The organism is Agromyces molybdatiresistens, from assembly GCF_052748445.2.
Genome location: NZ_CM188258.1, coordinates 2,041,683 through 2,095,750, shown reverse-complemented (window position 1 = coordinate 2,095,750; position 54,068 = coordinate 2,041,683). Strand labels below are relative to the sequence as shown.

Sequence of the window (54,068 nt, the reverse complement as noted above, 5' to 3'; positions counted from 1 at the left end):
CCCTCCTGACGGGCAAGCCGCTGACGCTGCCGGCGTACGAGCCGGTGCCCGTGTACCAGGTCGAGATCACCGATGGGGGCGTCTTCATCGACCCCGCCGTGAAGCTCGCCGTCTGACCCGAAGATCTCCCCCGACCTCCCGGCCCCCGCGGCCGGACCCCAACGAAAGAGACACCGAATCACCATGTCCGTGCTCGAGATCAAGAACCTGCACGTCAACGTCGAGACCGACCAGGGCACCCGCGAGATCCTCCGCGGCGTCGACCTGACCATCCGCGAGGGCGAGATCCACGCGATCATGGGGCCGAACGGCTCCGGCAAGTCGACCCTCGCCTACACGATCGCGGGTCACCCGAAGTACACGGTCGTCGAGGGCGAGATCCTGCTCGACGGCGAGAACGTGCTCGAGATGTCGGTCGACGAGCGCGCCCGTGCCGGCATGTTCCTCGCCATGCAGTACCCCGTCGAGATCCCCGGCGTGACCGTGACGAACTTCCTCCGCACCGCGAAGACCGCGATCGACGGCGAGGCGCCCTCGATCCGCACGTGGCTGAAGGACGTGCGCGGCGCGATGACGAACCTCAAGATGGACTCGGCCTTCGCCGAGCGCAACGTCAACGAGGGCTTCTCGGGCGGCGAGAAGAAGCGCAACGAGATCCTCCAGCTGGAGCTGCTCGAGCCGAAGTTCGCCGTGCTCGACGAGACCGACTCCGGGCTCGACGTCGACGCGCTCAAGGTCGTCTCCGAGGGCGTGAACCGCGCGCACGAGAACACGGGCCTCGGCATCCTGCTGATCACGCACTACACGCGTATCCTCCGCTACATCAAGCCCGACTTCGTGCACGTGTTCGTCGCGGGCAGGATCGCCGAGCAGGGCGGCTCCGAGCTCGCCGACCGCCTCGAGGAGGAGGGCTACGACCGCTACCACGTCGCCGAGTCGGCGACCCAGTAGTCGGGCGTAGGCTGGAGACATGGTCACCTCACTCGCACCCGAGCGCTTCGACGAGATCAGTGAGGCGCTGAAGGATGTCGTCGACCCCGAGCTCGGCGTCAACATCGTCGACCTCGGCCTCATCTACGACCTGAACTGGGACGACGAGCACGACGCGCTCGTCATCAACATGACGCTGACGAGCGCCGGCTGCCCGCTCACCGACGTCATCGAGGAGCAGACCGCCGAGGCGCTCGACGGCACCGTCGAGCGGTTCCGCATCAACTGGGTGTGGATGCCGCCGTGGGGTCCCGAGCGGATCACGGACGACGGGCGCGACATGATGCGCGCACTCGGCTTCGCGATCTGACACGAACCGAAGGTCACGAGGGAGGTCCCGGAAGGGACCTCCCTCGTCGTCGTCGCGAGGTCGTCCGGCGCTGCGCGGGAATACGATCGTGTCATGCACGGAACCGCCGGCTCGACCCGAGACGCCTACATGCACGGCCACCACGAGAGCGTGCTCCGTGTGCACGAGTGGCGCACCGTCGAGAACTCGGCGAGCTACCTCGTCCCGCACCTCCGCGAGGGCCTGCGGGTCCTCGACATCGGCAGCGGTCCGGGCTCGATCACCATCGACCTCGCGCGACGCGTGCGGCCCGGCCTGGTGGTCGGCGTCGACGCGTCCGCCGACGTCGTGGCCCGCGCGCGGGGTCTCGCGGCGAGCGAGGGCGTGACGAACGTCGAGTTCCGCACGGGCGATGCGTACCGGCTGGACTTCCCCGACGGCGTCTTCGACGTCGTGCACGCGCATCAGGTGCTCCAGCACCTCGCGCGGCCGGTCGACGCGCTCCGCGAGTTCCGACGGGTGCTCCGACCCGGCGGGGTCGTCGCCGCCCGCGACGTCGACTACGGCGGCGTGATCTCGAGTCCCGCATCCGCCGAGCTCGATCGGTGGCGCGAGCTCAACGAGCGGATCTGCGCCTGGAACGGCGGGGACGGAAACGCCGGTCGTCACCTCACGCGGTGGGCTCGCGCGGCGGGCTTCGCCGACGTCGAGGCCACCGGATCGGTCTGGGTGTTCGCGTCCGACCGCGACCGGGAGTGGTGGGGCGGGAACTGGGCCGAGCGTGCCGTGCAGTCGACGTTCGCCGCCCACGCGATCGAGTCGGGTCACGCGACCCGGGCGGAGCTGGAGGCGATCTCGGCGGCGTGGCGACGGTGGGCGGCCGACCCCGACGGGTGGTTCCTGATGCCGCACGGCGAGATCATCGCACGGGCGTGATCACCACTCGTCGTCGTCGACCGAGCCCCCGCTCGGTGCCTCGAGCGTCACGACCGTCCCGTCGTCGAGCTCGGCGATCGGCCGCCCCTCGAGCCACGTGAGGGTCCAATGCCGGCCGTCGCCGTCCGGCGTTCCCGACTCGGCGGCGGCGATGCCCGGACGCAGTTCCGTCGGCACCGACCGCGGCGGCTCGTCGCCGAACGCCCAGCGCGTCCCGAGCTGCATCAGAGTGCCATCTCGAACACGACGGCGGGGGAGCGGCGGGCGATCTCGTCCGAGCGTCGCAGCCCCTCGGCGTCGGTTGCGTCGCTCGTCCAGGTGATCCGGGTCGCGTGGAACTCGCCAGCGATCGCGCGGACGCGATCGAGCAGGCGACCCGCGACGCCGTCGCCACGATGCGCCTCGACGACGAAGAGGTCGTCGACCACGATGATCACGCTCGCGTCGAGCGTGCGCGGCTCGGGATGCGCGTGGACGAGCCCGACCATGGTGCCCCCGTCGTCGACCGCGACGGCCGCACGCAGGGCGTTCCCCGGGTCCTGGATCCAGCTCCAGACGATCAGCGCCTTGGTGTCGTCGAGCCGGCGTCCGCGGCTCGACGAGTACGCGTCGAACAGCGGCAGCCAGGCGAAGAAGTCGTTCTCCGCCACATCCCGGATCGTCACGCTCATGCGCTCGCCTCCTCCTGCGGGATCTCGAGCACGATGTCACGCACCTCGAGCTCGTCGGCTTCGGTGAAGCCGAGGTCGGCGATGCGGCCGACCGCCCGGAGGTCGCGCTCCGCCGACGACAGCAGGGCCACGGCCGCGGCCGGCGCGGCGATCACGGCCCCCGCGACGGGCGTCTTCTGCGACGCCTTCGCGTCGGTCTTCGCGCGGCGGATGCCGGTGAGGGCGAGGCTCGCGAGCTCGAGGAGCTCCACCCCCGCCTCGCCGCGTGCGGCGAGCTCGTCGACCGCGGGCCAGGCCGCGACGTGCACCGAGCCCTCGTTCGACCAGCTCCACGCCTCTTCGGTCGCGAAGGGGATGACCGGGGCGAAGAGCCGCAGCAGCACGCTGAGCGCCGTCTTCAGCGCGGCGACCGCCGAGGCCTGCTCGGGGCTCGCCTCGCCGTAGGCGCGCTCCTTCACGAGCTCGAGGTAGTCGTCGCAGAACGTCCAGAAGAACGTCTCGGTCACCTCGAGCGCCCGGGCGTGATCGTACGACTCGAGCGCCCTGGTGGCCTGCTCGACGACCGTCGCGAGGCCGGCGAGCATGCTGCGGTCGAGGGGCACGGTCACGGGAGCATCCGCCGCCCCCTCGAAGGTCAGGATGAACTTCGCCGCGTTCAGCACCTTGATCGCGAGGCGGCGGCCGATCTTCACCTGCGTCGGGTTCTGCGGGTCGAACGCCGCGTCGGTTCCGAGTCGCGAGGATGCCGCCCAGTAGCGCACCGCGTCGGAGCCGTGCTGCTCGAGCAGCCCGGCCGGCGTGACGACGTTGCCCTTCGACTTCGACATCTTCTTGCGGTCGGGGTCGACGATGAAGCCGGAGATCGCCGCGTTGCCCCACGGCGCGACGCCGTGCTCGAGCTCGGCGCGGAGCGCGGTCGCGAAGAGCCAGGTGCGGATGATGTCCTGGCCCTGCGGACGCAGCGAATACGGGAAGAGCAGCTCGAACAGCTCCGGGTCGCGCTCCCAGCCTGCCGCGAGCTGCGGCGTGAGCGACGAGGTGGCCCAGGTGTCCATGATGTCGTGCTCGCCCACGAAGCCGTTCGGCTGATCGCGCTGCGATTCGTCGTAGCCCGGGGCCGCGGTCGACGAGGGGTCCACGGGCAGCATCTCGCGGGTGGCGATGATGGGCGCGTCGTGCACCGGGTTCCCCTCGGCATCGAGGGGATACCACACCGGGATCGGCACGCCGAAGAACCGCTGGCGCGAGATCAACCAGTCGCCGGAGAGGCCGCCGACCCAGTTCTCGTAGCGGACGCGCATGAAGTCGGGGTGCCAGTCGATCTCGCGACCCCGCTGGACGAGCCGGTCCCGCAGCGACCCGTCGCGGGCGCCGTTGGCGATGTACCACTGGCGCGTCGAGACGATCTCGAGCGGTCGGTCGCCCTTCTCGTAGAACTTCACGGGGTGGGTGATCGCCTTGGGGTCGGCGAGCAGGTCGCCCGACTCGCGCAGCAGCTCGACCACGGCCTGCTTGGCCGAGAACGCGGTCTTGCCGGCGAGCCTCCCGTACGCCTCGCGACCCGCCGGCGAGGTGATCGCGTCGGGGGCCTCGGCGATGACGCGGCCGTCGAAGCCGATGATCGCCCGGTTGGGGAGGTCGAGCTCGCGCCACCACACGACGTCGGTCACGTCGCCGAAGGTGCAGATCATGGCGATGCCGGTGCCCTTGTCCTTCTGGGCGAGGTGATGCGCCAGGATGGGCACCTCGACGCCGAACACGGGTGTCGTGACGGTGGTGCCGAAGAGCGGCCGGTAGCGCTCGTCGTCGGGGTGCGCCACGAGCGCCACGCACGCCGGGATCAGCTCGGGACGGCTCGTCTCGATCTCGACGTGGCCGCCCTCAGGCTTGTGGAACGCGACGCGGTGGTAGTGACCGGGCTGCTCGCGGTCCTCGAGCTCGGCCTGCGCGACCGCCGTGCGGAACGTGATGTCCCACAGCGTGGGTGCGAGCGCCTGGTAGGCCTCGCCGCGCTCGACGTTGCGGATGAAGGCGAGCTGCGACGTGAACAGGGCCTCGTCGGCGATGGTGCGGTAGCTCTGCGTCCAGTCGACCGAGAGGCCGAGCTGACGGAAGAGCTCCTCGAACTGCTGCTCGTCCTCGGCGGTGAGGCGCTCGCAGAGCTCGATGAAGTTCCGACGGCTGATCGGCACCTGGTCGGCGGGCTTGATCGTCTTGCCCTCGGTGCCCTGGTGCGGCGGCGTGAAGTCGGCGACGTAGGGCAGCGAGGGGTCGCAGCGCACGCCGTAGTAGTTCTGCACGCGACGTTCGGTGGGCAGCCCGTTGTCGTCCCAGCCCATGGGGTAGAAGACGTGCCTGCCGCGCATGCGCTGGTAGCGAGCCACGAGGTCGGTGTGGGTGAACGAGAAGACGTGGCCGATGTGCAGCGAGCCCGACGCCGTGGGCGGGGGCGTGTCGATCGAGTAGACGGCGTCGCGCGTCGCGCCCTCGCGGTCGAACCGGTAGGTGCCGTCGGTCTCCCAGACACCGCCCCACTTGGATTCGAGGCCCTCGAGAGCTGGCTTGTCGGGGATGCGCGCGGCGTCGGTCATGATGCTCCGGTTCGGTATGTGCGGCACCGAGTCCAGTGGGGTGCCTGAATATGAGACAGTCCAGCCTACCGGAGTCGAGGTAATCCGCCGTGCCCGGTGGGGATGCGGATCCCCGGACCGCACGAACGACGAGGGCGGATGCCGCGGCGTCGTGCCGCGGCATCCGCCCACTTCCCGGGCTCAGACGGTCGCTGGTTGCACCTCGCGGCCGTCCTCGGAGATCGGCGCATGGCGCACGCGACCGGCCGCCCACGCGGAGACGAGGGTGATCGCCGAGAGGAGGGCGAGCACGACGCCGGGGTGCCACCACACGTACCCGGTCGACTCGCCGAGGATCGCGGTGACGAGCGGGATGAACCCGCTGACGGCCGCGGCGACCGCGTACGCGACCGAGAGCGCCGAGTAGCGGTAGTGGTCGGCGAACAGGTCGTTCATGAGCCCACCGAGCGCGGCCCACGACATGGTCGGCAGGATCCCGCCGACGATCATCGTGCCGACGAGCACGGGGAAGCTCGCGAACTGCAGCAGCCAGTACATCGGGAACGTGATGAGCAGCGTGCCGAGCGCGCCGTACGCGACGACCCTGGCCGAACCGATGCGCGTCGCCCACCACCCGAACAGCGGGATGGTGACCAGCTGCAGCAGCCCGCCGATCGTGGTCGCGACGAGGAGGTCCTGGAAGCTGAATCCGAGCGTTCCGACGCCGTAGTTGATGGTGTACGTGTTCATCAGCGAGTACGAGCCGATGCCGAGCAGGGCCGCGCCGAAGGCGATGACCAGGGCCGTCGGCTGCGCGCGGAACATGGTCGCGAACGGCACGCGGTCGCGGCGCCGCTCCTGGACGACGGCCTTGAACACGGGCGTCTCGTCGATGGTGATGCGGAGGTAGAGTGAGACCGCGAGCAGCGGGATGGCGAGCAGGAACGGGATGCGCCAGCCCCACGCAGCGAGCTCCTCGGCGGGGAGCGCGAGGGTCATCACGATGAACACGACCGCGGAGAGGATCGAGCCCACAGGTGAGCCGAGCTGCGGCACCGCCGCGTAGAACGCGCGCTTGACCGGGCTCGAGTGCTCGGTCGCGAGCAGGATGGAACCACCCCACTCGCCGCCGAGCGAGAGGCCCTGCGCGATGCGGAGCAGGACGAGCAGCACGGCGCCGAGCCATCCGGCCTGCGCGTAGGTCGGCAGCAGGCCGATGAGGCCCGTCGCGACGCCCATGATGCCGACGGTCCACAGCAGGGTCGCGCGGCGGCCGAGACGGTCGCCCATGTGGCCGAAGATCGCGGCGCCGATCGGGCGAACGACGAAGGCCACGCCGATCGTGGCGAACGCGGCGAGCGTGCCGCCGAAGTCGCCGAGCGGATCGAAGAACAGCGGCCCGATGAAGTAGGCGCTGAAGTACGCGAAGACGTAGAAGTCGAACGACTCCAGCGAGGTGCCGATCATGGACGCCCAGGCGACGCGCCGGACGGGCGACGAGGCAGCCGGAAGGGAAGCGGGGGATGGGGCTTCGGTGGTCACGGTGAGCCATCCTGACAGCGGGCGGATGCCACGACAAGCCGAATGCGACATTTCAACTATCACAAGTGGATGAAGTGCTAGGCTCCCTCCGTGCGCATCCGCATCGACCCCGGCGGCGAGGGTCGCATCTTCGAGCGGCTCGGCGACGCGCTCCGCGCCGCGATCGTCGACGGCCGCATCGGATTCGGCGAACGCCTGCCGCCCGCCCGCGACCTCGCCGAACAGCTCGGCATCAACGTCAACACGGTGCTCCGCGCCTACCGGCGCCTCCGCGACGAGGGGTTCATCGAGCTGCACCCGGGCCGGGGTGCCGTGGTCGCGAAGCGGCTCGGCCACCACACGGCGCTCGCCGGCGCCATCCACGACCTCGTCGACGAGGCCAGGCTGAACGGCGTCGACCGCGCTGCCCTCCTCGCGCTCGTGCGCGAGGCGTGGCGCTGACGGCGGTCGGCCGTCGCGCGCGGTGACGGCCCGCGCGGTACCATTGACCGCAACGACATCGATCCGGCCATCACCGGGGAGTCTTCGGAAGAACGCGGAACGGGCGCCCAGGCATCCGTCCCGCCACTAGAACCGAACGGGTCCAGCCCGTCACAGCTGACGAACGAGAGGTCCCGGCATCGCCGGGGCAAGCGGGGTGGTACCGCGGTGGGGCTCGACGAGCCGGCCGTCCTCGTGAACCGGCAGATCAAGCAGGAGCGAGCGTTGTACCCCAAGGGCCAGGACCCCGAGCCGCAGTCCGTCACGCCGTCGCCGTCCTTCCCGGCGATCGAGCAGGAGATGCTCGCGCACTGGAAGGCCGACGGCACCTTCCAGGCCTCGATCGACCAGCGCGAGGGCGCCGAGGAGTGGGTCTTCTACGACGGCCCGCCGTTCGCGAACGGCCTGCCGCATTACGGCCACCTCCTCACCGGCTACGCCAAGGACGTGTTCCCGCGCTTCCAGACCATGCGCGGCAAGCAGGTGCACCGCCGCTTCGGCTGGGACACGCACGGCCTGCCCGCCGAGCTCGAGGCCGAGCGCCAGCTCGGCATCACCGACAAGGTGCAGATCGAGGAGATGGGCATCGCGGCGTTCAACCGCGCCGCGCGCGACGCCGTGCTCCGCTACACCGAGGAGTGGCAGGACTACGTCACGCGCCAGGCGCGCTGGGTGGACTTCGAGAACGACTACAAGACGCTCGACGTGACCTTCATGGAATCGGTGCTCTGGGCGTTCAAGACGCTGCACGAGAAGGGGCTCGCCTACGAGGGCCACCGCGTGCTGCCGTACTGCTGGCGCGACCAGACGCCGCTGTCGAACCACGAGCTGCGCATGGACGACGACGTCTACAAGCCCCGGCAGGACCAGACCGTCACGGTCACGTTCCCGCTGACGGGCCCGAAGGCCGAGTCGCTCGGCCTCACCGCCGTGCGCGCCCTCGCCTGGACGACCACGCCCTGGACGCTCCCGACGAACTTCGCGCTCGCCGTGGGGCCCGAGATCACCTACGCGGTCGTCCCCGCCGGACCGAACGGCACCCCGGACGCCACGGTCCTCCGCGAGCAGGCTCGCGACGAGGCGTCCGACACCGAGGTGCTCGGCGCCGAGTACCTGCTCGCCCTCGACCTCGTCGGCAACTACGCCAAGGAGCTCGGCTACGAATCGGCCGACGAGGCCCGAGCCGCGGTCTCCCGCACGGTGCAGGGCGCCGAGCTCGAGGACGTCACCTACGACCGCCTCTTCGACTACTACGCCGACGTCGAGAAGTACGGCCTCCAGCGCGCGTGGCGCGTGCTCGTCGCCGACTACGTCACGACCGAGGACGGTACGGGCATCGTGCACCAGGCGCCGGCCTACGGCGAGGAGGACCAGAGGATCGGCGAGGCGCACGGCATCCCGGTCGTGATCTCGGTCGACGACTCCGGCCGGTTCCTCCCCGAGGTGACGGATGTCGCGGGGCTGCTCTGGTCCGACGCGAACAAGCCGCTCACCCAGCTGCTGAAGGCGGAGGGGCGCCTGCTCCGCCAGGCGAGCTACGAGCACTCGTACCCGCACTGCTGGCGTTGCCGCAATCCGCTCATCTACAAGGCGGTCTCGAGCTGGTTCGTGCGCGTGCCCGAGTTCCGCGACCGGATGTCGGAGCTCAACGAGGACATCACCTGGGTCCCCGAGAACGTCAAGTACGGCCAGTTCGGCAAGTGGGTCGGCAACGCCCGCGACTGGTCGATCAGCCGCAACCGGTACTTCGGTTCGCCGATCCCGGTGTGGAAGAGCGACGACCCCGAGTACCCGCGCGTCGACGTCTACGGCTCGCTGGAGGAGCTCGAGCGCGACTTCGGGCGCGTCCCCCGGAACCCCGAGGGCGAGCCCGACCTGCACCGCCCGTACATCGACGAGCTGACCCGGCCGAACCCCGACGACCCGACCGGGAAGTCGACCATGCGACGGATCGACGACGTCTTCGACGTCTGGTTCGACTCCGGCTCGATGCCGTTCGCGCAGGTGCACTACCCGTTCGAGAACCAGGACTGGTTCGACACGCACAACCCGGCCGACTTCATCGTCGAGTACATCGGGCAGACGCGCGGCTGGTTCTACGTCATGCACGTGCTCGCGACCGCGCTCTTCGACCGCCCGGCGTTCAAGAACGTCGTGAGCCACGGCATCGTGCTCGGCAGCGACGGGCAGAAGATGTCGAAGTCGCTGCGCAACTACCCGGACGTCTCCGAGGTGTTCGAACGCGACGGCTCCGACGCGATGCGCTGGTTCCTCATGTCGAGCCCGGTGCTGCGCGGCGGCAATCTGGTCGTCACCGAGGAGGGCATCCGCGAGGGCGTGCGCCAGCTCATGCTGCCGCTCTGGAGCACCTGGTACTTCTTCTCGCTGTACGCCAACACGGCGCGCGAGGGCGGTTACGAGGCGTCCCGCTCGACGTCGTCGACCGACGTGCTCGACCGGTACCTGCTCGCGAAGCTCCGCGATCTCGTCGAGGCCGTGACCGCCGACTACGAGGCCTTCGACACGACGCTCGCATCGCAGAAGCTCCGCGACTTCGGCGACGTGCTCACGAACTGGTACGTGCGTCGCTCGCGCGACCGGTTCTGGCAGGGCGTGGGCGACGGCGGCTCGGGTGCCGAGGCGTTCGACACCCTGTACACGGTCCTCGAGACGCTCACGCGCCTCGCCGCGCCCATGCTGCCGCTCGTCAGCGAGAAGGTGTGGCGGGGCCTCACCGGCGGCCGCAGCGTGCACCTGGCCGACTGGCCCGTCGCCGACGAGTTCCCGGCCGACCCGGAACTCGTCGCCGCGATGGACGCCGTACGCGAAGTCACGGGTGCGGTCCTCGCGCTGCGGAAGCAGGCCGGTCGCCGCGTGCGCCTGCCGCTCGCGTCGCTCACGGTCGTGACGACGGATGCCGCGAGCCTCGCGCCGTTCGAGGCGATCCTGCGCGACGAGCTCAACGTCAAGCGCGTCGACCTCGTCGAGCTCGACGACTCGAGTGCGGCCGCGTACGGCGTGACCACGCGCCTCACGGTGAACGCCCGCGCCGCCGGCCCCCGTCTCGGCAAGCAGGTCCAGCAGGCGATCCAGGCGGCGCGCGGCGGCGACTGGTCGCTCGACGGCGACGCGGTCGTGGCCGGCGGCATCGCGCTGGAGCCCGGCGAGTACGACCTCGTGCTCGAGGCGAACGGCGGCGCCGACGGCGGCAACGCCCTCGGTCTCCTCGCCGACGGCGGATTCGCGATCCTCGACGTGCGGACGACCCCCGAGCTCGAGGCCGAGGGCCTCGCGCGCGACATCGTTCGCGCCGTGCAGGAGTCGCGGAAGGCCGCGGGCCTCGAGGTCGGCGACCGGATCCGGCTCGACCTCACGCTCGACGCCGCCGGCGCGGCGGCGGCCGAGGCGCATCGCGACCTCATCGGCCGCGAGACGCTCGCGCCCGAGGTGCTGGTCACGATCGGCGCGGTCGACGGCGACGCCGCCCACAAGCTGGGCGACGGGTCGAAGCTGCTCGTCGCCGTCGAGAAGCTCGCGGAGGCGGCCCGATGACCGACCCGATCCCCGACGCCACGCCCGAGGAGCGCGACGCGGCCGACGCCGTCTACGCCGACCTGCTCGCCCGCGTCGGCGAGTCGGCGCCCCAGCCGCGGCTCGACGCGACCCGTCGTGCCGTGGAGCTCCTCGGCGACCCGCACCGCGCGGCGCCCGTCATCCACCTCACCGGCACGAACGGCAAGACGTCGACGAGCCGGATGATCGAGTCCATCCTGCGCGCGCAGGGACTTCGCACGGGCCTGCTCACCAGCCCGCACCTCGTGCGGTTCACCGAGCGGATCCGCATCGACGGCGAGCCGATCGCCGACGAGGCGGTCGCCCGCATCTGGGACGAGATCACGCCCGTCGTCGCGATCGTCGACGACGAGCTCACCGGTCGTGGCGAGGAGGCGCTGACCTACTTCGAGGCCCTCACGGTGCTCGCCTTCGCGGCGTTCGCCGACGCACCCGTCGACGTCGTGGTGCTCGAGGTCGGCATGGGCGGCGAGTGGGACTCGACGAACGTCGCCGACGGCCAGGTCGCCGTGATCACGCCCATCGCGATCGACCACGAGCAGCGCCTCGGCCGCACGGTGGCGGAGATCGCGCGCACCAAGGCGGGCATCATCAAGCCCGGGGCGGAGGTCGTCACGGCCTTCCAGGAGCCCGATGCGCTGCGCGTCCTCAGCGAGGTCGCGGAGCGGAACGAGGCGAGCCTCGCGGTCGAGGGCGGCGCGTTCGCGATCCTCGACTCGCGCGTCGCCGTCGGTGGGCAACTCGTGTCCGTCCGCGGACTCGCGGGGGAGTACCGCGACCTCGCGCTGCCGCTCCACGGCCGACACCAGGCCGAGAACGCCGCGGTCGCGATCGCCGCCGTCGAGGCGTTCCTCGGTCGGTCGGTGCGGCTGGCCGACGACGTGCTCGAAGCAGGCCTCGGCGCCGCGACCTCGCCCGGTCGCCTGCAGCTCGTCTCGACCGACCCGGCGATCCTCGTGGACGCCGCCCACAACCCGCACGGCGCGACGGCGCTCGTCGCGGCGCTCGGCGAGGCGTTCGACTTCGACGAGCTCGTGATCGTGCTCGGCATCCTGGGCGACAAGGATGCCGCGGGCATCGTCCGCGCGCTCGAGCCGACCGGGGCGCACTTCATCGTCACCACGTCCGAGTCCGATCGCGCGGTGCCGGCCGATCGGCTCGCGGTCCTCGTCGCCGACGTCGTCGGCGCCGAGCGGGTCGACGTGGCCGAACGCCTCGACGACGCGCTCGACGAGGCCCGCGACTGGGCGGGCCGCGGCGAGAAGCGCGGCGTGGTCGTGACCGGTTCGATCACGCTCGTCGGCGACGTCCTGGCGATCGCCGAGGACCGCGGCTGGAGCGACCGGTGACCGCCGCGGCATCCGCGCCGGGGGACGACCGCTCGATGGAGGATCCGGCCGACGATTCCGGCACCGGCCGGGCACGCCGTGAGGGCGACGCCGACGCCGCCGCGCAGGCGCCGCCGTCCAGCCCCGCGCGACGCGCCCGCTCGGTCCGCGAGAGCCTCGCCTCGATCGTGCTGACCTTCGAGATCGTGGTCGTGTTCCTCGCCGCGCTCGTGATCTGGGGACTCTCCCGCGAGGAGGGCGGCGCGTTCGGGCTGCCGACCTGGGTCCCGCTCGCGGCGGGCGGCGTCGTGATCCTCGGTCTCGTCATCACCATCCCGCTGCTCCGATACGAGTGGGCGTACGTGCTGGGCTGGGCCCTGCAGGCGCTCCTGCTCCTCTCGGGGCTCCTCAACCCGGCGATGTTCGTCGTCGGCGCGCTGTTCGGCGGCATGTGGGCGTACTGCATGATCGTCGGCGCGCGCATCGATCGTGCCCGCGCGGCCGCCGCCGCCGCGGACGCCGACCCTGGAAAGGAACCCGCATGACCACCGCCATCGAAGAGACCCTCGTCCTCGTCAAGCCCGACGGCGTCGCACGCAACCTCACCGGCGAGATCCTGCGCCGCATCGAGGCGAAGGGCTACTCCCTCGTCGACATCCGCATGCTGCAGCCCAGCCGCGACCTGCTCGCCCAGCACTACGCCGAGCACGAGGGCAAGCCCTTCTACGAGCCGCTGCTCGAGTTCATGGAGTCGGGCCCCGTGGTCGCCATGCGCGTCGCCGGCAACCGGGTGATCGAGGGCTTCCGCGTCCTCGCGGGCGCGACGGACCCCACGACCGCCCTCCCGGGCACGGTCCGCGGCGACTTCGGCCGCGACTGGGGGCTCAAGGTCCAGCAGAACCTGGTGCACGGCTCCGACTCGGTCGAGTCGGCCGAGCGCGAACTCTCGCTCTGGTTCGCCTGAGTTCCGTGCGGCGCGGGGCCTCGTCATCCGATCGGCGGATGTCGCGGCCCCGCGGTCGTCCGTGGGCTCCCGCCGCTCGGGCACCTGCCCGGTCGATCAGAAGAGGTTCTGCAGGTCGATGATGACGCGGGGGATGGCGTTCATCTGCGCCTGCGCGAGCACGATCACGAGCGCGTAGCACGCGACCGTGATCACCACGATCCACCCCATGGCGGATGCCGCGAACCGGCGGAGCTCGGACGACCCGCCGAACACGCCCTCTCGGAGGTTCCGCAGGGTGACGACGAGGAAGGTCGGGATCGTGACCGCCCACGTGAGCATGCACCACGGGCACAGGACGTCGAGCACGTAGATGCTCTGGTAGATCAGCCAGCCGACGAACACGACGGCGCCGGCGACGCCGACGTTCAGCCCGATCCAGAACCAGCGCGCGAAGCGTGCGCCGGCGAGCAGCGCCATCCCGATCGTGATCACGACCGGCCACGCCATGAGCCCGATGAACGGGTTGGGGAAACCGAAGAGACTGCCCTGCCACGAGGCCAGGTTGGTCGAGCAGCCGACGAGCACGCCCACGTTGCAGTTGGGGACGTGGCTCGGATCGGCGAGCGTCAGCACCTTCTCGAGCGACAGCTCGAACGCGGCGAGGAGGCCCAGCGCTCCCGCGACGAGGAGGAAGACGGCGAGGCCGATCGGCCGGGACGCACGGGCGGAGTCGGGCATGCCCCGATTCTGGCACGCCTTCCCGAACGGCTTCCGGCACGGCGATTCACCGGCCGGCCGGGGGAGCGTGCGATAATCGATGCAGTCGCCCGGGCCGCGCCCGGTGCGACGCCAACGAGGGCTTCGAGGATGCACCGCATCCCATCCGCGGAGGAACCGCGAGATTTGGCGTCACCGGCACCCGCCGGGCGCAGCAGTGAAGGATTGGCGGAACGGCGCGAAACGCGCCGGACCGCTCCGAGGAGTACGGGAACGATGGCGCGGCCGTCGGACCCGGTGTAGGAGTGCACCAGAGATGGTGGAAGACAACGCAACACCGCCGAACGTATCGCCCGAAGACGAGCCTCGACGCCGGAGCGGGCTCTTCGGCGCGCGCCGCACGGGTCGTCGCGCGCAGGTCGTGCCGAACGCCGCCGCCGAGGCGGCAGGTCGGGGCGACGAGGCCGCCGCGACGCCGACCGGACCCCAGGTCCCCGTTGAGGCAGCGCCCACATCCGCGCCCGTCGAGGAGACCTCCGACCGTGCGACGGACGTCCGGTCGGGCGACGCCGCGACCCCGGTCGACGAGACACCCGCCTCCGAGACGCCGGCGGGAGAGACGTCGGCCGACGACGCGTCCGCGCCGAAGGGGGCCGACGGCGAGTCCGACGTGGAGCGCGGCCCTGCGGACGCCGAGGCCGAGGCATCCGTCGCCGACGAGGGGGCCGAGCCCGAGTCTCCGATCCCGTCGGTGCTCTCGACCACGTCGCTCATCTTCCATGCGCCGCCGGTCCTCACCCCGCCCGTCGGCAGTGGACCCGAGCGCGACGAGCGCGCCGCCGGGCGCGAGGCCGCCGATCGCGAGGCATCGAGCGTCCGCCGTCGCTCGCGCCGCCGCAGCGGCGAGGAGTCGCGCTCGAACGAGGACGACCCCGCGAACACGGTGGTCAAGGTCCGCAAGCCCCGCGAGCCCGAGCTCATCACCGAGCCGCAGAAGGTCAAGGGCTCCACCCGGCTCGAGGCGAAGAAGCAGCGTCGTCGCGACGGGCGCGACGCCGGTCGCCGCCGCGCCGTCATCACCGAGGCCGAGTTCCTCGCGCGTCGCGAGTCGGTCGACCGCCAGATGGTGGTCCGCCAGAAGGGCGGCCGCATCCAGATCGGCGTGATGGAGGACAACGTGCTCGTCGAGCACTACGTCGCACGCAACCAGGACGCCTCGCTCATCGGCAACGTCTACCTCGGCCGCGTCCAGAACGTGCTGCCCTCGATGGAGGCCGCGTTCGTCGACATCGGCCGCGGACGCAACGCCGTGCTCTACTCGGGCGAGGTCGACTGGGACGCCGCCGCCGAGAACGGCGAGAAGAACCAGCCCCGCCGCATCGAGCTCGCGCTGAAGCCGGGCGACCGTGTGCTCGTCCAGGTCACCAAGGACCCGGTGGGCCACAAGGGCGCGCGCCTCACGAGCCAGATCTCGCTGCCCGGCCGCTACCTCGTCTACGTGCCGAACGGCTCGATGAACGGCATCAGCCGGAAGCTCCCCGACACCGAGCGTGCCCGCCTGAAGAAGATCCTCAAGGAGGTGCTCCCCGAGAACCAGGGCGTCATCGTCCGCACGGCGGCCGAGGGCGCCACCGAGGAGCAGCTCACGCGTGACGTGAATCGCCTCATCGCCCAGTGGGCCGACATCTCGCAGACCATCGAGAAGGTCCAGGCTCCGGCGCTCCTGCACTCCGAGCCCGACCTGCTCATCAAGATCGTCCGCGACGTCTTCAACGAGGACTTCCAGAAGATGGTCATCTCGGGCGACGAGGCGCGTCGCACGATCGAGAAGTACCTCGGCCAGGTCGCGCCCGACCTGCTCGAGCGGGTCGAGGCGTACGAGGGCGAGCGCGATGCGTTCGACGAGTTCCGCATCACGGAGCAGATCGAGAAGGCGCTCGAGCGCAAGGTGTGGCTGCCCTCCGGCGGCTCGCTCATCATCGACCGCACCGAGGCGATGACCGTCGTCGACGTCAACACGGGCAAGTTCGTCGGCTCGGGCGGAAACCTCGAGGAGACGGTCACCAAGAACAACCTCGAGGCGGCCGAGGAGATCGTGCGCCAGCTGCGCCTGCGCGACATCGGCGGCATCATCGTCGTCGACTTCATCGACATGGTGCTCGAGTCCAATCGCGACCTCGTGCTGCGCCGCCTCGTCGAGTGCCTCTCGCGCGACCGCACGAAGCACCAGGTCGCCGAGGTCACCTCGCTCGGCCTCGTGCAGATGACCCGCAAGAAGCTCGGCCTCGGGCTCCTCGAGACCTTCAGCGAGCCGTGCGACGTCTGCGCCGGTCGCGGCATCATCGTGCACCACGAGCCGGTCGCGAAGCATCGCGCCCCGCAGCAGCAGGTCGAGCGCCGTCGCAACCGCGGCGGCGGGAACGGCGGCAGCGGCGGCGGCCAGCAGCAGCCCGCGACCGACAAGGCCCACCAGGGCACGCACGCGATCACGGAGGACGTCAAGAACGCCCTCGCGCAGATCGCCGCGTCGACCGTCTCGCACGGGGAGCAGCGGCCCGCGGCGGCCGCCGCATCGGTCGAGGCCGGCGACGCGCCCGACGCGGGCGCTCCTGTGCCCGAGACGACGGATGCCGCGCCTGCCGGCACCGAGTCGGCTCCGCGGAGCGAACGTCGGCGCGGCCGTCGCCGCGCGTCGCGCGGGTCGGGCTCGCAGCAGGCGCCGGGCGATCGCAGCCAGACGCAGGAGCGTCAAGCCGACGAGGTCCGTGCCGAGGAGCGGACGCCCGAGCCGGCGGCCGACACCGAGGCGCCGGTCGGCGACTCCCGCCAGGCGGCCGACGACGCGGCATCGCGCCAGCCGGCCCTGATCGACCTGCCCGAGGCGCCCGTGCGCCGCGACCGGCCGGCTCGGGTGGCCGAGGCCGAGACGCTCCTCGACTCCGTGCTCGACGCGTTGCCCGCGCCGAAGGCCGCGGGGGAGGGCCGCTCGCGATCGCGCAGCCGACGCGTCTCCACGGCCGCGCTGAGCCCGGCGGGCGCCCCGCCGGTCATCACGCGACCCGACGGCTCCCCGGCGGACTCAGCCTCCGAGTGAGGCGCGGCGGTCCCGCGGCGTGACCCTGAGCCCGCTCGCGGCCAGACGGCGGACGAGGTCGCGCGCCGGGACGGGCTCCGCCCCGGCCGCGACCAGTCCGTCGTAGCGCTCGGCGGGCACGTCGTAGTGGTCGAGGTCGAACCCTCGCCGCGGGATGCCGTTCCGATCGGCGAAGGCGACGAGTTCCTCGATCGACGTGTCGCTCACCAGGTGCGACCAGACGGTGCCGTGCTTCGGCCAGAGCGGCGGGTCGATGAGCACGGCCATGGGCCGAGTGTACGCCGGGCCCCGGCATCCGTTCGGGGTCCGATGGCGGGACGGCGCGCGCGCCGGCGACACGCGGGTGACGCCCGTTTGACCGCCCCTGCGGCATCCGTGTAAACTCGACCGTTGGTGCCACCGCTTATCCCGGACGGCACGCACAGTTTTCTGGCAGTGACGACCCTCTTTCCCGCTGGGGTCTCCCGCGCAGTGACATCCCATCAAGTAGACGGAGTCGCAAGGCTCCCCGGAGATAGGTACGAGAAGTGGTTTACGCAGTAGTGCGCGCCGGTGGCCGGCAGGAGAAGGTCGAGGTCGGCACCATCGTGACGATGGACCGGATCGCGGCCGACAAGGACGGCAACGTCCAGCTCACGCCCGTCCTCCTCGTGGACGGCGACAAGATCACCTCCGACGCGAAGTCGCTCGCCAAGGTCACGGTCACGGCCGAGGTCCTGAACGACCTGCGCGGTCCGAAGATCGTGATCCAGAAGTTCAAGAACAAGACCGGCTACAAGAAGCGCCAGGGCCACCGTCAGGAGCTCACGCGCGTCAAGATCACCGGCATCAAGTAACGGCCAGAGGAGACAGGGACAATGGCACACAAGAAGGGTGCGAGCTCCACTCGCAACGGTCGTGACTCGAACGCGCAGTACCTCGGCGTGAAGCGCTTCGGCGGCCAGGTCGTCAAGGCCGGCGAGATCCTCGTCCGCCAGCGCGGCACCCACTTCCACCCCGGTGCGGGTGTGGGTCGCGGCGGCGACGACACGCTGTTCGCCCTCGAGGCGGGCGCGGTCGAGTTCGGCAAGAAGGGCGGCCGCAAGGTCGTGAACATCGTTTCGGTCGACGCGTAAGCGAGATCGGTTTCGTGAGGGCGGGCTTCGGCTCGCCCTCACGTGTTTCCTGAGAGGAGGGCAGCGGCATGGTGAGCTTCGTCGACCAGGTCCGGCTGTTCCTGCGCGCCGGTCACGGCGGCAACGGCTGCGTGTCGGTGCGCCGTGAGAAGTTCAAGCCGCTCGCGGGCCCCGACGGCGGCAACGGCGGTGACGGCGGCGACATCGTGCTCGTCGCCGACCCGCAGGTGACGACCCTCCTCGCGTACCACGGGCGACCGCACCGCACCTCGGAGAACGGGCAGCCGGGAGCGGGCGACAACCGCTCGGGCGCCGCCGGCGAGATCCTCGAACTTCCGGTGCCCGTCGGCACGGTCGTCAAGGACCAGGACGGCACCGAGCTCGTCGACTTCACCGAGCCCGGTATGCGGTTCGTCGTCGCGCCCGGCGGCCAGGGCGGCCTCGGCAACGCGGCACTGTCGTCGCCGAAGCGCAAGGCGCCGGGCTTCGCGCTCCTCGGAACGCCCGGCTACGAGGGCGAGGTCACGCTCGAGCTGAAGACCATCGCGGATGTCGCGCTCGTCGGCTTCCCGTCGGCGGGCAAGTCGAGCCTCATCGCCGCGCTCTCCGCCGCTCGGCCGAAGATCGCCGACTACCCGTTCACCACGCTGCACCCGAACCTCGGCGTCGTCCAGGCCGGCGACCACCGGTTCACCGTCGCCGACGTCCCCGGGCTGATCGAGGGCGCGAGCGAGGGCAAGGGCCTCGGTCTCGAGTTCCTCCGCCACGTCGAGCGCTGCTCGGCGCTGCTGCACGTCCTCGACTGCGCGACCCTCGAGCCCGGCCGCGACCCGATCACCGACCTCGAGGTCATCCTCGGCGAGCTCGAGGCGTACGAGGTCCCCGAGGGCCAGGTGCCGCTCCTCGAGCGCCCGCAGCTCGTCGCGCTGAACAAGATCGACGTCCCCGAAGCGAGAGAGCTCGCCGAGTTCGTCCGGCCCGAGCTCGAGTCGCGCGGCTACCGCGTGTTCGAGATCTCGACCGTGAGCCACGAGGGCCTCCGCCAGCTCGGCTTCGCGCTCGGCGAGGTCGTCGACCGTGCCCGAGCCGACGCCGCCGCGCAGCCGGAGGCGCCCCGCATCGTGCTGCGGCCGAAGGCCGTCCGGGAGCGCGAGTTCGTGGTCAAGCCCGAGGGCGGCAGCTACGGCACGATCTACCGTGTGCTCGGCCTCAAGCCCGAGCGATGGGTCGCGCAGACCGACTTCGCCAACGACGAGGCCGTCGGCTACCTCGCCGACCGACTCGCGCGCCTCGGCGTCGAGGACGAACTGGTGCGCGCCGGCGCGGTCGCCGGCTCGACGGTCGTCATCGGCCCGGGCGCCGGCGTGGTCTTCGACTGGGAGCCCACCCTCACCTCGACGGCCGAGCTGATGTCCTCGCCTCGAGGCACCGACGAGCGCCTCGACGAGAACCGCCGAGCCACGCGCGCCGAGCGCCGCGCCGGCTACCACGACCGGATGGACGCCAAGGCCGAGGCGCGCGCCGAACTCCAGCGCGAGCGCGAGGCCGGCATCTGGGCCGACGGAGGGGATGACGCGGCCGCCGACGACGAGGCTCGCGGATGAGCCGTCTGACCCGCGACGCGATCGGCTCGGCCCGTCGCATCGTCGTGAAGGTCGGGTCCTCGTCGATCTCCGGCGAGAACGTCGGCCAGATCGCTCCGCTCGTCGACGCCCTCGCGGCCGCCCACGCGCGCGGAGCCGAGGTCGTGCTCGTCTCGTCGGGCGCGATCGCGACCGGCATGCCGTACCTGCAACTCGATGCGCGACCGGACGACCTCGCGACGCAGCAGGCCGCGGCATCCGTCGGCCAGAACATCCTCATCTACCGCTACCAGGAGTCCCTGCGGCGGTACCGGATCGTCGCGGGCCAGGTCCTGCTGACGGCGGGCGACCTCGAGAACTCGACGCACCGCCTGAACGCGCAGCGCGCCATGGAACGGCTGCTCGGCCTCCGAATCCTGCCGATCGTGAACGAGAACGACACCGTCGCCACGCACGAGATCCGATTCGGCGACAACGACCGGCTCGCCGCGATGGTCGCCGAGCTCACGGCCGCCGATCTGCTCGTGCTGCTCAGCGACGTCGACGCGCTCTACACCCGGCCGCCCCACCTGCCCGGCGCCGAGCGGATCGGACACGTGCCGTTCGGCGACGAGCTCGAGGGCGTCGAGATCGGCTCGATCGGCCGCGCCGGCGTCGGCACCGGCGGCGCGGAGACGAAGGTCTCGGCCGCCCGGATCGCCGCGGCATCCGGTACCGGGGTGCTCGTCACGGCCACCTCGCTCGTGGCGGAGGCGCTCTCCGGCGAGCACGTGGGCACCTGGTTCGAGCCCGCCTCCGGCTGACGTCACAGTCGGCGCCCCACTGGTGCGCCGGAACTAGGCTGGTCGCATGACCGACGTCCAGACCGCCCCCGCCGACCTCACCGAGGTGCTCGACGCGCGCCTCGCCGCTGCGAAGGAGGCGTCGCGCCGCCTGGCGCGCGCGACGACCGCCGAGAAGGACGCCGCTCTCGCGGCGATCGCGGAGCGGCTGCGGGCGCGGTCCGTCGACATCGTCGCCGCGAACCGCGACGACCTCGAGCGCGGGCGCGCGTCGGGCCTCGGCACGGGGCTGCTCGACCGGTTGACGCTCGACGAGCGACGGATCGGCGCGATCGCCGACGCCGTGCTCGACGTCATCGCGCTCGGCGATCCGGTCGGCGAGACCGTCAGCGGGCGCACGCTCCCGAACGGCGTGCGCATCGAGCAGGTGCGCGTGCCCCTCGGCGTCGTGGGTGCGATCTACGAGGCGCGCCCGAACGTCACGGTCGACATCGCCGCGCTCGCGCTGAAGAGCGGCAATGCGGTCGCCCTGCGCGGCGGCTCCGCCGCCGAGCGCACCAACGCCGTGCTCGTCGAGGTGCTCCGCGAGGCGGTCGAGGCCGCCGGGCTCCCCGGAGACGTCGTGCAGACGGTCGACGACTTCGGCCGCGAGGGCGCGCGCCACCTCATGCGGTCGCGCGACTACGTCGACGTGCTCATCCCGCGGGGGAGCGCGGCGCTCATCCGCGCCGTCGTCGACGAGGCGACCGTGCCCGTGATCGAGACCGGAGCCGGGGTCGTCCACATGTTCCTCGACGCCAGCGCGCGCGAGGACTGGTCCGTGGACCTCGTGCACAACGCCAAGGTCCAGCGGCCCAGCGTCTGCAACGCCCTCGAGACGCTCCTCGTGCACGCCGACGCCGCCGAGCGGCTCCTGCCGCCCGTGCTCGCCCGGCTCGAGGCATCCGGCGTCACCGTACACGGCGACGAGCGCGTTCGCGCGATGCACCCGGAGGCACTGCCCACGACCGACGAGGACTGGGCGACCGAGCACATGAGCCTCGACCTCAACGTCGGCGTGGTCGACTCGCTCGACGACGCGCTCGCGCACATCCGACGCTTCTCGACGAAGCACACCGAGTCGATCGTGACGAACGACCTCGGCAACGCCGAGCGGTTCCTCGACGAGGTGGATGCCGCCGCGGTCATGGTCAACGCCTCGACGCGATTCACGGACGGCGCCGAGTTCGGCTTCGGCGCGGAGGTCGGGATCTCGACGCAGAAGCTGCACGCGCGCGGTCCCATGGGCCTGCCCGAGCTCACGAGCACGAAGTGGATCGTGCGCGGCGCCGGGCACGTGCGCGGCTGAACGAATCCGGACCGGCGCCCCCGCTAGACTGTCCTGAGCGTCACCCGAAAGACCTGGAGGAACGGCTGATGAGCCTTGCGACCGCACTGACGAGCAGCGTCCTGACCGAGACCGTGTACGCGAGGGAACTCGCCTTCGACCCGATCTGGTTCGGTGTCATCGTCTTCGCCATCTTCGCGGCGCTCGGTTTCGTGGTGTACTCCTACCGCGACGTGGCGAACCGCCACCGCAGCAAGGCCGAGGCCTACGCGGCCCGCCACGCGGGGAACCAGCACGGCGGTCACTGACGCGTCCGGTCCCGCGATGACCACGGCAGCGCGGCGCCCGCGCCTCGGCGTGATGGGCGGCACGTTCGACCCCATCCACCACGGGCACCTCGTGGCGGCCAGCGAGGTCGCGCAGGAGTTCGGCCTCGATGAGGTCGTGTTCGTGCCGACCGGCCGGCCGTACTACAAGGAGGTCGTGACGCCCGCGGAGCACCGCTACCTGATGACCGTCATCGCGACGGCGTCGAATCCGCGGTTCACGGTCAGCCGGGTCGACATCGACCGCGAGAAGCCGACGTACACGATCGACACGCTCCGCGACATCCGTCGCGAGCGCCCCGAAGCCGACCTGTTCTTCATCTCGGGAGCCGATGCGATCGAGCAGATCCTGTCGTGGAAGGACGTCGAGGAGCTCTGGAGCCTCGCTCATTTCGTGGCTGTGAGTCGTCCGGGACATGTGCTGTCCGTTTCGGGACTGCCCGAGCAGGACGTAAGCTTGCTTGAAGTCCCGGCGTTGGCGATCTCGTCGACCGATTGCCGGGACCGAGTGCACCGGGGATCACCGGTGTGGTACCTGGTGCCTGACGGGGTCGTCCAGTACATCTCCAAGCACCACCTCTACCGGAGAGTCGAATGACGTCGTCGCACGAACCGCCGCTCACGCGCCGTGAGATGCGCGAGCGCGAGCGCATGCTGGAGCAGCAGCGCGCCGCAGCGGCGCCGGCGACCCCGGAGCACGGCGCCCCCGCGCAGGCCCCGCCGCCCGCGTCCCGGCCGTATCCGCAGCAGGAGCGCCCCGCACAGGGGCAGGATCCGCGCGCGGCCCAGCCCGCCCGTCCGATGCCGGGCGGCCCAGCGGGCGCCCCGCCGCAACGCCAGGGCGACGCTCGTCAGGCCCCGGCCCAGCGTCCGCCACAGGGCTGGTCCGATCCCCGTCGTCCGTCCGGCGCACCCGACCCGCGAGCGGCCCAGGGCCAGGGTGGAGCCGGTGCGCCAACCCAGGCACCGCCGCGCGGGCCCCAGGCACCGCCACGCTCCGCCACGACCTCCGGCCCGATGCCCGTCCCGGTCGACGGTCGCCCCTACGGGGGCCCGGGCCAAGGTGCGCCGACCGCCCCGGCTCGACCGCCGCAGGGCCCTCCGCGCAGCGCGCCCGCGCCGCAGACGACCCCCGAGCGGACGCTGACGCGTCGTGAGCTCCGCGCGATGCTCGAGTCCCATTCCGGCGACGGGTTCGACGACGGCGACGAGGTCGTTCCCGAGCCCGCGCCGCAGCGGCCGTCGCAGGCCGGCGGCCCCCCGCAGCGCCGACCGCAGCCCCAGGGTGCGCCGCATCGGCCGCAGGAGACGCAACCACCGCGCCATCCGCATCAGCCCGCTCCGTCGCGCGCGGCGGCACCGCACACGACCGTGGATGCCGGGCTCGACGAGCCGGTGGCTGCCCCGAAGCCGGTCGGGCACTGGACCAGCCAGCTCAACCTGCCGGAGGACCACTCCGAGCCGTACGACCAGCTCCTCTCTCGCGGCGGGTCGCCCCGCGGCGTGCCCACGACCACCAACGCGCTCATCCTGCCGTCGTTGCCCGACCAGAGCCCGCTCGGTCAGCAGCTCGCACCGAGCGGCGAGATCATCGTGACCGGGTCGATCGACCTGCCCCGCAGCTACGGCGCGACCGGCGTCCACCCGAGCCAGATCGACTCGAGCGACGTGGATCGCCTCTTCGATTCCGAGGACCTCGCCGGCCCGGGTGTGACGCCGATCGCCGCGACCCGGGCGATCAGCACCCAGCAGCCGAGCAAGGCGATGATGGCGCCGCCGAGCAAGGAGGGCATGAACGTGCCCCTCGTGCTCGCGGTCACTGCCGGCGTGCTCGCGCTCGGCGTCGTCGCGACCCTCGTCGTCGGGGCGTTGGCGGGGCTCTTCTGATCGGGCAGATGTTGGGGGCGGGCAGCGTGTCGGCTCCCGGGAAGTCGAGGACATGACCGCAACCGACCACGCACACCGCCTGCTCGCCGTCGCCGCGCGCGCAGCGGACGCGAAGGGCGGTGAGGACCTCGTCGCGCTCGACGTGTCCGAGCCGCTGCCGTTCGCCGACGTCTTCCTGCTCGTCACCGGCGCGGCGGAGCGCAACGTCGTTGCGATCGCCGATGCCGTCGTCGAGGCGCTCCGCGAGGAGGGCCAGGATGTCGCGCGTCGCGAGGGCCGTGACGGCGGCCGGTGGGCGCTGCTCGACTTCGGCGACCTCGTCGTGCACGTCTTCCACCGCGAGGAGCGCATGTACTACGGGCTGGAGCGCCTCTGGCGCGACTGCCCGGCGATCCCCGTCGCGCCGCTCATCGAGCGCGACGGCTCGTCGACCGGGTCGGGAGCGGGGTCGCAGGGCTGAGGCCCGCTCGATTTCGTTTCCCCGCGGAGGCTGGTGTACTCTGAATCCGTTGCCCCGCAAGGGGTTCACAACCTGAACGGGTCTGTGGCGCAGCTGGTAGCGCACCTGCATGGCATGCAGGGGGTCAGGGGTTCGAGTCCCCTCAGATCCACCATTCGAAGTGAAACCCCCGAGCGATTCGCTCGGGGGTTTCGTCGTGTCAGGGCGGATGCCGCGGTGCGTCGCACGCACCCCGGCGCCGTCTCAGGTTCGCCCGACGGCCCTCGACCCAGGGCGCCGAGCCGCAGCGTCTCAGGCCGCGTGCGTGGCGTGCGACCGACGTGCGCGGATGACGGACTCGGGTGCCGCGGTGAAGCGGCCCGGGCGGCCGCCTTCGGTCAGGTACTGCACGCGGATGCCGCGGCCGACCCGTGCGACCTTCGTGATCTCGTACGAGCCGCCGGTGGCGCTGACGAGGATGTCGCCCACGGCGAGCTCCCTCGCCTGCATCAGTTCGACGATTCCCATGTCGAGAGGTTCTCACCACCCACCGACATTCCGGAGTGCGCCGGCGCGGCGCGCTGGCTTGACCGCCCCAGCAGCCCGGCCCACAATTGGGGGACACGCTGACACTGGGGGATTGCGCGTCATGACCGACACGACCACTCGCACCATCGACCAACCCGGCGGCGATGGCGCCTACGGCGACACGGTCGTCCTCCAGGCCGAGCCCGACGCCGTCGACGGCCACGCCGACACGACGCCCAAGCGCGGGTCCTGGAGCCGCGACCTCCGGTTCATGCTGGTCGTGCTGGTCGCGATCGCCGCGTTGTTCCTCGCGTTCGCACTCGTCGTCGCCTTCAGCCCCGACGCATCCGGCATCGCGGCCCTCGCCATCGTCGCGGCCCCGATCGCGACCATGGTCGCCGCCTACTACGGCATCTCGCTCGCGCTGCGGCAGGTCGCCGAGGCGCGACGCTCTGCGGACGCCGCCGACGCCCGAGCCCGCGCGGCGGAGACGAGCGCCCGCGAGTCCGACGCATGGGCGGCGCAGATGGAGTCGGGCCTCCGTGTGGCGGTCGCGAAGCTCGAAGCGGCCCGCATCGAGACGCGCGACGTGCAGCGCGCAGCCGGCACCCCCGACGACTTCTTCTAGACCGGCCGGAGCCCGGAAACGACGAAGGCGCATCCTCGCGGATGCGCCTTCGCCATGCGCGCGGACGGGTGCGGAGCGGCTGCCTCAGAGGTCGGCGAGGAGCGAGATCGGTCGCTCGATGCACGCGGCGATGAACGTGAGGAACGCGGCGGCCTCGGCGCCGTCGCACACGCGGTGGTCGAACGAGATGGTCAGCTCGGTGACGGTGCGCACGGCGATCTCGCCGTCGACGACCCACGGTCGTTCGACGAGGCGTCCGATGCCGAGCATCGCGGCCTCCGGGTGGTTGATGATCGCGGCCGAACCGTCGACGCCGAGCGTGCCGTAGTTGTTCAGCGTGAAGGTACCGCCCGTCAGCGCGTCGGGCGGGAACGCGCCGGTCGCCGCCTGCTCCGTGCGGGACTGGATCGCGTCGCGCAGGTCGCGCAGCGACATCCGCTCGACGCCGTGCACCACGGGCACGAGCAGGCCCCGCGGGGTCTGCGCCGCGAGCCCGAGGTTGATGCCCGAGTGCAGCACGAGCTCATTGCGCTCGGCGTCGAAGCTGGCGTTGAGCGACGGATGCCGCCGGAGCCCGGCGATCGCGAACCGGGCGACGAGTGCCGTGATCCCGAACCTCTCGCCCGTCGCCGCGTTGAGCTGGCGGCGCGCGGCGAGCAGTTCGGTGGCGTCGACGTCCATCCAGACGGTCGCCTCGGGGATCTCCCGGCGGGACCGCGTGAAGTGGGCTGCCGCGGCCCGTTGCATCCGGTCGAGCGGCACGCGCTGCTCGCCTGGGCGCGGTGAGGCCGGCGCCGCGGGTGCCGCGGGCATCGCCGGCATGGCGGGCGCGATGCCGCGCCCGGCTCGAGCGTCGTCGAGCTCGGCGATGAACGCCTCGACGTCGGCGCGCACCACGAGGCCGTCCGGTCCGCTGCCGAGCAGCTCGGTGGCGTCGAAGCCGTGCTCGCGGGCGAGCCGGCGCACGATCGGCGAGATGACTGGGGAGTGCCGACCGTGCTCGAGCGTGTGCGCGGCGTGCGCCTCGGCGAGCGCGCGCTCCGCGTCGTGACGGGTACTCCCGGCGGCCGAGGCGTCGTCGATCCCGACGCCCGTACCCGGAGCTGGCCCGTCGGAGGGCGCGCCCGAACCCGCGGGCGACGAGATCGGTGCGGATGCCGCCGGCGATTCGCCGTCGTTGCGACGTCGACCGAACCGAGACGGGGCCGAAGTCGACCTCGCGGTCGCCGCGCTCGTGCGGGTGCCGTAGCCGATGAGCACGGCCCCGGACTCCTCGGACGCCGCGTCGGTGGGGACCGCGACGCCGGGCTCGGCTGCGATCGGAGCGGCGGGCTCGGCTGTGGAGTCCGACGGAGCCGCGGCGGCGGCCGGCGACGGCGCCGCGGCATCCGTGGCCGACTCGGTCGCCTCGGCCATCGCACCTACCGGAGCGAGCCGCATGAGCACCTGGCCCGCGTGCAGCACCTGGCCGACCTCGCCGCCGAGCGACTCGACCACGCCGGCGAACGGCGTCGGCAGCTGCACGACGGACTTCGCCGATTCGAGTTCCACGACCGGCTGGTCGACGCTCACCTCGTCGCCGGGGGCGACGAGCCAGGCGACGACCTCGGCCTCGGTCAGGCCCTCGCCGAGGTCGGGCAGGATGAACTCGCGCGCGCTCATGCGAGGTCCCATTCCCAGGAGGCGAGTGCCTCGAGCACCCGGTCGGGCGTCGGCAGGTGGTGCTCCTCGAGCTTCGGCGACGGGTACGGGATGTCGTACCCGGTGATGCGGAGGATCGGCGCGGCGAGGTGGAAGAAGTTCCGCTCCGTCAGGCGCGCGGCGACCTCCGCGCCGTATCCGCCGAACTGCGCGGCCTCGTGGATGACCGCGGCGCGCGAGGTCTTGCGGAGGGACGCGCCGACGGTCTCGTCGTCGAACGGCGAGAGGCTGCGGAGGTCGACCACCTCGATCGAGAGCCCCTCGGCCTCGGCGGCGGCCGCGGCATCCAGCGCCGTGCGCACGGTCGGGCCGTACCCGATGAGCGTGACGTCGGTGCCCTCGCGGACCACCTCCGCCCGGTTCATCGGGGCGGTGCGCACCGGGAGGGTCAGCTCGGCCTTCGACCAGTAGCGGCTCTTCGGCTCCATGAACACGATCGGGTCGTCGCTGTCGATCGCCTCGCGGAGCATCGAGTAGGCGTCGGCCGGGTTCGACGGCATGACGACCGTGAGGCCCGGCGTCGCCGCCCAGTACGCCTCGGACGAGTCGGAGTGGTGCTCGACGCCGCCGATCGCGCCCGCGCAGGGGATGCGGATCACCATCGGCAGGCTCACGCGCCCCTTGGTGCGGTTCCGCATCTTCGCCACGTGCGAGACGATCTGCTCGAACGCCGGGTAGCTGAACGCGTCGAACTGCATCTCGACGACCGGGCGCAGCCCGTACATGGCCATGCCGACGGCGGTGCCCACGATGCCCGCCTCGGCGAGCGGTGAGTCCCAGACGCGATCCTCGCCGAACTCGGCCTGGAGGCCGTCGGTGACGCGGAACACGCCGCCGAGCGGGCCGACGTCCTCCCCGTATACGACGACGCGGTCGTCCTCGGCCATCGCGTCGCGGAGGGCGGCGTTCAGCGCGCCCGCCATGGTGAGGGGCTGGGGGGCGGATGCCGCGGCATCCGTCGCGGGTTCGGTGACGGGCGTGCTCATCGGGCGGCCACCTCCTCGCGGGCGCCGTCGGCGTGGGCGGCGAGCTCGGCCTCGAGCGCGGCGCGCTGCTCGGCGAGCGACGCGCGCGGGGTCGCGTAGACGTGGTCGAACAGCTCGAGCGGATCCAGTTCCGGTGCCTCGCTCATGGCATCGCGCGTGCGCGCGGCGAGCGCCTCGCCGGCCTCCGCGATCTCGGCGCGCACCTCGTCGGTGAGCGCGCCCTCGGAGACGAGGTACTTCTCGAGCCGCTCGATGGGGTCGCGGCGCTTCCAGTGCTCGACGTCGCGCGCGGCGCGGTACCGGGTCGGGTCGTCGGAGTTGGTGTGCGACTCGATGCGGTAGGTGAGGCCCTCGATGAGGGTCGGGCCGCCGCCGGCGCGGGCACGGTCGACCGCGGCGGTCGCGACGGCGAACATCGCCGCGACGTCGTTGCCGTCGACGTGGTAGCCCGGCATGCCGTAGCCGACGGCCTTGTCGGCGAGCGTTGCCGCGTGCGTCTGCCGGGCGATCGGGGTGCTGATCGCGAACTGGTTGTTCTGCACGAGGAAGACGGTGGGCGTCTGCCACACGGCGGCGAAGTTGAACGCCTCGTGCGCATCGCCCTCGCTCGTGGCGCCGTCGCCGAGGTAGGTGAGCGTGACGATCGGGTCGTTCCGGAGCCGCGCGGCGTGTGCGAGTCCGACGGCGTGGAGCGCCTGCGTCGCGAGGGGAGTCGCCATCGCGGCGGTGCGGTGCGCGTGCTGGTCCCACCCGTTGTGCCAGTCGCCGCGGAAGGACTGCAGGATCTCGCCCGGCTCGAGGCCGCGGGTGAGGAGGGCGATGCTGTCGCGGTACGTCGGGAAGAGCCAGTCGTCGGAGGTGATCGCCGAGACCACGCCGATCTCGCACGCCTCCTGGCCGTACGCCGACGGATAGGTCGCGAGGCGGCCCTGCTTGGTGAGCGCGGTCACCTGCACGTCGAAGCGGCGGGCGATCACCATCCGCCGGTAGAGGTCGAGCAGTCGCTCGACGGGCGGGAGCTCGAAGCCGCCGGTCTCGCGTCCGTGCAGCGCATGCCCCGCATTGTCGAGGAGGCGGATCGGCTTCTCGGAGGGGAGGACACGGGTCTCGTGATGCTCGACGTTGAGGCTCATGTGGCCATGGTGCGACAGTCTGCACGGCCCCCGCTCGGGGTACGAGACAACGGTGAACGATCGGCACGGGGACGGCGAAACTCGAACCGTTCGTCCCGCTGCGGCGGGGTCAGGCGCGCCAGATGTCCAGCGACTGCGCGGGGGGTCGGCCGTCGATCTCCTCGAGGATGAGGTGCGAGCGCGTCGACACCACACCGGGCATGTCGTGGATGTCGCGGAGGATCGCCTGGCTGAGCTGCTCGTGGTCGGGCGCGCTCACCGTGAGGATGATGTCGATGTCGCCCGACACGGCCTGCACCTTCTCGACGAAGGGGAGGGTCGCGAGCTTCGCCGCGATCGACTCCCAGGAGACGTCGCCGATGCGCACAACCACGAGCGCGGAGATGTTGAGCCCGATCGACCTGCGGTCGATCTGCGCGCCGAAGCCGGTGATCACGCCGCGTTGCTGCAACGCGAGGACGCGGTTGTGGGCCGCAGTCCTGGAGATGTGCACGCGCTCGGCGAGGGTGCGGACCGAGAGCCGCCCGTCACGGCTGAGCTCCGCGACGATCCGCCGGTCGATCGCGTCGAGCGGCTCGTCGTGGTGCGGTGCGTGCTGGGTCATCCTCGTCCTCAGGTCAGTGCCCAGCGTACCGGCTGCGCCGCCTGACCCGTCGGAGCGATGCCCGCGTCGGGATGGCCCGGACGTGCCGCGGAATGACGCGGCGCAGCACGGCGATCACGACGAGCCATCCGTCGGCGGTCCGCTGGATGCGCGGGGTCCAGCGCAAGCCGTACGCGGCACGCAGCGCCGGCGGGAGCAGCGCCGCGGTGACGAGCCGCACCGGGACCATGAGCGGGACGAGCACCGCCGGCAGGCCGATCCCGGCGAGGAGGTCTCGCGCCACCGATCGGGCGTCGTCGCCCACGCTGAGCGTGCCCAGTCGAACCGCCCACCAGTCGTCGAACTCGGCTCTCGTCGCGGGCCAGCCCGCCGGACCGCCCTGGAGGCGAGCCGCGATCGGCGCGTATCCGCGAACGAGCGCGTCGGCGGTCGCGGTGTCGAGCGGCGATCCGGCCAGGCGCTCCTCCAGGTCGAGCGCGACCGCGAGCAGCGTCGCAGCGACCCACCGCTGCGCGTCGGCGTCGCGCGCGTCGTACGCGGGACGGTGCGGGTGCTCTCCGTCGCCGCGGACCCGCGAGTGCCTCGCATCGACGATCCGAGAGACGTGGCGGATGTCGCGTTCGTCGCCGAACACGAGCGCGGTGAGGTACGCGTGCGTGCCGACGAGCCGGTCGAGCGGCCGGTCGCGGAAGCGGCTGTGCCGGGCGACGCCGGCGGCCACGCGCGGGTCGGCGAGCTGGAGCAGGATGGCGGCGGCGCCGCCGGCCATCAGCGTGGCATCCGCCGCATGCCGCCGGAGGACCGCCTGCGCGCGTGCGGGATCGTGGTCGTCGGTCACCACCCCAGTCTCCCTCGGGACACCGCATGATGCGCTCAGCGGCGCCGCGTAGACTCCCCGGGTGCGTCGGAGAGCAGGTTCGCTGTCGGTCGCCGCGCTCGTCGTGGGCGCGGCGCTGCTCGCGGGCTGCGCGTCCGCGGGCCCGTCCGCCCCCGCCACGCGCGAGGCGGCACCGAGCCCGTCGCCGACTCCGACGCCGACTCCGCCGACCCCGGCCGAATGGGCGGCCGAGCGGGTCGCCGCGATGACCGACGAGGAGCGCGCGGCCTCGCTGCTCATGCTGCACGCCCCGGGCACCGATCCGGCCGCCATGCGGGCGCTCGTCGATCAGGGCATCGCCGGGGTCATCCTCATGGGCGACAACATCCCGGGCTCCGAGGCCGAGCTCGCCGCATTCACCGGCGCACTGCAGGCCGACCCCGAGGCGGCGACGCTCATCGGCATCGACCAGGAGGGCGGCATCGTCAGCCGCATCGCATGGGACCCGGCGCCGGCGCCGTACGACCTGCGCGACCAGCCGGCCGGGGCGACGCGCGACGCGTTCGCCGCGCGCGCGGCGGCGCTCGCGGCATCCGGGGTCAACGTCAACTTCGGCATCGTGGCGGATGTCACCGACGATCCGGGCTCCTTCATCTACGACCGCATCCTCGGAACGTCGCCCCAGGCGTCGGCCGACCACGTCGCCGCGGCCGTCGACGGCGAGCGCGGAGCCGTGGCGAGCACGGTCAAGCACTTCCCGGGACACGGGGCGGCACCGGGCGACTCGCACGTCTCGGTGCCGTCGGCGCCGCTGAGCCTCGACGAGTGGCGCGCCGGGCCGGCGGTGCCGTTCGAGGCGGCGATCGACGCCGACGTCGAGCTCGTGATGACCGGGCACCTCAGCTACCCGGCGGTGGATGCCGCGCCCGCGTCGCTGTCGCCCGCCTGGCACGAGATCCTGCGGGACGAGCTCGGCTTCGACGGCGTGCTCGTCACCGACGACATGCTGATGCTGCAGCACAACGGACTCGCCGAGTACGCGGACCCGGGTGAGAACGCGATCCGGGCGGTCGCCGCGGGCACCGATCTGCTGCTCTACGTGCTGCCTGCCGATCCGTCGGAGTTCGGGATCAGCGTCGACGGGCTCGCCGCGTCGATCGCGGGAGCCGTGGCGGACGGGCGGATCCCGCCCGAGCGGCTCGAGGAGGCCGCGATCCGCGTGATGGAGCTCCGACGCGAACTCGTTTCCGGAACCGGGGAATAGATCGCGACAGTCCATGCGTTTGCATTCACCGTGGCCATCCGGCCCGGCAACGCAACGACTGGGAGAGAGACCCGAATGACGACGACCGCGACGAACCTCGAGATCCCCGGCTACCGCGCCGGCACCTGGAAGATCGATCCCACCCACAGCGAGGTGGCCTTCAGCGTCCGCCACCTGATGATCAGCAAGGTCAAGGGCAAGTTCGAGCGCTTCGACGCCACGTTCGTGACCGGTGAGGACCCGCTGGACTCCCGCGTGACCGCGACCGCCGAGGTCGTGTCGATCAACACGAACGAGCCGAACCGCGACGCGCACCTGCGCACCAACGACTTCTTCCAGGCCGAGCAGTACCCGACCATCGAGTTCGTCTCGACGGGCGTCCGCGTCGAAGGCGGCGACTTCAAGGTGGACGGAGACCTGACCATCAAGGGCGTGACCAAGCCGGTCACGTTCGACTTCGACTTCGGCGGATTCGGCACCGACCCGTACGGCAACTACAAGGGTGGCGCCACGGCCAAGACCGTCATCAACCGCGAGGACTTCGGCCTCACCTGGAACGCGACCCTCGAGACCGGCGGCGTGCTGGTCGGCGAGCAGGTCACGATCACGATCGACCTGCAGGCGGCGCTCGTCCAGGAGTGATCGCGCTCCGCTCGGTCGATCCGGGCGGATGACGCGACGAGGGGTCGTATCGGCGGATGCCGGTGCGGCCCCTCGTTCGCGTGTGCGGCCGCCGGGACACGTGCTCAGGCGGCCGACGCATCGATCCCGTGCAGCTCGATGCCCTGGAACCTCGCCCACGCCCGGATCGGGCGCTCGAACCGGCGCTCCGCCGTCTCGGTCGCCGGCTCGAACCACCGGAGCCCGACGCGCGGCTTCGCCGCGGTGCCGATGCGCTTCCACGTGCCCACGACGCGCCCGTCGAGGACCAGCACGGGCTGGAACACGCCGTTGCCGCCCGGGACCACGAGATCGCCGAACCGCGGATCGCACACGGGGGAGCGGTCGGCGTAGCCGAGGTAGTACTCGTCGAACCCGGCGAGCGCGAGCGCCCCGCTCGGGCGGGATGCCGTGGCATCCGTCGCACCGGTCTCGACGTACCGGACGGGCCAGTCGTCGGCGAGACGGTCGACGAAGCGCTCGACCTGGTCTCCCGCGCCGTCCAGCGCGATCCGCGTGTCTCGTATCGTCACCCCGGTCCACCACGCGAAGTCGGCGAGCGTCGCCGGCCCGTGGCCGCGGACGTACGCGACGAACAGCTCGGCGAGGGTCTGCTCGGCCGTATCGGGTTCGTCGGGCGAAGGCGGCGCCCAGTCGTCGAGCAGCGCGAAGTGCTGCACGCGCCCGTCGACCGGCCCGCCGCAGAGCACGCCGTCGAGTGCGAGCCACCAGATCAGGTGATAGGTGCGTGGGCCGGTCGCCACGATGCCCGCCTCGCTCCACAGCGCGGCGAGTTCGTCGCGCGTGGCGGTGCCGCCGCCCGCGAGCGCGCGCTCGACTGCGCCGCGGGCCGTGCGGTACTCGGCCTCGCCCAGTTCGAGCCGCTCGTGCCGGAGACGCGCGCTCGCGAGCACGCGGGAGGAGGTCAACCGGAGCGTCGGGCGCAGCAGTCGGGCGGGCAGGATGTGCAGCGTGCCGCGCATCGGCCACGAGCGGACGATGCGACGCTCGGTGAGCGCGGCATCGACTGCGGCGCGCGTGGGCCGCGCCATCCGCGACCCGATCACCCACTTGGCGGCGCCGAGGTCTTGCGCCTGGATCGCCCCGAGACGCTCGACGACGCCCACGGCGTCATCGGCCGGCGACCGGAACCCGTGGGCGTGCAGGCGAACCGCACGAGTGAGCTGGGACGCACCGATCGGCATGCGGCCAGTCTGCCGGGCACCGCCGACACGCGGCATCCCTCGCCCGCACTAGACTGGAGGGCTGTGCCGCTCGGCACGCCACCCCATCCCGTTCCCGGCCCCCGGAGGTCACCGTGCTCGCCGTCCACGATCTCGAGATCCGCGTCGGCGCGCGCGTGCTCATGGAGGACGTGAGCTTCCGCGTCACGGCGGGAGACAAGATCGGCCTCGTCGGGCGCAACGGCGCCGGCAAGACGACGCTCACGAAGACGCTGGCGGGGGAGACGCTGCCCACCGGCGGCCGGATCGACCGCTCCGGCGAGATCGGCTACCTGCCGCAGGATCCGCGCTCGGGCGACCCGGAGATGCTCGCGCGCACCCGCATCCTCGACGCGCGCGGGCTCGGCTCGATCGTGGTCGGCATGCGCGAGGCATCCGAGCGGATGGGGTCGACCGACCCCGCGGTCGCCGAGAAGGCGATGAAGCGCTTCGGCACGCTCACCGACCGCTTCACGGCGCTCGGCGGGTACGCGGCCGAGGCCGAGGCCGCGTCGATCGCGTCGAACCTCAACCTGCCCGACCGGATCCTCGACCAGCCGCTCAAGACCCTCTCGGGCGGCCAGCGCCGCCGCATCGAGCTCGCGCGCATCCTGTTCTCGGACGCCGACACGATGATCCTCGACGAGCCGACGAACCACCTCGACGCCGACTCGGTCGTCTGGCTCCGCGAGTTCCTGAAGAACTACAAGGGCGGCGTCATCGTGATCAGCCACGACGTCGAACTCGTCGGCGAGGTCGTGAACCGCGTGTTCTACCTCGACGCGAACCGGTCGATCATCGACATCTATAACATGGGTTGGAAGCACTACCTCCGCCAGCGCGCCGCCGACGAGGAGCGTCGCAAGAAGGAGCGCGCGAACGCCGAGAAGAAGGCGTCCGCCCTGCAGCAGCAGGCCGCCCGTTTCGGCGCCAAGGCCTCGAAGGCCGCCGCCGCGCACCAGATGGTCGCCCGCGCCGAGAAGCTGCTCGCCGGCCTCGACGAGGTGCGCGCGGTCGACCGCGTCGCGAAGCTCCGGTTCCCGACGCCGGCGCCCTGCGGCCGCACGCCGCTCACCGCGGCCGACCTGTCGAAGAGCTACGGCTCGCTCGAGATCTTCACCGCCGTCGACCTCGCGATCGACCGCGGGTCGAAGGTCGTCATCATCGGCCTGAACGGGGCGGGCAAGACCACGCTGCTCCGCATCCTCGCGGGCGTCGACCGACCCGACACGGGCGTGGTCGAGGCGGGTCACGGCCTGCGCGTGGGCTACTACGCGCAGGAGCACGAGACGCTGGACGTCTCGCGGACGGTGCTGCAGAACATGGTCAGCGCCTCACCGAACCTCACCGAGACCGAGGCACGCAAGGTGCTCGGCTCGTTCCTGTTCACGGGCGACGACGTGCACAAGCGCGCCGGCGTGCTCTCCGGAGGCGAGAAGACCCGCCTCGCGCTCGCGACCATCGTCGTCTCCGGGGCGAACGTGCTCCTCCTCGACGAGCCGACCAACAACCTCGACCCCGCGAGCCGCGAGGAGATCCTCGACGCGCTCGCGCACTACGAGGGCGCCGTCGTCCTCGTCTCGCACGACCCCGGCGCGGTCGAGTCGCTCAACCCCGAGCGCGTGCTCATCATGCCCGACGGCGTCGAGGACCACTGGAGCCGCGAGTACCAGGAGCTCATCGAGCTGGCGTAGGGCGCGGTCGCAGCTGGGCGAGCAGTCGAGCGGCCGTCATCGCGACGGCACTGGGCGGGGCTCGTTCGATGGGGGCGATGCGGATGTCGCGCCGTGGCGTCATGCAGGTGCGACCGTACCGGTGAGGACCGGCTCTCGGACACCGGGGGTCGGCTCTTCGGCAGAACTGCGGCTCCGGCCGGCCGCATCGAGGGTCCGCAGACGACAGTCCCATGCTCGATCGCGGTGGAAAGGTAGCCCGGGATGCCTTCCCCTCCCGGAAGCCTCGCGGCCGATGGGCGTTCCCACCCATTGACAAGAATTCCTGTCAAGGCGTAGCGTCAGCATGTGGACGAAGTGCGAGTGCTCGCAGACCCCGCCGCCGTCGAGGCGGCGCTCGACCCGACCCGGGCCGCGATCCTCGATGCACTGGCCGAGCCGGGCTCGGCGAGCACCGTCGCGGCGGCGCTCGGGTCCACTCGCCAGAAGGTGAACTATCACCTGAAGACACTGGAGGCGCACGGTCTCGTCGAGTTGGTCGAGGAGCGCGCGTGGGGTGGGATCACCGAACGGATGCTGCGGCGATCCGCCCGGCACCTGGTGGCATCGCCCGACGTGATCCAGCGATCGCGCCTCGATCCGTCGGAGGTCTCCGACCGCCTGTCCGCTTCGTACCTGGTCGCGGTGAACGCGCGGAACGTGACCGAGATGGGCGCGATCGCGAACCGGGCCGTCGCGGGAACGCGAGTGCCGACCCTCACGGTCGACACGGTGATCGGGTTCGCGTCGGCGGAGGATCGCGCGGCGTTCGCGACCGACCTGCAATCCGCCGTCGCCGCGCTGGCCGCCAGGTACCACCACGACGACGGGCGCCCGCATCGCCTCACCATCTCGTCGTACCCACGACCGAAGGAGTCGTCATGATCGAGCACGAGCAGCCCGAAGAGCCCGGGCGGGTCGAACACCGGATGGAACGCGCCTACGAGGTGGACGCCACGCCGGAACAGGTGTGGGAGGTCATCGCGACCGCCGACGGCATCTCGTCCTGGATGGTGCCCACCAGGCTGGACCCGCGGGTGGGCGGGGAGGTGCACTTCGACCTCGGCGAGGGCACATCGACCGGGGTCGTCACCGACTACACGCCAGGGGTTCGCTTCGCCTACGAGGAGCCCTGGCCGATCGCCGATCGGCCGGAAGACGTCGACCCCGACATGGCCCGGTGGTTCGAGTCGATCGGCGTCCCGCTGTCCGCGGTCTGCGACGGCCTCGCGGAGGTCACGCCCATCGCGACGGAGTTCCTCATCGAGGCGGAGTCGGGCGGCAGCTGCGTGATCCGCGTCGTCACCAGCGCGTACGGCGCCGGTGCGGAGTGGGAGAACGAGTTCTTCGACCAGATGGCGGCCGACCTGATCCCGATGCTCGACAACCTCACCACCCGCTTCCCCGTCACGGTGCAGCAATGAGGACCATCGCCGTCACGCCGATCCACGTCGCCGATCTCGCCATCGAGGGCGAGCGGATGCCGGTCCACGTCCACCTCATCGATCATCCCGGCGGACGCGTGCTCGTCGATACCGGGATGACCGAGATCCACCCGGCGCTCTCCGACTTCGTCACTCGGGTCCTCCCGCTCGACGCCCGCGACCTCGACCTCGCGTCCGTCGACGTGGTCGTCAACACGCATCTGCACGCCGACCATTGCGGCGGGAACCACCTCTTCGCCGGTATCCCCGTCCACGTGCAGCGTCAGGAACTCGAGGACGCCCGCAGCGAGGAGGAGTACACGATCCGCGAGTGGGTGGACCCGCCCGGTGTGCGGTACGTGCCGGTCGACGGCGAACTCGAGCTTCTGCCGGGGCTCCGCCTCCTTCCGGCGCCCGGGCACACTCGCGGCTCGCAGATCGTGGTCATCGAGGGCGGCCCCCGCCCGGTCGTCATCGCCGGCGACACCGCGGTCTGGTTCGGCGAGCTCGACGATCCCGGCACGGAGGGCCAGCGACTCATCCGTTCCCTCGACCCCGAGCGCGTCTGGCTGGCCCATACGGACGATCCGTGGGAGCCCGGGACCGGCCGCTGACGTGATCGCTGCGCGAATGCGTGACGGGAAGCGGGGCGCCGCCAGTCAGTCGCGGCGGTCGTGCTCCGCCTCGCGTTCGCCCGTGAGGACCGACACGGGCGCCGTGCAGGCGTCGCCGCGCCAGGCTTCGACGCCCTCGCGCAGGGCGAAGCCGGCGATGACGAGGGCGGCGATCGAGTCCGCCCACGCCCACCCGAGCAGGGCGTTCAGCAGCAGCCCGACGAGCAGCGCGCCCGACAGGTAGGCGCAGATCAGGGTCTGCTTCGAGTCGGCCACCGCGCTGGCCGAACCGAGTTCGCGTCCGGTGCGCCGCTCGAGCCACGACAGGGCCGGCATGACCACGAGGCTCGCGGCGGCCAGCGCGATGCCGACCGGCGAGGGGTCGGGATCGGCCGCCCCGAGGAGCGCCCGCACTGCGTCGACCGTGACGAACAGGGCGAGCCCGAAGAACGAGATGGCGATCAGCCGGAGCGCGACGCGTTCGCGCCGCTCCGGGTCGGGCGCCGCGAACTGCCAGGCGACCGCTGCCGCGGAGAGCACCTCGACGACGGAATCCAGCCCGAAGGCGATGAGCGCCGCCGACGACGCCACGCTTCCGGCCGCGAGGGCGATGATCGCCTCGACGACGTTGTAGGCGATCGTGCCCGCGACGATCCAGCGGATACGACGTTGCAGCACGACGCGGCGGGCCGCGGCGATGGAGGGGGAGGCCGGGGATCCGCTCACGCGCAGCTGCACTCGTCGCTCGAACAGCAGGCGGGATCGACGACGAGCACGAGTCGCAGGAGGTCGCCGAGCGCGTCGGCGAGGACCTCGTCGGCCAGGCGGTACGACGTCCGTCGCCCGTCGGGCGTCGCCTCGACCAGGCCGCAGCCGCGAAGGCAGGCGAGCTGGTTCGACATGACCTGTCGGGAGACCCCGAGCAGATCCGCGAGGTCGGACGGATACGCGGGACCGTCGCGCAGCTCGAGCAGGATGCGCGCCCTGGTGTCGTCGGAGAGCGCGTGCCCGAGCCGCGCGAGCGCGGCGGTGTGGGTGAGGGTCGCCGTCGTGGTCATGCGCACGACAGTACAGCACATCGTGAATTCACGGAAGACGTTACGGTGAGGCGGTCGCTGTGCGCGCGTAGGCTGGAGCGGGCGGGAACGACCCGCTTCGACGGAGGAGACGCGAGTGGCCGGACACCGGATCTACGGAATGAGCTTCGGCCGCATCCACCCGCTCTACGTGCAGAAGGTCGAGCGCAAGAACCACAGCCGGGCCGAGGTCGACCAGGTCATCAGCTGGCTGACCGGCTACGACGAGGCCGGCCTCGACGAGGCCATCGACGACGGGCGCACGCTCGAGCAGTTCTTCGCCCGAGCCCCCGCCTTCAACCCCGACGCCTCGCTCATCACGGGCGTCATCTGCGGCATCCGCGTGGAGCAGATCGAGGACCCGCTCATGCAGAAGATCCGCTACATGGACAAGCTCGTCGACGAGGTCGCCCGAGGGAAGAAGATGACCTCGATCCTGCGCGGTCCGTGAACGGATGCCGCGGCGCGCGCCCCGCGCGAGCGGCGACCCCCACGCCCGCCCTACCGGCGGTCCAGGATCTCGTCTTCCACGTCGGCGTCGGAGCGCTCGCGCGACGGCTTCACCGGACGCTCGCGCTGCGTCGGCGGTCGCGTCGATCGGCGAGCGGAGGAGGCGGCGCGATCCGGGCCCGGCGGCGATCCGTCGCCCGCGGGAGCGTCGACGGACTCCGGCCCCGAGGCATCCGTCGCCAGCGCCCTGCGCTCCTGGTTGGCGAACCACGCCAGCGCGATGAACGCGAGCAGCGCGAACACGAACCACTGCAGGGCGTACGAGAGGTGCGGGCCCTCATCGCGGACCGGACGGGGGAGGGCGACGGGCGGTTCGGCCGCCTCGGCACCCGACTGGATGAGGATGCCGTAGGCGCCCGTGTACGCCGGCGCGTCGACGCGCTCGGCGAGCTCGCCCAGGTCGATCGTCGCGAGCTCCGCGCCGGATGACGTACGGCCGGCGATCAGTCCCTCGCCGGCCTTGAGGCGCGCGGAGATCTCCACCTCGCCGGCGGGCGGCGCCGGAACCTCCGAGGGACGGCCGTCGGAGTCCTGGGGAATCCATCCCCGGTCGACCATGAAGACCGTCCCGTCGTCGAGGAGGAACGGCGTGAGCACCTCGAACCCCGTGCTGCCGCCGTACGGACGGTTCCGCACCACGACCTCCTCGGAGGCGAGGTACTCGCCCGTCGCCGAGACGACCTGCCACCGCTGGTCGATGTCGAACCCGTCGAGCTCGGGGAGCGCCTCGGCGAGCGGCGTCGGGTCGGCGTCGTAGTTGGCGTCGATGCGCGCGACCTCGGCGAGCGCCTCCGCCCGCCGGTTGAGCTGCCACGTGCCGAGCGCCGAGCACGCGATCGCGAACACGATCACGAGCGCCAGGTAGCCCGCCCACCGCGGCGAGACGAGGAACCGCCATCCGGTCATGCGCGCTCACCACGGTGCGCCGCGTCGCCGACGTGCGGCGTCGCGGGCGCGGCATCCGTCGTCTCGAAGCGCTCGACCCGCACCGGGAACGAGCGCGATGCGAGGAAGTCGCGGAGGTAGTCCACGTGCTCGTCGCACGCGAGCCAGGTCTTCACGCGGTCCTCCGAATGGATCTTCGGGTTCCGCCAGTCCATCCGCCAGGCGGCGGCCTCCCGGCATCCCGCACGGGAGCAGCCGCCCTGCGGGGCGGCGGAGGAGAGGCCGATCACCGGTCGCCCTCCGCATCGTCCGGGCGCGCGGGGCGCTCCGGCCGGTCGGCGGACGGCGCATCGGGACCGGGCGTTGCGCCGTCGGCGGGGCGCCCGTCGCCGGCGGGGTCCGCCTCGGTCCAGTCGGTGCCGCCGTCGGCCCGGCGCAGCGGCACGAGCCCGCCCGGCCGTTCCACGGTCGAGCCGCGGGTCGTGGCCACGTTCGCGACGACCACCGCGAAGTACGGCAGGAACACCGCGCCGAGCGCGAACACGAGCAGCCACCATCCCTCCACGAACAGCAGCGCGACGATGCACGCGACACGGATCGACATCATCACCGTGTACTTGATCATGCGCGAACGGCGCTCGTCGTCGGGCGACGGCGGCAGCGACGTGATCGACTGCAGGGGCTGGTGCTTCATGGTGGTCGCCGTGGACTGCGGCGCTCCTCACCTCAAGCCTACGTCCGCAACGGGCGACGGATGCCGCGCACTCGGCAACCTCTATGCTGGGACGGTTCGCGCGCTCGCATCGCGCACACCCCACGGCCGCGCAGGGAGCGCCCGCGATCGCCGGCCCACACCCGAGAGAGACGGAGTCACGTCATGACCACGAGCCGCACGGTGCTGGTGACCGGAGGCAACCGGGGGATCGGGTACGCGATCGCCGAGGAGTTCGTCGCGCAGGGCCACAGCGTGGCCGTGACCGCGCGCTCCGGCGAGGGCCCTGCGGGCACGCTCACCGTCCGCGCCGACGTGACGGACGCCGAATCGATCGACCGCGCGTTCACCGAGATCGAGGCTGCGCTCGGCCCGATCGAGGTCGTCGTGGCGAACGCGGGGATCACGCGCGACACGCTCCTCATGCGCATGAGCGAGGAGGAGTTCACGAGCGTCGTCGACACGAACCTCACGGGCGCGTTCCGCGTCGTCAAGCGCGCGTCGAAGGGCATGCTCAAGGCCCGATTCGGCCGCATCGTCCTCATCTCGAGCGTCGTCGGCCTCTACGGCGGCGCGGGCCAGGTCAACTACTCGTCGTCGAAGGCGGCGCTCGTCGGCATGGCGCGCTCGATCACGCGCGAACTGGGCGCTCGGGGCATCACCGCGAACGTCGTGGCGCCGGGATTCATCGAGACCGACATGACCGATGCGCTCCCCGAGGCGCAGCAGGCGGAGTACAGGAAGAGCATCCCGGCGGGCCGCTTCGCGACGCCCTCCGAGGTCGCGAAGGTCGTCGCGTGGGTCGCGGGCGATGACGCCGGGTACATCTCCGGCGCCGTGATCCCGGTCGACGGCGGTCTCGGCATGGGCCACTAGCCCGAGCGCCTCGAGCCGCCCGGCCGACTCGCGCCGGCGCCGTCCTGCCGTGCGGTGCGCCACGTCGGTTCGCGCGTCAGCGGTCGATCCGGACTGCCTGGTACTCGGTGTCCGGCGTCGGCGGCGTCCCGAACCGGGCGTTCGGCAGGTAGAGGCCGTTCCCGAACACGTCGACCGTGGTCGGCACGTCGAAGTCCGGGCTCGTGAGCGTGTCGACGAGCTCTCCGGTCGTGCCGGACGGGTCGAGCCGGATCTCCGCGACCTGGTTCAGCTGGTTCTGCACCACGTAGAGCGTGCGGCCGATGACGAGCATCCCGTCTCCGTTCGGCAGGGCCGCACCGCCGAGATCGACGGCGGTCGCGTCGCCGGTCGCCGGGTCGACGCGGTAGAGCGTCGCCGTGGAGCTCTGGATGACGAGCAACGCCTTCCCGTCCGGCGTGGCCACGATGCCGTTGGCGTTGAAGAATCCCTGCTGCACCCAGTCGCCCCCGAGCGGCAGCGTCTCGACCTCGGACGGATCGGGCAGGGCGCCGCCCGGGCCGAGCGGAAGCCGGTAGAGCTCACCGGCGAAGCTGTTCGTGAACCACGCGGCATCCCGGGTCACGATGACGTCGTTGATGAACCCCGCCCCGTGTGCGAGCTGGTAGGACGCCAGGACCTCGCCCGTCGCAGTGTCGATGACGCGCGCATCGCCCGCGTCGCCGCCCGAGACGAAGAGGCGCCCCATCGCGTCGAGGTCGAGTCCGACGGATGGTGTGCCGGGCCCCTCGGAGACCACCTCGCCTTCGCCGCTCCGGAGGTCGACGGCGTAGATGTCACCATCCGCGAGCGAACCGAAGTACGCGGTCCCGCCCGGCGCGATCGCGATGCCCTCCGGCTGGAAGCCGTCGGGCAGCTGCACGATCGATTCGACCGCACCACCACCGGCGGTGGTCGGCGGCGCCGCCAGGGCCGGCGATGCGACCGAGACGACGAGGAGGGCGGCGATGGCGCCAACGGCGGACGAGCGTGCGACGGTGCGGCTGGTCATGGGGTCAGGCTAGGCACATCGCGCGCAGGCCGCGAGCGGTTCGGATGCGACTCCCAGTGTGAACGGGCGGACTGCTCGGTCAGCCGCGCAGGCCCGCGAGCGCGAGCACGCCGCTGAGGTCGACGCGGTCGATCGCGACATCCGCCTGCGCACGCACGACGGGCTTCGCGCAGAACGCGACGCCGAGCGCCGCCCGATCGAGCATGCGCAGGTCGTTGGCGCCGTCGCCCACGGCGATCGTCCGCGCGAGCGGGGTGCCGGACACCGCGGCCCACTCCTCGAGGGCGCGCCGCTTCGCCTCCGCGTCGACGATGTCGCCGAGCACCCGGCCCGTGAGCCGGCCGCTCTCGACTTCGAGCCGGTTCGCCCGGCAGAAGTCGAGCCCGAGCCGCTCGGCGAGCGGGTCGAGCAGCTCGTGGAACCCGCCGGAGACGACGCCGACCCGCCCGCCCGCGGCGTGCACGCCGTCGATGAGCTCGTCCACTCCCGTCGTCGGCGTCAGCCGGTCGCGTGCGGCGAGCACCTCGGCGACGGCCAGCCCGGCGAGCGTCGCGACGCGTTCGCGCAGGCTCGCCGCGAAGTCGAGCTCGCCGCGCATCGCCCGCTCGGTCACCGCGGCCACGTGCTCGAGGCTGCCGGCGGCCTCGGCGAGCAGTTCGATCGCCTCCTCTCGGATCAGGGTCGAGTCGGCGTCGAGCACGACGAGGAGGCCGCCGGAGCGGCCGTCGGTTCCGCGGATCACGCGTGCTTCCGGACGTGGGAGCCCTTGCCCACCACCGTGATGCCGCTGTCGGTGACCACGAACCCGCGCGCGCGGTCCTCGGCGCGGTCGACGCCGATGTGCGCGCCCGCCTCGACCACGACCTCCTTGTCGAGGATGGCGCGGCGAACCGTCGCGCCCGCCTCGATGCGTGCGCGGTCGAACAGGATCGAATCCGACACGTTCGCGCCCGAGCCGACGATCGCCCACGGCCCGAGCACGCTGCGCTCGACGTGCGCGCCCGAGATGACCGAGCCGAGGGAGACGATCGAGTCGATCACGGTGCCGAGCGACCCGCGCGCGTCGCGCGTGAACTTCGCCGGGGGCGAGTTCACCTGCTGGCTGAAGATCGGCCACTCCTGGTTGTAGAGGTTGAACACGGGCAGCACCGAGATGAGGTCCTGGTGGGCCTCGAAGAACGAGTCGATCGTTCCCACGTCGCGCCAGTAGTAGCGGTCGCGGTCAGTGGAGCCCGGCACCTCGTTGCCCTTGAGGTCGTAGACGCCCGCCTTGCCCTGCGACACGAACGCGGGGATGATGTCGCCGCCCATGTCGTGGCTGGAGTCCGTGCGCTCGCCGTCGCGGAGCACGGCGTCGATCAGCGCGTCGGCGTTGAAGACGTAGTTGCCCATGGAGGCGAGCACCTCGCCGGGGGAGTCGGGCAGTCCCTCGGGGTCGCTCGGCTTCTCGAGGAAGCGGTGGATCCGGTCGGGCGACGTCGCGTCGACCTCGATGACACCGAACTGGTTCGCGAGCGAGATCGGCTGGCGGATGGCGGCGACCGTCGCCTCGGCCCCGGAGTCGATGTGCGCCTGGATCATCTGGCTGAAGTCCATGCGGTAGACGTGATCGGCGCCGACCACGACGATGATGTCGGGCTGCTCGTCGTAGATCAGGTTGAGGCTCTGCAGGATCGCGTCGGCCGAACCGGAGAACCAGCGCTTGCCGAGACGCTGCTGCGCCGGCACCGATGCCACGTACGAGCCGAGCATGCCGTCGAGCCGCCAGGTCTGCGACACGTGGCGGTCGAGGCTGTGCGACTTGTACTGCGTCAGCACCACGATCTGCTGGAGGCCGGAGTTGATCAGGTTCGAGAGGGCGAAGTCGATCAGGCGGTACTGGCCGCCGAACGGCACCGCCGGCTTGGCACGGTCCTCGGTCAGGGGCATGAGGCGCTTGCCCTCGCCGCCCGCGAGCACGATTCCGAAGATCTTCCGCGTAGCCATGTGCCCCAGCGTAGTCAGCCGGACGCCGCTGATGACAGGTGGTTGACGGCCCGTGACCGACTGGGGCTAACGTTGCCGCATGCGAGTCGACCTGCTCACGCGCGAGTATCCGCCCGAGGTCTACGGTGGCGCGGGGGTGCACGTCGCCGAACTGGTCCGTGCGCTCCGGCGCGACATCGACGTGCAGGTGCGCTGCTTCGGCGCGGTGCGCGACGAACCGGGCACCACGGCGTATCCGACGCCGGCCGAGTTCGCCGCCGCGAACGCGGCCCTGTCGACGATGGGCGTCGACCTCCTGATGGCGCAGGACGCCGCGGGGGCCGACCTCGTGCATTCGCACACGTGGTACGCGAACTTCGCGGGCTTCACGGCGAAGGCGCTGCACGGCATCCCGCACGTCGTCACGGCGCACAGCCTCGAGCCGCTCCGACCGTGGAAGGCGGAGCAGCTCGGCGGCGGCTACCGGGTGTCGAGCTGGGTCGAACGCACCGCGTTCGAGGACGCCGACGCCGTCATCGCGGTGAGCGACGGCATGCGTCGCGACATCCTGCGGTCCTATCCGGACATCGACCCGGCGAAGGTGTCGGTCGTCTACAACGGCATCGACCTGGCCGACTGGCGCCCGAACGACGACCCCGACCTTGCGCGATCGCTCGGCCTCGACCCCGATCGCCCGTCGATCGTGTTCGTCGGGCGCATCACGCGGCAGAAGGGACTGCCGTACCTGCTCCGCGCCGCGCGGACCCTGCCCGGGGACGTGCAGCTCGTGCTCTGCGCGGGCGCTCCCGACACCCCGGAGATCATGGCCGAGGTCTCCGGTCTCGTCGACGAGCTCGCGGCGACGCGCGAGGGCGTCGTCTGGATCGACCGTCACCTCCCGCGCACCGAGCTCACCGCGCTCCTCACGGCGGCGACGTGCTTCGTCTGCCCGTCGGTGTACGAACCGCTCGGCATCGTCAACCTCGAGGCCATGGCGTGCGGAGCCGCGGTGGTCGGAACGGCGACCGGCGGCATTCCCGAGGTCGTCGACGACGGCGTCACGGGCGTGCTCGTGCCCATCGAGCAGGCCGACGACGGCACGGGCACGCCGCTCGACCCCGACCGCTTCGTGGCCGACCTCGCGGCGGCGCTCGAGCGGGTCGTCGCCGACCCGGAGCGCGCCCGCGAGATGGGCGCGGCGGGCCGTCGCCGGGCGGAGGAGCGCTTCGCCTGGGACGCGATCGCGGCCGACACCAGGGCGCTCTACGAGCGCGTGCTGGCGGGCCGCTGACGGGCTCCGCGTGCGCGGGGCCGCCCCGCGCGTCCTACTAGCATGGAGACCATGGCGTCTACGGTTCTGCAGTTCCAGCATGTGTCGGTGGTTCGCGATGGCAACACGATCCTCGACGGCATCGACTGGAACGTCGCCTCCGACGAGCGCTGGGTGATCCTCGGGCCGAACGGGGCGGGCAAGACCACGCTGCTGCAGATCGCGGCGGCCGCGATGCACCCGACGAAGGGCTCGGTCGAGGTGCTGCAGGAGGCGCTCGGCAAGGTCGACGTGTTCGAGCTGCGACCCATGATCGGCTTCGCCTCGACGGCGATGGCCCGGCTCATCCCGCGCAACGAGTCCGTCATCGACACGGTGCTCACCGCGGCGTACTCGGTCACGGGTCGATGGAACGAGGAGTACGAGTCGATCGACGACCGCCGCGCGCAGCGCGTGCTGAAGGAGTGGGGCCTCGACGGCTTCGCCGAGCGGCGATTCGGCAGCCTCTCCGACGGCGAGCAGAAGCGCGTGCAGATCGCGCGCTCGGTCATGACCGACCCCGAGCTGCTGCTGCTCGACGAGCCGGCCGCGAGCCTCGACCTGGGGGCCCGTGAGGAGCTCGTGGCGCTGCTCGGCGGGTACGCCTCGTCGAAGTCGTCGCCCGCGATCGTCATGGTGACCCACCACGTCGAGGAGATCCCCGCGGGCTTCACGCACGCCCTGCTCCTCGCCGACGGGCAGGTTCGGGCCGCCGGACCCATCGCCGAGGCGCTCACCTCGGAGACCCTCAGCGAGACGTTCGGCATGCCGATCGAGCTCGCCGAGGACGACGGCCGGTACGCGGCGCGCGCTGCGCGGTGACGCACCGAGACGCTCGTCTCTGCTAGAATCGTGTTTTGGCCAATGGCCGACACACTTCCCTGCCCTCGAGGCGGGGCGACCCCTCCATCCGACCAAGCAAGGATTCACCATGAAGACCGACATCCACCCCGAGTACAACGCCGTCGTCTTCCGCGACCTCGCCTCGGGCGAGACGTTCCTCACGCGCTCGACGGTGACCAGCGAGAAGACCATCGAGCTCGACGGCGAGACCTACCCGGTGATCGACGTCGAGATCTCGTCGGCCTCGCACCCGTTCTACACGGGCAAGCAGCGCATCATGGACTCGGCGGGCCGCGTCGAGAAGTTCAACAAGCGCTTCAAGGGCTTCGGCGCGTAAGACGCTCCACGACAGGGGCGGGCGACTTCGGTCGTCCGCCCCTTCGTCATGCCGGGGTCCGCTTCGACCGGCGTGTCGAAGGCCGGCCGGCGCTCGTCACTCCCGCGTGAGGCCCGCCGCCCAGTCCAGTGCGTCGAGCTGCGCCTGGTGCGCCGTGATGCGGCCGGCGTCGAGCGCCTCTCCTGCGGCCAGCAGCGCCTCCGCGTCCGCAGGCGTCCCCGTGCCCTCGTCGATCACCGATCGAGCGCGGTCGACGAGCTCGCGGATCGAGATCCGCTCGTGCAGGAACTGGGCCGCGAGCTCGCGGAGCGCGAGCTGCAGGGTCACCGGGTCCCGCGGATCGGGCACGCTCGTACCGAGCTCGACGAGGGCCCGGCCGAGCGCCTCGCGGAGGTCCCACGGGGAGTCCGCGTCGGACATGCCGGCGAGCTCGTGCAGCGCGGGCGAATCGAGCCCGGCCACCGTGGCCTCGACCGCGGCGTCCACGAGGAACCCGGGCGGGCTGTCGCCGAGGATCCACAGGGCGCTCGCCTCGACGAGCGCATCGGTGGCCGACCGTACCGGGAGTCGTTCCGACATGGCACAAGACTCCCACGTCGTGCCCCCCGGACGCGACGGACTTCGGGCCCGAACGGCGAGCGACGAGGGTCAGCGCAGCGGCCAGGCGCCCGAGGTCGTGAACTCGGGCTCGCCGTTCGTGCGGCGCCACTCCTGATAGCTCTCGGCCTGCTCTCGCGACCAGTCGACCTGGCTCGCGTGCAGCTCGGCGATCGTGGCGGTCGCGACCTCGGGGAACGCGCGGGCGATCGCCTGCGCCACGCGACCCGCGGCGAGCGCGTCGGCGCCCGCGTCATGCGCCGCCGTGAGCTCGACGCCGTAGTGCTCGCACGCCGCCGTCAGCGTGCGCTTGCCGCGCCGGAAGCGGTCGACTGCCTTGTCGATGACGAGCGGATCGATCACGAACCCGGGACCGCGGAACGCCTCGTGCGCGTAGCGCTCGGCCTCGCGGTGGAGCACCGACAGGTCGTAGGCGGCGTTGTACGCGACGATCGGGAATCCGCGCGTCGCGGCATCGCGCAGTGCGCCGATGATCTCGGCGACCGCCTGCGCGGCCGGCTGCCCCTCGAGGCGGGCGCGCTCGGTGCTCACGCCGTGGATCAGGGTCGCCGCCGTCGGGATCTCGACGCCGGGGTCGACGAGCCACTGGCGCTGCTCGAGCACCGCGCCATCCGCCCCGATCACGCCGACGTGGGCGGTGACGATGCGGCACGTGTCGATGTCGATGCCGGTGGTCTCGAGGTCGAACACCGCGAGGGTGTCGGCCCAGGATGCGACGGGGGAGTGCTCCATGCCGGTCACGGTATCGGCGCCCTCCGACAGCACCCAGCCGCCGCGCCGTAGGATGCTGGGGATGATCGCCTCACCGTACGCCGTCGACCTCGCGCGGATCCCCGTCCGCGAGCATCGTGCCCCGATCCTGGGCAGCGAGACCGCATGGTGGGAGTACGGACCGGAGGACGCGCCGATCATCGTGGCGGTGCACGGATTCCGGGGCGACCACCACGGACTCGAGCCCATCGTCGCCAAGCTGCCGGGCTACCGGGTGATCATCCCCGACCTGCCCGGTTTCGGGGCCTCGGCGACCTTCGCCGGTCGCCCGCACGACATCGACGCCTACGCGGACTGGCTCGTGGCGTTCGTCGAGGCCGCGGGCGTGACGGATGCCGCGGCCACCGCCGGCGGATGGACCCTGCTCGGCCACTCCTTCGGCTCCATCGTCGCGAGCGCCGCCGTGGCGGCCGGCCTCGCACCGGACCGGCTCATCCTCGTGAACCCGATCGGCGCGCCCGCCCTCGAGGGGCCGCGCGCGATCATGACCAGGCTCGCCGTCGCCTACTACCGCGCCGCCGCCGCGCTGCCCGAGCGCGCCGGGTTCGCGCTGCTCCGCAACCGCGCCATCGTGCGGGTCATGAGCGTCACGATGGCGAAGACGCGAGACCCCGGGCTTCGCGGCTTCATCCACGACCAGCACGACCGGTACTTCTCCGCGTTCGACGACCGCGACGCCGTGCTGCAGGCGTTCGAGGCATCCGTCGGTCACGACGTGCGCGAGTACGCGCCCGCCATCCCCACCCCGACCCTGCTCGTCGTCGCCGAGAAGGACGACGTCACCCCGCTCGACGCGCAGTACCGGCTGCAGCCGCTCTTCGAGGACGCGACGCTCGCCGTCATCCCGAGCGTCGGCCACCTGATCCACTACGAGACGCCCGACGAGGCGGCGGGGCACATCCGCGTGTTCGTCGAGGGGGAGCGGGCGTGAGACTCGTCGTCGACTGCCGGTACGTCCGGATCGGCCATCACGACGGCATCAGCAGGTTCACGGCCGGCATCGTCGCCGAGCTCGCGAAGCGCCATCCGCTCACCATGCTCATCAGCGATCACCGCCAGCTCGCCAAGCTGCCCGCACTGCCGTGGGAGCTGGTCAGCGGGCCGACGAGCGTGCGCGAGCCGTGGGTCGCCCGGCAGGTCCGGAAGCTCCGGCCCGACGTCGTGTTCTCGCCCATGCAGACCATGGGCTCGTGGGGTCGCGACTACGGCCTCGTGCTGACGCTGCACGACCTCATCTACTACGAGAACCGCACGCCGCCGCGCGACCTGCCCGCGTTCGTGCGGGTGCTCTGGCGGCTGTACCACCTCATGTGGTGGCCGCAGCGCCTGCTGCTGAACCGGGCCGACGCGGTCGTCACCGTGTCCGAGACGAGCGCCGGCCTCATCAGGAAGCACCGTCTCACGAAGCGTCCGCTCACGGTCGTGCAGAACGCCGCCGACGAGATCGGCACCCCCGGCCTGCCGCGAGCACGGCCCGAGCACGGGTCGCTCGTCTACATGGGCTCGTTCATGTCGTACAAGGGCGTCGAGACGCTCGTGCGCGCCGTCGCGCAGCTGCCCGACCACGAGCTGCACCTCATGAGCCGCGTCTCCGACGAGCAGCGCCGGCGGCTCACGCGCGCCGCGCCGGAGGCGCGCCTCGTCTTCCACGACGGCGCGACCGACGAGGAGTACGCGGACGTGCTCTCGAGCGCGACCGCGCTCGTCACGGCCTCGAAGGCGGAGGGGTTCGGCATCCCGCTCGTCGAGGCAATGCGCCTCGGCACGCCCGTGGTGGTGAGCGACATCCCGATCTTCCGCGAGATCGGCGGCGACGCGGCATCCTTCTTCCCCGCCGACGATGCGGATGCCGCGGCTCGCGCCATCCTCGCCCTCGATGCGCCCGGGGAGTGGGAACGACGGTCCGCGGCATCCGTCGAGGTCGCGAAGCGGTTCACGTGGAGCGCCTCGGCCGAACGGCTGCTCGAGGTGCTCACCGAGGTCGGCGGCACCAACCGGCGCGCCGCGCACTCCCGCCGACGGCGCTGACCCGATCCGGCCCGGTGATCGCGCGAACGGGCGACGGACGCGATCAGGCGAGCGCCTCGGCCATCGCCGTGAGCGTCTCGGTGGCGCCGGAGTCGATCTTCACCGTCGCCCGGCTGTCGCCCTTCGTGATGCCCCGGTTCACCACGACGATCGGCACCCGGCGGCGCCGGGCGATCTCGAGCAGGCGCACGCCCGAGTTGACGACGAGCGACGAACCGGCCACGAGCAGCACGTCGGCGCGCTGCACGAGCGCCGCGGCCTGACGGTAGACGGGCGTCGGCACGAACTCGCCGAAGAACACCACATCGGGCTTCAGCGTGCCCCCGCACACGGTGCACGCCGGGATCACCATCGACTCCACGTCGTCGACCTCGACGTCGCCGTCGGGCGCCGGCCGGATCGCGACATCCAGGTCGATGTGCGGGTTCAGCTCGGCGAGCCGGTCGGCGACCGACTCGCGAGCGAACACCTGCCCGCACGTCAGGCACAGCACGCGGTCGGACGCACCGTGGAGCTCGACCACGTGCGAGCTGCCCGCCCGCCGGTGCAGGCCGTCGACGTTCTGCGTCACGATCCCGGAGACCACGCCACCCGCCTCGAGGCGTGCGAGCGCGCGGTGCCCGTCGTTCGGCTGCGCCGTTCCGAAGGTCCGCCAGCCGAGGTGGCTGCCCGCCCAGTACCGCTTGCGTGCCGTCTCGGACGCGAGGAAGGTCTGCACCGTCATCGGCGTGCGCACCGGCGCGCCCTCGCCCCGGTAGTCGGGAATGCCCGAGTCCGTGCTCACGCCCGCGCCCGTGAGGACCGCCACGCGCGACCCGCGCATGAGGCGGATCGCCTCGTCGAGGAGCACATCGGACGGCGCAGGCGCCTCGATCCCTGTGACCACGCGCGTCTCCCTTCGCCGGTCCTGCGATTCTAGACACGCGGCTTTTCCGGAATGTTTCCGGATGCCGCGCACCGACCCGGGAGGACCCATGCGCATCGAACACGTCACCGACGCGACATCCGACGCCGTCGCCGACTACGCCCGCCTCACCGACGTCGCACTCCGCAGCGTCACCGAGCCCGAGCGGGGCGTGTTCATCGCCGAGTCCGCCAAGGTCATCCGTCGCGCGATCGCCGCCGGGTGCACGCCCCGGTCGGTGCTCATGGAGGAGAAGTGGCTCGCCGACCTCGCGCCGCACCTCTCGCCGTTCGACATCCCCGTCCACATCGCCGACCAGGCCGGGCTGGAGGCCATCACCGGGTACCGCGTGCACCGCGGCGCGCTCGCGGCGTTCGAACGGCCCGAACTGCCGGACCCCGGCGACCTGCTCGCCGCATCGCGGCGCGTCGTGATCCTCGAGGACATCGTCGACCACACCAACGTCGGCGCGATCCTCCGCTCCGTCGCCGCTCTCGGCGCCGACGCCGTGCTCGTGACGCCGCGCTGCGCCGACCCGCTCTACCGGCGGAGCGTGCGCGTCAGCATGGGCACGGTCTTCCAGGTGCCGTGGGCCCGGCTGCCCGAATGGGCGGAGGCGCGGGACCTGCTCACCGCGCACGGGTTCCAGGTCGCCGCGCTCGCCCTCGCCGAGGACGCGGTGACGCTGCGGGAACTCGCCGCCGATCCGCCGGAGCGGCTCGCGCTCGTGCTCGGCGCCGAGGGCGACGGTCTCTCACGACACGCGCTCGCGGCGGCCGACACCATCGTCACCATCCCGATGGCGCACGGCGTCGACTCGCTGAACGTCGCGGCCGCTGCGGCCGTGGCGCTGTACGCACTCGCATAGGTCGGCTGGGTATCCTGCAACGGATGTCTCGCACGCTCGACCCGGCCCCGCCCGCACCTCCGCGACCCTCCACGCCGACCACCGCGGTGTACCGCCGCCGGCGGATCGTCGCGGTCGGTGCCCTCGCGCTCATCCTCGGCCTCCTGATCGGCGGCGGGGTCTACACCTCGTCCGCGCTCGGCGCGCCCGTCCCGGCGGCGGCGCCGACCATCGACGACCCTACCCCTGTCGTCGCCGAGGCGCAGGCCGTCGTCCAGCCCGGGTTCGGCACCTGGGCGGTCGGGGCGGTGGGCTTCGACGGGCTCATGGCCGCCGGCGGCGAGGACACGCCGATGCCGATGGCGAGCATCGCCAAGGTCATCACGGCGCTCGTGGTGCTCGAGGAGCATCCGATCCCCGAGGGCGAGGGCGGTCCCGACATCGCGTACACCGAGGCCGACATCGACATCTACTGGGACATGGTCGCCCAGAACGGCTCGGTCGCACCGGTGGTCGCCGGCTCCACGCTCTCGCTGAAGGAGAGCCTCGAGGCCATGATGCTGCCCTCCGGCAACAACTACAGCATCTCGCTGGCGAACTGGGCGTTCGGTTCGGTCGACGCGTACGTCGAGCGGGCGACGGCCTGGCTCGACGAGCACGGGCTCGGCGAGACGCGAGTGGTCGACACCAGCGGCCTCTCGCTCGACGACGTGAGCACGGCCGCCGACCTGGTGCGACTCGGGCAGCTCGCGCTCGAGAACCCGACGCTCGCGGAGATCGTCGCGACGCAGTCGGTCGCGATCCCCGAGCTCGGCACGCTCGAGAACTCCAACCGGCTGCTGGGCACGCACGGGGTCGACGGCATCAAGACCGGCACCACGGATGACGCGGCGAACCTGCTCTTCTCCGCCGACCTCGCCGTGGGCGCGACCTCCGTGACCCTCGTGGGCGTCGTGCTCGGCGGCGACACGCATCCGATCGTCCGCGAGGCGGTCGCCGGACTCATCGACTCGATCGCGCCCGGTTTCCACGAGGTCGTCGCGCTCGAGGCCGGTCGGCCGCTCGCCGCGTACGCGACCCCCTGGGGCGACACCGCCGAGGCCGAGACCGCGGAGGGCGCGACGGTCGTGGTGTGGTCGGACACGCCCGTCGACGTCGCCGTCGAGGCCGACGCCGTCCGCCTCGTCGGCGACGGCGAGGAGGTCGGCACCGCGACCGTCACCGCCGGATCGCAGGTCATCGAGGTGCCGCTCGTGCTCGACGGCACGCTCGAGGACCCCGGCGCATGGTGGCGCCTGTCGAACCCCGGCGCGCTCGACGAGGGCGTCGTCGCCGACGCGCCGGTCGGCGACTGACCGGAACCCGCCGCTCAGTCGCCGGGCGTCGACTCCGGACGCGAGGCGTACGGCCCGGCGGCCGGGCGCTTGGGCGTCACGAAGTCGCCCGACGACTGGTGGCGGATGCGCCG

Annotated in this window: 60 protein-coding genes and 1 tRNA gene (2 of these 61 cut by a window edge); 36 read left to right on the top strand and 25 right to left on the bottom strand. The window is 71.8% G+C overall.

What is annotated here, in order from left to right:
* From ACULK2_RS09705 to ACULK2_RS09690, 4 genes are all read left to right on the top strand, one after another.
* Positions 1 to 116 carry the 3' portion of a non-heme iron oxygenase ferredoxin subunit gene (locus ACULK2_RS09705; protein WP_353814149.1) on the top strand. Its footprint begins 211 nt before the window's first position, so the window shows 116 of its 327 coding nt (coding positions 212–327); its start codon lies beyond the left edge, outside the window; its stop codon occupies positions 114 to 116.
* A gap of 67 nt (positions 117 to 183) precedes the next feature.
* Complete coding sequence (gene sufC, locus ACULK2_RS09700) at positions 184 to 951, top strand: Fe-S cluster assembly ATPase SufC (RefSeq protein ID WP_445967053.1); 768 nt, start codon at positions 184 to 186, stop codon at positions 949 to 951.
* Positions 952 to 970: 19 nt separating this feature from the next.
* A complete protein-coding gene (locus tag ACULK2_RS09695; protein WP_092669939.1) occupies positions 971 to 1,300 on the top strand; it encodes a metal-sulfur cluster assembly factor in 330 nt (109 codons plus the stop codon).
* Between the two features lie 93 nt (positions 1,301 to 1,393).
* Positions 1,394 to 2,215 (top strand): methyltransferase domain-containing protein, encoded by an 822-nt coding sequence (locus tag ACULK2_RS09690; RefSeq protein WP_445967052.1) that lies wholly within the window; start codon positions 1,394 to 1,396, stop codon positions 2,213 to 2,215.
* Here the strand turns inward: ACULK2_RS09690 and ACULK2_RS09685 are convergent, their stop codons facing one another.
* The 4 genes from ACULK2_RS09685 to ACULK2_RS09670 all read right to left on the bottom strand — a co-directional run bounded on the left by ACULK2_RS09685 (position 2,216) and on the right by ACULK2_RS09670 (position 6,998).
* On the bottom strand, positions 2,216 to 2,440 hold the full coding sequence (locus ACULK2_RS09685) for a hypothetical protein (RefSeq protein WP_445967051.1): 225 nt from the start codon (positions 2,438 to 2,440) through the stop codon (positions 2,216 to 2,218).
* The gene (locus ACULK2_RS09680) at positions 2,440 to 2,886 is read right to left on the bottom strand and encodes a GNAT family N-acetyltransferase (RefSeq protein WP_445967050.1); all 447 of its coding nucleotides are present in this window, start codon (positions 2,884 to 2,886) and stop codon (positions 2,440 to 2,442) included. The genes ACULK2_RS09685 and ACULK2_RS09680 overlap by 1 nt, the downstream gene beginning before the upstream one ends.
* Positions 2,883 to 5,477 (bottom strand): valine--tRNA ligase, encoded by a 2,595-nt coding sequence (gene valS / locus ACULK2_RS09675; RefSeq protein ID WP_445967049.1) that lies wholly within the window; start codon positions 5,475 to 5,477, stop codon positions 2,883 to 2,885. The genes ACULK2_RS09680 and valS overlap by 4 nt, the downstream gene beginning before the upstream one ends.
* A 180-nt stretch (positions 5,478 to 5,657) precedes the next feature.
* Positions 5,658 to 6,998, bottom strand: coding sequence for an MFS transporter (locus ACULK2_RS09670; protein WP_445967048.1), 1,341 nt, complete (start codon positions 6,996 to 6,998; stop codon positions 5,658 to 5,660).
* Positions 6,999 to 7,088: 90 nt separating this feature from the next.
* On the opposite strand from ACULK2_RS09670, the gene ACULK2_RS09665 reads away from it, so the two are divergent.
* The 5 genes from ACULK2_RS09665 (at position 7,089) to ndk (ending at position 13,343) form a co-directional block, all read left to right on the top strand.
* Positions 7,089 to 7,439 (top strand): GntR family transcriptional regulator, encoded by a 351-nt coding sequence (locus ACULK2_RS09665; RefSeq protein WP_445967047.1) that lies wholly within the window; start codon positions 7,089 to 7,091, stop codon positions 7,437 to 7,439.
* A gap of 246 nt (positions 7,440 to 7,685) precedes the next feature.
* On the top strand, positions 7,686 to 11,030 hold the full coding sequence (gene ileS, locus ACULK2_RS09660; protein WP_445967579.1) for an isoleucine--tRNA ligase: 3,345 nt from the start codon (positions 7,686 to 7,688) through the stop codon (positions 11,028 to 11,030).
* Complete coding sequence (locus tag ACULK2_RS09655; RefSeq protein ID WP_445967046.1) at positions 11,027 to 12,400, top strand: bifunctional folylpolyglutamate synthase/dihydrofolate synthase; 1,374 nt, start codon at positions 11,027 to 11,029, stop codon at positions 12,398 to 12,400. Before ileS ends, ACULK2_RS09655 begins: the two co-directional genes overlap by 4 nt.
* On the top strand, positions 12,397 to 12,924 hold the full coding sequence (locus tag ACULK2_RS09650; protein WP_445967045.1) for a DUF4233 domain-containing protein: 528 nt from the start codon (positions 12,397 to 12,399) through the stop codon (positions 12,922 to 12,924). Before ACULK2_RS09655 ends, ACULK2_RS09650 begins: the two co-directional genes overlap by 4 nt.
* On the top strand, positions 12,921 to 13,343 hold the full coding sequence (gene ndk / locus ACULK2_RS09645; RefSeq protein ID WP_445967044.1) for a nucleoside-diphosphate kinase: 423 nt from the start codon (positions 12,921 to 12,923) through the stop codon (positions 13,341 to 13,343). Before ACULK2_RS09650 ends, ndk begins: the two co-directional genes overlap by 4 nt.
* A gap of 96 nt (positions 13,344 to 13,439) precedes the next feature.
* On the opposite strand, the gene ACULK2_RS09640 is transcribed toward ndk, so the two are convergent.
* Positions 13,440 to 14,063, bottom strand: coding sequence for a vitamin K epoxide reductase family protein (locus ACULK2_RS09640; RefSeq protein ID WP_445967043.1), 624 nt, complete (start codon positions 14,061 to 14,063; stop codon positions 13,440 to 13,442).
* Between the two features lie 295 nt (positions 14,064 to 14,358).
* On the opposite strand from ACULK2_RS09640, the gene ACULK2_RS09635 reads away from it, so the two are divergent.
* Complete coding sequence (locus ACULK2_RS09635; RefSeq protein WP_445967042.1) at positions 14,359 to 17,136, top strand: Rne/Rng family ribonuclease; 2,778 nt, start codon at positions 14,359 to 14,361, stop codon at positions 17,134 to 17,136.
* Here the strand turns inward: ACULK2_RS09635 and ACULK2_RS09630 are convergent.
* Entirely contained in the window at positions 17,122 to 17,403 is a 282-nt protein-coding gene (locus ACULK2_RS09630; protein WP_445967041.1) for a DUF4031 domain-containing protein, read from the bottom strand. The genes ACULK2_RS09635 and ACULK2_RS09630 overlap by 15 nt on opposite strands.
* Before the next feature lie 260 nt (positions 17,404 to 17,663).
* On the opposite strand from ACULK2_RS09630, the gene rplU reads away from it, so the two are divergent.
* The 10 genes from rplU (at position 17,664) to ACULK2_RS09580 (ending at position 24,770) form a co-directional block, all read left to right on the top strand.
* Positions 17,664 to 17,972, top strand: a complete 309-nt coding sequence (gene rplU / locus ACULK2_RS09625) for a 50S ribosomal protein L21 (protein ID WP_166548834.1) — start codon at positions 17,664 to 17,666, stop codon at positions 17,970 to 17,972.
* A gap of 21 nt (positions 17,973 to 17,993) precedes the next feature.
* Positions 17,994 to 18,251, top strand: coding sequence for a 50S ribosomal protein L27 (gene rpmA / locus ACULK2_RS09620; protein WP_445967040.1), 258 nt, complete (start codon positions 17,994 to 17,996; stop codon positions 18,249 to 18,251).
* A gap of 68 nt (positions 18,252 to 18,319) precedes the next feature.
* Positions 18,320 to 19,855, top strand: coding sequence for a GTPase ObgE (gene obgE, locus ACULK2_RS09615; protein WP_445967039.1), 1,536 nt, complete (start codon positions 18,320 to 18,322; stop codon positions 19,853 to 19,855).
* Positions 19,852 to 20,637: a glutamate 5-kinase gene (proB, locus tag ACULK2_RS09610; RefSeq protein WP_445967038.1), complete on the top strand. Its 786-nt coding sequence runs from the start codon at positions 19,852 to 19,854 to the stop codon at positions 20,635 to 20,637. Before obgE ends, proB begins: the two co-directional genes overlap by 4 nt.
* Positions 20,638 to 20,683: 46 nt before the next feature.
* Positions 20,684 to 21,964 (top strand): glutamate-5-semialdehyde dehydrogenase, encoded by a 1,281-nt coding sequence (locus tag ACULK2_RS09605; RefSeq protein ID WP_445967037.1) that lies wholly within the window; start codon positions 20,684 to 20,686, stop codon positions 21,962 to 21,964.
* Positions 21,965 to 22,032: 68 nt separating this feature from the next.
* Positions 22,033 to 22,251, top strand: coding sequence for a hypothetical protein (locus ACULK2_RS09600; RefSeq protein WP_445967036.1), 219 nt, complete (start codon positions 22,033 to 22,035; stop codon positions 22,249 to 22,251).
* Positions 22,252 to 22,267: 16 nt separating this feature from the next.
* On the top strand, positions 22,268 to 22,867 hold the full coding sequence (nadD, locus tag ACULK2_RS09595) for a nicotinate-nucleotide adenylyltransferase (RefSeq protein ID WP_445967035.1): 600 nt from the start codon (positions 22,268 to 22,270) through the stop codon (positions 22,865 to 22,867).
* 569 nt (positions 22,868 to 23,436) lie between these two features.
* The gene (locus ACULK2_RS09590) at positions 23,437 to 24,156 is read left to right on the top strand and encodes a hypothetical protein (RefSeq protein ID WP_445967034.1); all 720 of its coding nucleotides are present in this window, start codon (positions 23,437 to 23,439) and stop codon (positions 24,154 to 24,156) included.
* 52 nt (positions 24,157 to 24,208) lie between these two features.
* A complete protein-coding gene (rsfS, locus tag ACULK2_RS09585; RefSeq protein ID WP_445967033.1) occupies positions 24,209 to 24,616 on the top strand; it encodes a ribosome silencing factor in 408 nt (135 codons plus the stop codon).
* A gap of 78 nt (positions 24,617 to 24,694) precedes the next feature.
* Positions 24,695 to 24,770, top strand: a tRNA-Ala gene (locus tag ACULK2_RS09580).
* Positions 24,771 to 24,907: 137 nt separating this feature from the next.
* On the opposite strand, the gene ACULK2_RS09575 is transcribed toward ACULK2_RS09580, so the two are convergent.
* Positions 24,908 to 25,123 (bottom strand): hypothetical protein, encoded by a 216-nt coding sequence (locus tag ACULK2_RS09575; protein ID WP_445967032.1) that lies wholly within the window; start codon positions 25,121 to 25,123, stop codon positions 24,908 to 24,910.
* 121 nt (positions 25,124 to 25,244) lie between these two features.
* Here ACULK2_RS09575 and ACULK2_RS09570 point away from each other — a divergent pair, with 121 nt between their 5' ends.
* Positions 25,245 to 25,751, top strand: coding sequence for a hypothetical protein (locus ACULK2_RS09570; protein WP_445967031.1), 507 nt, complete (start codon positions 25,245 to 25,247; stop codon positions 25,749 to 25,751).
* 84 nt (positions 25,752 to 25,835) lie between these two features.
* Here the strand turns inward: ACULK2_RS09570 and ACULK2_RS09565 are convergent, their stop codons facing one another.
* From ACULK2_RS09565 to ACULK2_RS09545, 5 genes are all read right to left on the bottom strand, one after another.
* Positions 25,836 to 27,413: a dihydrolipoamide acetyltransferase family protein gene (locus ACULK2_RS09565; protein ID WP_445967030.1), complete on the bottom strand. Its 1,578-nt coding sequence runs from the start codon at positions 27,411 to 27,413 to the stop codon at positions 25,836 to 25,838.
* Positions 27,410 to 28,438 (bottom strand): alpha-ketoacid dehydrogenase subunit beta, encoded by a 1,029-nt coding sequence (locus ACULK2_RS09560; protein WP_445967029.1) that lies wholly within the window; start codon positions 28,436 to 28,438, stop codon positions 27,410 to 27,412. Before ACULK2_RS09560 ends, ACULK2_RS09565 begins: the two co-directional genes overlap by 4 nt.
* Positions 28,435 to 29,571: a pyruvate dehydrogenase (acetyl-transferring) E1 component subunit alpha gene (gene pdhA / locus ACULK2_RS09555; RefSeq protein ID WP_445967028.1), complete on the bottom strand. Its 1,137-nt coding sequence runs from the start codon at positions 29,569 to 29,571 to the stop codon at positions 28,435 to 28,437. The genes ACULK2_RS09560 and pdhA overlap by 4 nt, the downstream gene beginning before the upstream one ends.
* A gap of 109 nt (positions 29,572 to 29,680) precedes the next feature.
* A complete protein-coding gene (locus ACULK2_RS09550; RefSeq protein ID WP_445967027.1) occupies positions 29,681 to 30,175 on the bottom strand; it encodes an Lrp/AsnC family transcriptional regulator in 495 nt (164 codons plus the stop codon).
* Between the two features lie 13 nt (positions 30,176 to 30,188).
* A complete protein-coding gene (locus tag ACULK2_RS09545) occupies positions 30,189 to 31,013 on the bottom strand; it encodes an oxygenase MpaB family protein (protein ID WP_445967026.1) in 825 nt (274 codons plus the stop codon).
* A 61-nt stretch (positions 31,014 to 31,074) separates the two neighbouring features.
* Here ACULK2_RS09545 and ACULK2_RS09540 point away from each other — a divergent pair, with 61 nt between their 5' ends.
* Together ACULK2_RS09540 and ACULK2_RS09535 are read left to right on the top strand one after the other, a co-directional pair.
* On the top strand, positions 31,075 to 32,256 hold the full coding sequence (locus ACULK2_RS09540; RefSeq protein WP_445967025.1) for a glycoside hydrolase family 3 N-terminal domain-containing protein: 1,182 nt from the start codon (positions 31,075 to 31,077) through the stop codon (positions 32,254 to 32,256).
* 75 nt (positions 32,257 to 32,331) lie between these two features.
* Complete coding sequence (locus ACULK2_RS09535; protein ID WP_445967024.1) at positions 32,332 to 32,898, top strand: YceI family protein; 567 nt, start codon at positions 32,332 to 32,334, stop codon at positions 32,896 to 32,898.
* A gap of 104 nt (positions 32,899 to 33,002) precedes the next feature.
* Here ACULK2_RS09535 and ACULK2_RS09530 read toward each other — a convergent pair whose 3' ends face one another.
* On the bottom strand, positions 33,003 to 34,121 hold the full coding sequence (locus ACULK2_RS09530) for a winged helix DNA-binding domain-containing protein (RefSeq protein WP_445967023.1): 1,119 nt from the start codon (positions 34,119 to 34,121) through the stop codon (positions 33,003 to 33,005).
* A 113-nt stretch (positions 34,122 to 34,234) separates the two neighbouring features.
* On the opposite strand from ACULK2_RS09530, the gene ACULK2_RS09525 reads away from it, so the two are divergent.
* The 4 genes from ACULK2_RS09525 to ACULK2_RS09510 all read left to right on the top strand — a co-directional run bounded on the left by ACULK2_RS09525 (position 34,235) and on the right by ACULK2_RS09510 (position 37,889).
* The gene (locus ACULK2_RS09525; RefSeq protein WP_445967022.1) at positions 34,235 to 35,833 is read left to right on the top strand and encodes an ABC-F family ATP-binding cassette domain-containing protein; all 1,599 of its coding nucleotides are present in this window, start codon (positions 34,235 to 34,237) and stop codon (positions 35,831 to 35,833) included.
* A 327-nt stretch (positions 35,834 to 36,160) separates the two neighbouring features.
* Positions 36,161 to 36,736 carry an ArsR/SmtB family transcription factor gene (locus ACULK2_RS09520; protein ID WP_445967021.1) on the top strand — a complete coding sequence of 192 codons (576 nt, stop codon included), beginning with the start codon at positions 36,161 to 36,163 and terminating at the stop codon, positions 36,734 to 36,736.
* Positions 36,733 to 37,275, top strand: coding sequence for an SRPBCC family protein (locus ACULK2_RS09515; protein WP_445967020.1), 543 nt, complete (start codon positions 36,733 to 36,735; stop codon positions 37,273 to 37,275). Before ACULK2_RS09520 ends, ACULK2_RS09515 begins: the two co-directional genes overlap by 4 nt.
* Positions 37,272 to 37,889: an MBL fold metallo-hydrolase gene (locus tag ACULK2_RS09510; protein WP_445967019.1), complete on the top strand. Its 618-nt coding sequence runs from the start codon at positions 37,272 to 37,274 to the stop codon at positions 37,887 to 37,889. The genes ACULK2_RS09515 and ACULK2_RS09510 overlap by 4 nt, the downstream gene beginning before the upstream one ends.
* Before the next feature lie 45 nt (positions 37,890 to 37,934).
* On the opposite strand, the gene ACULK2_RS09505 is transcribed toward ACULK2_RS09510, so the two are convergent.
* The gene (locus ACULK2_RS09505; protein WP_445967018.1) at positions 37,935 to 38,615 is read right to left on the bottom strand and encodes a cation efflux transmembrane domain-containing protein; all 681 of its coding nucleotides are present in this window, start codon (positions 38,613 to 38,615) and stop codon (positions 37,935 to 37,937) included.
* Positions 38,612 to 38,947, bottom strand: coding sequence for an ArsR/SmtB family transcription factor (locus ACULK2_RS09500; protein WP_445967017.1), 336 nt, complete (start codon positions 38,945 to 38,947; stop codon positions 38,612 to 38,614). Before ACULK2_RS09500 ends, ACULK2_RS09505 begins: the two co-directional genes overlap by 4 nt.
* A gap of 115 nt (positions 38,948 to 39,062) precedes the next feature.
* Here ACULK2_RS09500 and ACULK2_RS09495 point away from each other — a divergent pair, with 115 nt between their 5' ends.
* Positions 39,063 to 39,416 carry a DUF2200 domain-containing protein gene (locus ACULK2_RS09495; protein WP_445967016.1) on the top strand — a complete coding sequence of 118 codons (354 nt, stop codon included), beginning with the start codon at positions 39,063 to 39,065 and terminating at the stop codon, positions 39,414 to 39,416.
* A 50-nt stretch (positions 39,417 to 39,466) separates the two neighbouring features.
* Here ACULK2_RS09495 and ACULK2_RS09490 read toward each other — a convergent pair whose 3' ends face one another.
* The 3 genes from ACULK2_RS09490 to ACULK2_RS09480 form a co-directional block, all read right to left on the bottom strand.
* Positions 39,467 to 40,381, bottom strand: a complete 915-nt coding sequence (locus ACULK2_RS09490) for an SURF1 family cytochrome oxidase biogenesis protein (protein WP_445967015.1) — start codon at positions 40,379 to 40,381, stop codon at positions 39,467 to 39,469.
* Entirely contained in the window at positions 40,378 to 40,575 is a 198-nt protein-coding gene (locus ACULK2_RS09485; RefSeq protein ID WP_445967578.1) for a hypothetical protein, read from the bottom strand. The genes ACULK2_RS09490 and ACULK2_RS09485 overlap by 4 nt, the downstream gene beginning before the upstream one ends.
* Positions 40,576 to 40,646: 71 nt before the next feature.
* Positions 40,647 to 41,054, bottom strand: coding sequence for a DUF3099 domain-containing protein (locus ACULK2_RS09480; protein ID WP_445967014.1), 408 nt, complete (start codon positions 41,052 to 41,054; stop codon positions 40,647 to 40,649).
* 183 nt (positions 41,055 to 41,237) lie between these two features.
* Here ACULK2_RS09480 and ACULK2_RS09475 point away from each other — a divergent pair, with 183 nt between their 5' ends.
* Positions 41,238 to 41,948, top strand: a complete 711-nt coding sequence (locus tag ACULK2_RS09475; RefSeq protein ID WP_445967013.1) for a beta-ketoacyl-ACP reductase — start codon at positions 41,238 to 41,240, stop codon at positions 41,946 to 41,948.
* Between the two features lie 76 nt (positions 41,949 to 42,024).
* On the opposite strand, the gene ACULK2_RS09470 is transcribed toward ACULK2_RS09475, so the two are convergent.
* From ACULK2_RS09470 to glgC, 3 genes are all read right to left on the bottom strand, one after another.
* A complete protein-coding gene (locus ACULK2_RS09470) occupies positions 42,025 to 42,978 on the bottom strand; it encodes an SMP-30/gluconolactonase/LRE family protein (RefSeq protein WP_445967012.1) in 954 nt (317 codons plus the stop codon).
* 79 nt (positions 42,979 to 43,057) lie between these two features.
* Positions 43,058 to 43,720 (bottom strand): phosphoserine phosphatase SerB, encoded by a 663-nt coding sequence (serB, locus tag ACULK2_RS09465; RefSeq protein ID WP_445967011.1) that lies wholly within the window; start codon positions 43,718 to 43,720, stop codon positions 43,058 to 43,060.
* Positions 43,717 to 44,964: a glucose-1-phosphate adenylyltransferase gene (gene glgC, locus ACULK2_RS09460; protein WP_445967010.1), complete on the bottom strand. Its 1,248-nt coding sequence runs from the start codon at positions 44,962 to 44,964 to the stop codon at positions 43,717 to 43,719. Before glgC ends, serB begins: the two co-directional genes overlap by 4 nt.
* A 79-nt stretch (positions 44,965 to 45,043) precedes the next feature.
* Here glgC and glgA point away from each other — a divergent pair, with 79 nt between their 5' ends.
* From glgA to ACULK2_RS09445, 3 genes are all read left to right on the top strand, one after another.
* Positions 45,044 to 46,234, top strand: a complete 1,191-nt coding sequence (gene glgA, locus ACULK2_RS09455; RefSeq protein WP_445967009.1) for a glycogen synthase — start codon at positions 45,044 to 45,046, stop codon at positions 46,232 to 46,234.
* A gap of 51 nt (positions 46,235 to 46,285) precedes the next feature.
* Positions 46,286 to 47,074, top strand: a complete 789-nt coding sequence (locus ACULK2_RS09450) for an ABC transporter ATP-binding protein (protein ID WP_445967008.1) — start codon at positions 46,286 to 46,288, stop codon at positions 47,072 to 47,074.
* Positions 47,075 to 47,183: 109 nt separating this feature from the next.
* A complete protein-coding gene (locus ACULK2_RS09445) occupies positions 47,184 to 47,432 on the top strand; it encodes a type B 50S ribosomal protein L31 (protein WP_445967007.1) in 249 nt (82 codons plus the stop codon).
* A 96-nt stretch (positions 47,433 to 47,528) separates the two neighbouring features.
* Here ACULK2_RS09445 and ACULK2_RS09440 read toward each other — a convergent pair whose 3' ends face one another.
* Both ACULK2_RS09440 and ACULK2_RS09435 read right to left on the bottom strand, forming a co-directional pair.
* Positions 47,529 to 48,011, bottom strand: coding sequence for a hypothetical protein (locus ACULK2_RS09440; RefSeq protein WP_445967006.1), 483 nt, complete (start codon positions 48,009 to 48,011; stop codon positions 47,529 to 47,531).
* Positions 48,012 to 48,080: 69 nt separating this feature from the next.
* The gene (locus tag ACULK2_RS09435; RefSeq protein ID WP_445967005.1) at positions 48,081 to 48,782 is read right to left on the bottom strand and encodes an exonuclease domain-containing protein; all 702 of its coding nucleotides are present in this window, start codon (positions 48,780 to 48,782) and stop codon (positions 48,081 to 48,083) included.
* A gap of 61 nt (positions 48,783 to 48,843) precedes the next feature.
* Here ACULK2_RS09435 and ACULK2_RS09430 point away from each other — a divergent pair, with 61 nt between their 5' ends.
* Positions 48,844 to 49,752: an alpha/beta fold hydrolase gene (locus ACULK2_RS09430; protein WP_445967004.1), complete on the top strand. Its 909-nt coding sequence runs from the start codon at positions 48,844 to 48,846 to the stop codon at positions 49,750 to 49,752.
* Positions 49,749 to 50,849 (top strand): glycosyltransferase family 4 protein, encoded by a 1,101-nt coding sequence (locus ACULK2_RS09425; RefSeq protein ID WP_445967003.1) that lies wholly within the window; start codon positions 49,749 to 49,751, stop codon positions 50,847 to 50,849. The genes ACULK2_RS09430 and ACULK2_RS09425 overlap by 4 nt, the downstream gene beginning before the upstream one ends.
* 43 nt (positions 50,850 to 50,892) lie before the next feature.
* Here the strand turns inward: ACULK2_RS09425 and ACULK2_RS09420 are convergent, their stop codons facing one another.
* Positions 50,893 to 51,672, bottom strand: a complete 780-nt coding sequence (locus ACULK2_RS09420; protein WP_445967577.1) for a Sir2 family NAD-dependent protein deacetylase — start codon at positions 51,670 to 51,672, stop codon at positions 50,893 to 50,895.
* Positions 51,673 to 51,823: 151 nt separating this feature from the next.
* Here ACULK2_RS09420 and ACULK2_RS09415 point away from each other — a divergent pair, with 151 nt between their 5' ends.
* Together ACULK2_RS09415 and ACULK2_RS09410 are read left to right on the top strand one after the other, a co-directional pair.
* On the top strand, positions 51,824 to 52,621 hold the full coding sequence (locus ACULK2_RS09415; RefSeq protein ID WP_445967002.1) for a TrmH family RNA methyltransferase: 798 nt from the start codon (positions 51,824 to 51,826) through the stop codon (positions 52,619 to 52,621).
* A gap of 23 nt (positions 52,622 to 52,644) precedes the next feature.
* The gene (locus tag ACULK2_RS09410) at positions 52,645 to 53,955 is read left to right on the top strand and encodes a D-alanyl-D-alanine carboxypeptidase family protein (RefSeq protein WP_445967001.1); all 1,311 of its coding nucleotides are present in this window, start codon (positions 52,645 to 52,647) and stop codon (positions 53,953 to 53,955) included.
* Between the two features lie 14 nt (positions 53,956 to 53,969).
* Here the strand turns inward: ACULK2_RS09410 and ACULK2_RS09405 are convergent, their stop codons facing one another.
* Positions 53,970 to 54,068 carry the final stretch of an SGNH/GDSL hydrolase family protein gene (locus tag ACULK2_RS09405; protein WP_445967000.1) on the bottom strand. It continues 705 nt past the right edge of the window, so only the last 99 of its 804 coding nucleotides appear in the window; its start codon lies beyond the right edge, outside the window — the gene reads right to left on this strand; it ends in the stop codon at positions 53,970 to 53,972.

Coding starts and splice junctions, on each gene's coding strand:
- pdhA (WP_445967028.1), bottom strand. CDS start 29,571: ATGAGCCTCAACGTCGAGCATCACGAGACCCGTGTCCTCCCCTCCGAG.
- rsfS (WP_445967033.1), top strand. CDS start 24,209: ATGACCGCAACCGACCACGCACACCGCCTGCTCGCCGTCGCCGCGCGC.
- ACULK2_RS09655 (WP_445967046.1), top strand. CDS start 11,027: ATGACCGACCCGATCCCCGACGCCACGCCCGAGGAGCGCGACGCGGCC.
- nadD (WP_445967035.1), top strand. CDS start 22,268: ATGACCACGGCAGCGCGGCGCCCGCGCCTCGGCGTGATGGGCGGCACG.
- ACULK2_RS09680 (WP_445967050.1), bottom strand. CDS start 2,886: ATGAGCGTGACGATCCGGGATGTGGCGGAGAACGACTTCTTCGCCTGG.
- ACULK2_RS09605 (WP_445967037.1), top strand. CDS start 20,684: ATGACCGACGTCCAGACCGCCCCCGCCGACCTCACCGAGGTGCTCGAC.
- ACULK2_RS09480 (WP_445967014.1), bottom strand. CDS start 41,054: ATGAAGCACCAGCCCCTGCAGTCGATCACGTCGCTGCCGCCGTCGCCC.
- ACULK2_RS09565 (WP_445967030.1), bottom strand. CDS start 27,413: ATGAGCGCGCGCGAGTTCATCCTGCCCGACCTCGGCGAGGGCCTGACC.
- ACULK2_RS09410 (WP_445967001.1), top strand. CDS start 52,645: ATGTCTCGCACGCTCGACCCGGCCCCGCCCGCACCTCCGCGACCCTCC.
- ACULK2_RS09685 (WP_445967051.1), bottom strand. CDS start 2,440: ATGCAGCTCGGGACGCGCTGGGCGTTCGGCGACGAGCCGCCGCGGTCG.
- ACULK2_RS09485 (WP_445967578.1), bottom strand. CDS start 40,575: ATGGACTGGCGGAACCCGAAGATCCATTCGGAGGACCGCGTGAAGACC.
- ACULK2_RS09500 (WP_445967017.1), bottom strand. CDS start 38,947: ATGACCACGACGGCGACCCTCACCCACACCGCCGCGCTCGCGCGGCTC.
- ACULK2_RS09690 (WP_445967052.1), top strand. CDS start 1,394: ATGCACGGAACCGCCGGCTCGACCCGAGACGCCTACATGCACGGCCAC.
- ACULK2_RS09640 (WP_445967043.1), bottom strand. CDS start 14,063: ATGCCCGACTCCGCCCGTGCGTCCCGGCCGATCGGCCTCGCCGTCTTC.
- ACULK2_RS09695 (WP_092669939.1), top strand. CDS start 971: ATGGTCACCTCACTCGCACCCGAGCGCTTCGACGAGATCAGTGAGGCG.
- ACULK2_RS09630 (WP_445967041.1), bottom strand. CDS start 17,403: ATGGCCGTGCTCATCGACCCGCCGCTCTGGCCGAAGCACGGCACCGTC.
- ACULK2_RS09600 (WP_445967036.1), top strand. CDS start 22,033: ATGAGCCTTGCGACCGCACTGACGAGCAGCGTCCTGACCGAGACCGTG.
- ACULK2_RS09590 (WP_445967034.1), top strand. CDS start 23,437: ATGCTCGAGTCCCATTCCGGCGACGGGTTCGACGACGGCGACGAGGTC.
- ACULK2_RS09550 (WP_445967027.1), bottom strand. CDS start 30,175: ATGACCCAGCACGCACCGCACCACGACGAGCCGCTCGACGCGATCGAC.
- ACULK2_RS09535 (WP_445967024.1), top strand. CDS start 32,332: ATGACGACGACCGCGACGAACCTCGAGATCCCCGGCTACCGCGCCGGC.
- ACULK2_RS09575 (WP_445967032.1), bottom strand. CDS start 25,123: ATGGGAATCGTCGAACTGATGCAGGCGAGGGAGCTCGCCGTGGGCGAC.
- ACULK2_RS09435 (WP_445967005.1), bottom strand. CDS start 48,782: ATGGAGCACTCCCCCGTCGCATCCTGGGCCGACACCCTCGCGGTGTTC.
- ACULK2_RS09530 (WP_445967023.1), bottom strand. CDS start 34,121: ATGCCGATCGGTGCGTCCCAGCTCACTCGTGCGGTTCGCCTGCACGCC.
- ACULK2_RS09490 (WP_445967015.1), bottom strand. CDS start 40,381: ATGACCGGATGGCGGTTCCTCGTCTCGCCGCGGTGGGCGGGCTACCTG.
- rpmA (WP_445967040.1), top strand. CDS start 17,994: ATGGCACACAAGAAGGGTGCGAGCTCCACTCGCAACGGTCGTGACTCG.
- ACULK2_RS09430 (WP_445967004.1), top strand. CDS start 48,844: ATGATCGCCTCACCGTACGCCGTCGACCTCGCGCGGATCCCCGTCCGC.
- ACULK2_RS09420 (WP_445967577.1), bottom strand. CDS start 51,672: ATGCGCGGGTCGCGCGTGGCGGTCCTCACGGGCGCGGGCGTGAGCACG.
- ACULK2_RS09515 (WP_445967020.1), top strand. CDS start 36,733: ATGATCGAGCACGAGCAGCCCGAAGAGCCCGGGCGGGTCGAACACCGG.
- sufC (WP_445967053.1), top strand. CDS start 184: ATGTCCGTGCTCGAGATCAAGAACCTGCACGTCAACGTCGAGACCGAC.
- glgC (WP_445967010.1), bottom strand. CDS start 44,964: ATGGCTACGCGGAAGATCTTCGGAATCGTGCTCGCGGGCGGCGAGGGC.
- glgA (WP_445967009.1), top strand. CDS start 45,044: ATGCGAGTCGACCTGCTCACGCGCGAGTATCCGCCCGAGGTCTACGGT.
- ACULK2_RS09440 (WP_445967006.1), bottom strand. CDS start 48,011: ATGTCGGAACGACTCCCGGTACGGTCGGCCACCGATGCGCTCGTCGAG.
- obgE (WP_445967039.1), top strand. CDS start 18,320: ATGGTGAGCTTCGTCGACCAGGTCCGGCTGTTCCTGCGCGCCGGTCAC.
- ACULK2_RS09635 (WP_445967042.1), top strand. CDS start 14,359: ATGGTGGAAGACAACGCAACACCGCCGAACGTATCGCCCGAAGACGAG.
- ACULK2_RS09560 (WP_445967029.1), bottom strand. CDS start 28,438: ATGAGCACGCCCGTCACCGAACCCGCGACGGATGCCGCGGCATCCGCC.
- ACULK2_RS09445 (WP_445967007.1), top strand. CDS start 47,184: ATGAAGACCGACATCCACCCCGAGTACAACGCCGTCGTCTTCCGCGAC.
- valS (WP_445967049.1), bottom strand. CDS start 5,477: ATGACCGACGCCGCGCGCATCCCCGACAAGCCAGCTCTCGAGGGCCTC.
- ACULK2_RS09415 (WP_445967002.1), top strand. CDS start 51,824: ATGCGCATCGAACACGTCACCGACGCGACATCCGACGCCGTCGCCGAC.
- ACULK2_RS09470 (WP_445967012.1), bottom strand. CDS start 42,978: ATGACCAGCCGCACCGTCGCACGCTCGTCCGCCGTTGGCGCCATCGCC.
- ACULK2_RS09510 (WP_445967019.1), top strand. CDS start 37,272: ATGAGGACCATCGCCGTCACGCCGATCCACGTCGCCGATCTCGCCATC.
- ACULK2_RS09570 (WP_445967031.1), top strand. CDS start 25,245: ATGACCGACACGACCACTCGCACCATCGACCAACCCGGCGGCGATGGC.
- proB (WP_445967038.1), top strand. CDS start 19,852: ATGAGCCGTCTGACCCGCGACGCGATCGGCTCGGCCCGTCGCATCGTC.
- ACULK2_RS09450 (WP_445967008.1), top strand. CDS start 46,286: ATGGCGTCTACGGTTCTGCAGTTCCAGCATGTGTCGGTGGTTCGCGAT.
- ACULK2_RS09475 (WP_445967013.1), top strand. CDS start 41,238: ATGACCACGAGCCGCACGGTGCTGGTGACCGGAGGCAACCGGGGGATC.
- ndk (WP_445967044.1), top strand. CDS start 12,921: ATGACCACCGCCATCGAAGAGACCCTCGTCCTCGTCAAGCCCGACGGC.